The following is a 54,485-nucleotide window of genomic DNA, read 5'->3' on the forward strand; positions in this document are numbered from 1 at the left end:
ATGGTCAGTATTTTGTTTGTTAGCGGATCCGCCCTGATAAGTCTGTAATTTCAGATGCATTATCCCTATAATGCATCTCCGAATTTGTCGTCTCCCTAAAAACAAAAGCCGCAAGAAGCGTTATGCTCCTTACGGCTTTGGGCGGTTCTTATTCACTGTCTACTGTATAACGTACAAGAACAGATCCCGTTTTTGCATCTCCATATACTCTTAGTGGTTCTGCTTCGGAATCCACTAGTTTAGTAAACCCTACTTTTTTGTTCAACAATTGTTCGGATTGGTTAAGCTGCGTGACATCTGAAAGCTGCACATCAATCTTTCCTAATTGGGTAGTAGTCTCTCCTTTTAGTGACACATCTTTTGGTACGTACAATTCAACCGTTCCTGCAACAGCAGTACCTTCGATTTTACGTGCTTCTTTATCTTTCGTCGTTAAAATGACATGCCCACTAACCGAAGAACCTTCCAATTCTTTCAGCTTTCCATCTACATAAATACGACCATTCATTGTTTCTACTTCGATCGAATCCCCTACAACATGTTGTACATCTACGGATCCATTTACCGTCTCTATATCTGCTCTTTTGAACGTCAACGCATCTAAAGTTACTTTTCCGTTCGTTGTTTTTACTTTAAATGAGTTTGCTTCCAAGTTCTTAGCGGTAAATTCGCCATTAAACAATCTTGCAGAAATATGATTATATGCTTTTTTCGGTACATACAGTATTACTTGGACAGAAGTTGTTTTCATATCACTGTACACACGTAATTTATTTCCTTCTGTAGTGAAGATAAATTCTTCTGCGAAACGTGCTTTTGCTTCTTCTTCTGTTGAGTTTTTGAAAGACTTCACTTTTACAGTTGCATGTACATACGTCTCTTCTGTCGGATGAATTTCGATTTTACCATTCGCTATGTTAACGGAAATATCATCGAAAGTCGCTTGTTCTTTTACTAATCTTTCTTCAAAAACAACTGGCTCACCAAATGGCATTTCAAAGTCGAATTCTTTCATCTTATCTACAGTTCCTTGCATAAACTGCATAAACCGTTCACCCATCACTGTAAAATCACGTTTTAAATCTTCTATAAAATCGGCGCTTTGGTGCTTGTTTTGTGCATGTGTTTGTTCTTGTTTTGGCTCTTCCTTTTCTAACGAAAAGATTGGTGAAGACTGTTTGCCAAGTTCCTCTAATAGTGCCAATGCTTCTTGTGCAGTAATCGTGCCGTTTTCAACCATATCTAAAATACGTTTACGTTCTTCTTGCATAGTGAAAGGCCTCCTCATAAGTTTAAAATATAAATCGAGTTACTTACTCTATTTAATACGACTAAACTTTAAAAAAGTTTCAATTATGATTGGACAGTTGTTTTTTTCTTCGTAGAAGCTGCTGAAACGACTTCGTCCATTCGTTTCCGGTCGCGTTCAAGAACCGACTTTAAATACTTACCAGTATAAGAACCTTTTGTTTCGGCTATTATTTCTGGCGTCCCAACTGCTACTATAGTTCCACCTTTATCTCCACCTTCGGGACCTAAATCAATCATATAGTCAGCAGTTTTAATAACATCTAAATTATGCTCAATAACGAGAACAGAATCACCGTTTTCTACGAGGCGTTGGAGCACGACAAGTAAGCGAGCAATATCATCTACATGTAAACCTGTTGTCGGTTCATCTAAAATATAAAATGTTTTACCGTTTGATCGTTTATGCAATTCAGAAGCTAATTTTACACGCTGTGCTTCTCCTCCTGAAAGTGTAGTTGCTGGTTGACCTAACTCCACATAACCAAGTCCAACATCGACGATCGTTTGTAGTTTTCGACTAATTTTTGGATGGTTCTCAAAAAACACTAATCCATCTTCTACTGTCATTTTTAATACTTCTGCAATATTTTTCCCTTTGTATTGTACTTCTAATGTTTCTCGGTTATACCTTTTCCCATGACATACTTCACATGGGACATAGACATCCGGTAAAAAGTGCATTTCAATTTTAATGATTCCATCTCCGCGACATGCTTCACAGCGTCCACCTTTTACATTAAAGCTGAATCTACCTTTTTTATATCCTCTTACTTTTGCTTCATTTGTCGCCGCATATAAATCTCTTATATCATCGAATACGCCTGTATACGTTGCTGGATTGGATCTTGGCGTTCGTCCAATAGGAGATTGGTCGATATCAATCACTTTTTCCAACTGATCAATGCCTTCTACACTTTCATTTGCCCCTGGTTTTACTTTCGATCGGTTCAGTTTGGAAGCAAGTGACTTATATAAAATTTCATTCACTAATGTACTTTTCCCAGAACCGGATACGCCTGTTACTGCTGTAAATACTCCTAATGGAATATCGACATGGACATTTTTTAAGTTGTTTTCAGTTGCACCTTTAATATTAATATATCGTCCGTCTGGTTTTCTTCTTTCTGTCGGTAGAGGAATAAACTTTTTCCCACTTAAATATTGGCCAGTGAGCGATTTCTTATTTTTCATCACTTGTTCTGGTGTTCCAGCAGCAACAATTTCTCCGCCTCTAATACCAGCACCAGGGCCGACATCGATTAAATAGTCCGCTGCCATCATCGTATCTTCATCATGCTCTACAACGATTAATGTATTTCCAATGTCGCGCATATTTTTTAATGTCTCGATTAATCGATCATTGTCACGCTGATGCAAACCAATCGATGGCTCATCTAAAATATATAATACACCTGTCAGTCTTGAGCCTATTTGTGTAGCTAGACGAATCCGTTGTGCTTCCCCGCCTGATAATGTGCCTGATGCTCGGTTTAAGGTTAAATAATCAAGGCCGACATTTTCTAAAAATCCAAGTCTTTCGTTAATTTCTCTGAATACTAATTTTGCAATTTGCATATCTTTTTCCGACAAAGTTAATTGATTGAAAAATCTATTTGCTTCTTCAATCGAAAACTGTGTTACTTGACCAATATGCAAAGAGTCTACTTTCACTGCAAGCGTTTCCTCTTTTAAACGATAACCTTTACAACTAGGACAATCATGCTGCGCCATATATTTTTCCATTTGCTCACGGATATAGTCGGAGGACGTGTCTTTATAACGGCGTTCGATATTAGAAAGTACTCCTTCAAATTGAATTAAACTGTCGCGTACTTGACCAAATTCATTTTCATAGCGGAAACGAATTTTATCATCGCCAGATCCGTGCATTATTTTATTCCACTGATCTATCGGCAATTTTTCTACCGGCACCTTCATTTTGATTTTGTAATGTTTGCACACAGCTTCTAATAATTTTGGGTAGTATTGGGAGCTTGTTGGTTGCCATGCGATAATTGCTCCCTCTTCCAATGTCATACTTTTGTCAGGTACAACTAGTTCTGGGTCTACTTCTAATTTCGTTCCTAAACCGTCACAATCGGGACATGCACCAAATGGACTGTTGAATGAAAACATTCTTGGTTCTAACTCGCCTATCGAAAATCCGCAAATCGGACAAGCATGATGTTCACTAAACAATATTTCTTCATGCTCCATCACGTCGATTAAAACACGGCCATCTGCCAGTCGAAGTGCTGATTCCAATGAATCGCTTAGCCTTGCTGCTACTCCCTCTTTAAGGACGATTCTATCTATCACTACTTCAATATTATGCTTTTTATTTTTATCTAAATTTATATCATCGTCCAGGTCGGTGATTTCGCCATCTATTCGAACACGTACAAAGCCTTGCTTTTTCATATCTTCCAGCAATTTCACATGTGTTCCTTTACGTCCAGATACAATTGGTGCAAGTACTTGCATTTTCGTTCTTTCCGGGTACTCACTTAGATGATCAACCATTTGTTCAATCGTTTGAGATGAAATTTCAATGCCATGTGTAGGGCATATTGGTTTGCCAACACGTGCAAATAACAAACGTAAATAATCGTAAATTTCCGTTACAGTTGCTACGGTAGAACGTGGGTTTTTACTTGTTGTCTTTTGGTCAATGGAAATAGCCGGAGAAAGTCCTTCAATGACGTCGACATCAGGTTTATCCATTTGCCCTAAAAATTGTCTTGCATAGGCGGATAATGATTCCACATAGCGACGTTGCCCCTCTGCATAAATGGTGTCGAATGCTAAAGACGATTTACCAGATCCCGATAACCCAGTCATAACAACTAGCTTATCTCTTGGTATTTTTAAGCTAATATTCTTTAAATTATGTGCCCGAGCACCTTGTATAATAATTTCTTTGTTTTTCAACATTATTCATCCTTCCAGCTTCAATTCAAGGATTGCATCACGTAATTGTGCTGCGCGTTCAAAGTTAAGTGCTTTAGCAGCATCTTTCATTTCTTTTTCTAAATTTTGTAGCAGTGTATCTTTTTCTTCTTTCGTTAAAGGTTTACCACTCGTTAACTGTTGTGCATAACTTGCTTCTTCTTCCGCTACTTGAGATGCGCGAATCACTTCCCGAATTTTCTTCTCAATCGTTTTCGGCGTAATTCCATGCTTTTCGTTATATTCCATTTGAATCGTACGACGTCGTGACGTTTCATCCATCGCCTTTTGCATCGAATCTGTTATTTTGTCCGCATACATAATTACTTCACCATTTGAGTTTCTAGCAGCGCGTCCTATTGTTTGTATTAACGAGCGCTCCGAACGTAAAAACCCTTCTTTATCCGCATCTAATATAGCAACGAGTGATACTTCTGGTAAATCTAGTCCTTCTCTTAACAAGTTGATGCCGATCAGTACATCATATGTCCCTAAACGAAGATCTCTTATTATTTCAATTCGCTCTAATGTTTTCACTTCAGAATGTAAATACTGTACTTTAATGCCAATCTCTTTTAAATAATCCGTCAAATCTTCCGACATTTTCTTCGTTAACGTCGTAATAAGCACGCGTTCATTTTTCGCTGTGCGTTCGTGTATTTCATTGATCAAATCATCAATTTGCCCTTCAATCGGCTTCAATGTAATGATTGGATCCAATAACCCCGTCGGTCGAATAATTTGTTCTACCATTTCCGGTGTATGCTCTAGCTCATAAGGACCCGGCGTTGCAGATACATAGACTGCTTGATGAACATGACCTTCAAATTCACTAAAAGTAAGTGGTCTATTATCAAGTGCTGATGGCAACCGGAATCCATGATTCACAAGTACAGATTTTCTTGCTTGGTCTCCATTAAACATACCTCTAACTTGTGGCAATGAAACATGGCTTTCATCTACTACTAACAAAAAGTCTTTCGGAAAATAGTCAAGCAACGTGTACGGTGTCGCTCCGGCTTCGCGTAGGGTTAAATGACGTGAATAGTTTTCAATACCTGAACAAAAGCCCATCTCTTCCATCATTTCTAAATCGTAGCGAGTACGTTGCTCCAGTCGTTGTGCTTCTAGTAATTTATCCTCCGCACGTAGCACCTTTAATTGTTCCTCTAGTTCTTTTTCAATATTCTCTATCGCAAGCTTCATCTTTTCTTCTCGTGTAACGAAGTGAGATGCAGGAAATATCGCTACATGTTCACGTTCTGCTAATATTTCCCCAGTCAATGCATCAACCTCTCGAATACGGTCGATTTCATCGCCAAAAAACTCCACTCGAAGGCATTTTTCGTCTCTTGATGCTGGAAAAATTTCGACAACATCCCCACGAACACGGAAGGTTCCTCGTGTAAAATTAATATCGTTTCGTTCATATTGAATATCGACCAATTTTCTCAGCAACTGATTTCGCTCAATTTCCATACCCGTTCGGAGAGAAACGACCATTTCTCTATATTCTTCTGGATTTCCGAGCCCATATATACAGGAAACTGAAGCAATTATGATGACATCTTTTCTTTCGAATAGCGAAGAGGTAGCAGAGTGACGAAGCTTATCGATTTCTTCGTTTATGCTTGAATCCTTTTCGATATACGTATCGGTTTGAGGCACGTAAGCTTCTGGTTGGAAATAATCATAATAACTAACAAAGTATTCGACAGCATTATTCGGAAAAAACTCTTTAAATTCACTATATAACTGTCCTGCTAAAGTTTTGTTATGTGCCATTATAAGGGTTGGCATATTTGTTTGCTGAATGACATTGGAAATCGTAAATGTCTTCCCAGTGCCCGTTGCACCAAGCAATGTTTGATGTTTTTTCCCTTCTTGAACACCTTTCACTAATTCTTTTATCGCTTCTATTTGATCTCCTGCTGGCTCATACGGAGCTTGCAAATCGAAAATTTGTTCCATACATAAGCCTCCCACTAGTTGAATAATTTCAGTTTAACATACTCTTTTTTTGAACACTATTAAAACGAACATATGTTTTTTGACATGAATTTAGCGCATAAGAAAAGCCGCTCTGCATAAGCGGCTTTTCCATCCATTACTTCGCATTATTTAGTTGTTGTAATGCATTTGTATGTTGCATAAATGCCTTTTCGTCTTTTTGATCAAGTGCCTCATCTATTAATTCTAATAATCGATTACCACTTTGTTCCCGGTGGATAATGTTCAAAAACATATCAAGATAAATTTCATTCAACAATTTTTCTGCAGAACTTTCTTTCCCTGGCTGACCCATTGCTCTTAAAAAATCTGCATATGAATATTGTTTGTCCATTTCCATCACCCCGATGCCTTTTTTCCATTATATAAAAGCTGGACGTCAGTTGCAATCATTTTTAGAAAATTGTGATTTTATTGTTTAGAACAAATATTTTTAAAAATCGATATATTTACTTGATTTATTTCCATATTTAACTATAATCAAGTTATAACTTACCTAAGGAGTGAATGTATATGTTCAATAAAAAAGATGAAAATTCTTTCCTAATTTCATTTGACACCGCTGTACTTCAACCAGTTGTAATTAATAACAAAGTTTTTACAAAAGCAATCAGTTATTCGGGAGAATCTAAAGTGATAGGTAAAAGGCCTTATGACATCGTTCGACATTCTTGTTCCTATTACGGTTCTTCTTTTCAACAGTCCACTAAGTTATCGAAAGAAGCCATTGGAAATTATTTGAAGCTTCCTATTCTTATTGCACACGACTTTGGAAGTCCTTGCATTTTAATTCCTATTCTTTCTCCAAGATCTGATTTAAACATATGGTTTTCTCTTGGAGCCATCGAATCATTTTATCCTTCTGAAGATGGCTGCACGATCGTTTTATCAAATGGACAAATGATACAAGTACCTTCTTCTCCACATACGATTAGCCGACAACTTGGATTTGCAAACCTTTTAAATATGCACTTTTTAAAAAGAATGAGCCATCTGGTGAATAATGGATTAATCACTTCTCAAAAACCACTATTTCAGAAAGATTTATTTGGTTAATGTACATTTTCCACAATAGCCAAGTACATCGTGAGTAGTTCTTCCACTCGGTTGCGGAGTCGGACATTTAAATAACGACGATGTTCTTCATAGCCTCCATGAAAAAATACATATTCCGTGAACATATCATCACCTTCTCCGCGAAGAACTTTCATACTATTCCTTTTCATATAAATATGGGTCTCTTTCAACTCCTTGTGAACTTGCTTTGTGGCTCCTTCTACCATAGCTACATACGGGCGTTTTAACTTAAAGGGACCTCGTTCGAAAATCATTCGATCCTTTTCTAAAATAGTTAATACCATCGGGAGATAAATCATATTTTCTAAATAAGGTATAGCCTCTTCCGGTATTAGTGGCATCTCGCATTCTCCTTTTACAGAACATTTGTTCTCTTATTGTACAACTTTTAGAAGAAAATGCAACAATTAAGAAGCAATACTTTTTGGGAATAATACGTCGTCAAAAGCTTTATCAGGTGACCGCTGTGATTTCCGCTGTAGTCGGACGCTTTTCGCCAGCCAATAAATGGTTTAGGGCAACCAATTGATCATTGAAAGCAATCAGTTCTACTCGGAAAGCAATCAAATCAGCACGAGAGCAACCAAATTTCCAGTGAAAGCAACCAATTCTTAAATTAACAAGTTTACTTGGAGTGTGATGCCAATGCCTAATATGCTGCGAATTGTTTATAGGACTTAGTGGATACATTTACCGCAGCGCGCCGGGCCGCATGAGCCGAAGTATGATCCCCACTCATTTGAAGGTGCGGCAAACTCTAAGACTAGAGGAAATTGCGTAATGCGCATTTACTCAAAACTTTATGAATACAACAAAAAACTACCATTCCAAAAGACATGGTAGTTAGTTGATTATTTCGGTTGCCCAACGACGGGCTTCTAGATAAAGAGCGTTTAATGTGGAATGATCAATGCCAAGTGTAGCAGCTCCAACAATCATATCATCCCAACGGACCTCATCACATGCAATAGCAAGCTCTAGAAAAGGAGACATTTCCGTCTTAGTTCCAGAAAGGGTTTGTGAAACCTCATCAGAAAGTGGTAAATCTTGTAGTAAATGAATCATCGGTCGATGAAGTAATGTGTCTATTAAAGAAAACATGCCTACTAGGAAATACTCAGAAGCATTTTGTAAAAGTTTACGCTTTGCTAGTAACTCACAAAGTTTTGCTCGAAATAACGACGCTTCAATAAGGGCTATTCCATCGCCCGAATGATTTTTTTTGGATTCACGTAGTAATAAAACATGCAGCCAATGACTCAATTCCTCTAACCCAAGCATGAGCACTCCTTGCTTAATCGATCGAACTTTGGATTTTGTCCGAACTGCTGGGGAGTTGATCATCTTTAGTACTTTAAAAGAAAGAGAAACATCTCGCTCAATTTCATCCGAAATTTCTTCTACAGTAACGGAATTATTTCGCAACAAGTTGATAATCCGAAAATATTGCGCTAAATTCGTTGGTATTTCTGTTCCTTTAATAACTTCGGGTTTTGCAAAGAAGTAACCTTGAAAGAGTTCGTAGCCAGCTACTTTTGCTTCCAAAAATTGTTCCCTTGTCTCCACTTTTTCTGCCAACAACACGATATTCGGATAATTGGTTTTGACGATTCGTTCAATTGCTTGTCGTTCTGATAACGTACTTAATAGAAAATCTACTTTAATAAAATCAACAAGTGAGAGTAATTCATCATACAAGGTGACATTTTCTTGTAGAACAAAATCATCTAAGGCAATTAAAAAACCAAGAGACTTAATCTCTCGTAGTTTTCGAAGTAAAGCCATCGTAATGGGAATGTCCTCTAAAACCTCGACGACAATTCGATTCGCAGGAAATTTTGAAAATACCTCTTTTACTAATAGATTTTCTGTAAAATTAATAAAACATAATTTTTCCCCTGCTAGTTCATTAATGCCTATTGTTAAAAATGAATGCGCTATGACATCTAATGTAGCCTCATCCCCTGCTATAGGAGGGAAAGAATTATTCTGACCATTTCTATATAATAGTTCATACGCAAATATATGTTCATCTTTAGCAAAAATCGGCTGTCTCGCAACAAAAATGTCCAAATGAATACCTCAAATCCTTAAATTTTCAATAATATAATTGTATCAAATCGCAAATTGAAAATCGATTTAATTTAATCTTTCCTAGGAAAGATGACAGACTATTAGTAAAATGATATGTTTTGTATGGGGAAACAAATACTAAGGGGGAGAAAATATGGACTCAATTCGTTATGAACAACATGGTAATATAGCATACGTCACATTAAATAGACCAGAAGCGCTAAATGCATTTAATTATGATATGTTGCGGGAGCTTGGGGATATCGCAGAATCCATCCGTATTAATCCAGATATTCGCGTAGTCATCTTCACGGGAGCTGGCGAAAAATCATTTAGTGTAGGAGCGGACTTAAAGGAACGAAAGACACTGACCGAACAACGAGTGAAACGGAATATTTATAAAATTGGCGAAGTATTTTCGACCATCGAAAACTTACCACAACCAACCATCGCTATGCTAAATGGCTATGCATTTGGAGGTGGAACAGAACTTGCGCTTGCATGTGACTTCCGAATTGCAGCAGATGACATTCAGCTAGGATTAACCGAAACTAGTTTAGCAATTATCCCAGGGGCTGGCGGAACACAACGACTACCGAGACTCATTGGGGAAGCAAAAGCAATGGAACTCATCCTAACTGCCAAAAGACTAAAAGCAGATGAAGCATTCGCATATGGCTTAGTCACTAAGGTTACTTCACGCGAAACTTTGATATCGGAAACGGAGAATTTTGCAGCACTCATGCTCGCTAACGGACCGATTGCCTTGCAACAAGCTAAGTTTGCTATTAAACACGGTATGAATACCGATTTGCAAACTGGATTACATATTGAGCGCAAAGCGTATGAAATCACTATTCCAACAGAAGATCGAGTGGAAGCATTGAATGCATTTAGCGAAAAAAGAAAACCAGTATTTAAAGGTAAGTAAACTAGTGAAGGGGCTGCCGATTAATGAATCGGTAGCTTTTTTCATGTCAGAATACTATTGTAAATGGTAAAGTAAAATGGTAGTTGAAAAGGAGGAGAGGCAAATTTATAAGTATCGCTATTTCGCTGCTTTTTTATATGCATTGATATTTATTAGCTCTTTTCAATTATTTCAAATCCTACTAGCCAACCCAACCATGGAAGATCACGGACGTCTTTTGCCTGTTAAAATGAAAGCAATAAAAACAAGCGATCATGAAGATGAGCTACAAAAAATTATACTAGATGCCAATAAAAATGATGACCCAATTTCTATTAGCGGGATGCAACATAGTCAAGGCGGGCAAACACTATATCCAAATGGAATTCTTCTCGATATGAAAAACTATGATAAAATTTTAGAACTAGATAGAGAGAAAAAGCTCATCACCGTACAAAGTGGAGCAACTTGGGCTGATATTCAGTCTTATATCAATCCACATGGGCTTGCTTTAAAAGTGAGTCAGTCGCAAAATATTTTCACTGTTGGCGGTTCCTTAAGTGTGAATGTACATGGCCGGGATATTCGAAATACTTCTTTGATTGAGACTGTAGAATCCTTTAGATTATTGAATGCGGAAGGCAATATTATGCATGTCAGTCGACAAGAAAATCCCGAGCTATTTAAGCTAGTCATCGGAGGCTATGGATTATTTGGTGTCATCCTTGATATAACATTGCAATTAACAGATGATGAACTCTATCAAATTCGTACAACATCACTAGCTTACGATGAATACAGTTCTTATTTTACAACGAATGTCCTGCAAGATGATGCTGTTAAAATGCATTTAGCAAGAATTTCTGTTGCACCAGAGAGCTTTCTGACCGAAATGTATACAACCGATTATTATATGACCGAGGACCAAACGCAGCTAAAACTTCATAGTATATTAAAACGAGAAAGCCTTATTGCCATTCCCAAATTCTTTCTCGGTCTCTCCCCCTTTCGTTTATGTGGTGTTCAGATTGAGTTATGTGGTGCTCAAATAGATTTTGGTGGCACTCAGATAGAGTTATGTGGTGCTCAAATAGATTTTGGTGGCACTCAGATTGGGTTATGTGGTGCTCACATTGGTTTATGTGGCACTCAGACTTTTGTGGCAATTAACGTATATAACCCCGGCACTTTATCCTCTATTCCTTCGGGGAAACCTGTTGGAAACGCCCATCTAACTCCTGCTTCTTCCTCCAGATAATTAATACGAAATCCTGCCTTTGAAATAGCTGTAACAATTTCACCTAAAGTCCATCTCCGAAGAGTAACTTTTTTCAAATTAGCCCTCTCTTCCTCTGAAAGTAGAAAACTATAAGCCACATCCTCTTCCATCACTTTTTTATTAAAATAATCGCCATTCGCAATCATTTCACCTTCTTCGACGTTCACTAACTTCGAAACAAAAGGATGATAATCCCTTAAAATAAATTGCCCACCAGATTTAAGAGAGTCATAAACTACTTTAAATAACGGCACTAAATCAACAAAATAATGTAATACCCCCAATTCTAAAAGAACGACATCAAAATCGGTTAGCACTTCATCCTCCGGAACTTCTAAAATATCTGAAACTATGTATTTTATATTCACTTTTGCTTCATTAGCCAATTCCATCGCATATCTCTTATTATCTTCTGAAATATCCACAACTGTAACCTCTGCTCCTAACAAAGCAAAAGATACTGCTTTATTTCCTTTTGATCCTAAAAGATTCGCAACTTTTTTACCTTTTACCTCTCCTATGAACTCTAAATAGTGCTCTACAGAATTTATAGGATTTTCTAATAACTTTTTTGCATATTCTTTTGGTGTGCCATGACGATTTGTCCAAGCTTGGTAGGCAGATTGATTCCACCCTATTTGATTAGTGCGGCTAACTATTTCTTGTTTCATTAATCCAGCTCCTTTAGGAAATAAATATTTATTAACGGTTATACAGAAAAATCAAATCGTAAAAAAGTAATAATAACTCGTGTCTCTTTTAAATCCAATTTTCTCATATAGCTTTTGCGCATTCACATTATCTGCAGCCGTCTCTAGTAAAATACCTTTTGCACTAGTTTCCCCAGCAAAATCAATTGCCTGATTTATTAACTTTTCAGCGACTCCTTTTCTTCGTGCTGCTTCTTTTACATATAAATCATTTAGCACCCATGACTTTTGCATACTCACCGATGAAAAAGATGGAAATAATTGTGTAAAGCCAATAGCTTTTCCGTCATCGAAAGCTATGAAAATAATGGACTCTTTTTTCATTAATCTTTCCTCTAAAAACTCCCTCGCACCTTTAAGATCAGATGCTTGTTTATAAAATTGTCTGTATAAGTCAAAAAGCTCCACTAGGGAATCAAGATCATTAATCGTTGCTTGATAAATATTCATGTAAGATAAACTCCTTATTTCCATTATATTTTGTCCTATGTTTTCAATTACTTTTTCAGTTCTCTAATCTATTCTCTTATACTAGCTAAAACTCCTTCATCTTATGATAAGCTTAATCGGAGGTGATTCTAATGAAGCGAAAACCAATATATGTGGAAATAGCTATTGATTCAGAAATGGATAAATTATGGGAAGCCACACAGACCCCTGAGTTACATGAACAATGGGATCTTCGCTTTTCTTCTATTACCTATTTACCAAAACAAGAAAATGAAACCCAGCATTTTGAATATAAAACGAATATTGGATTCGGACTGAACATTGCTGGATGGGGAAAAAGTGTTGGTGCTTTTCATGCAAAAGATGATTCTCGAACATCTTCCTTGCACTTTGGAACAGATCAAGCAATTTCCATTATTCGTGAAGGAAAGGGTTACTGGAAATATAAGCCCGAACAAAATTCCATTAAATTTCTTACACAATACGATTATGAAACGAATTTTGGGGCGATTGGTAGATTTTTTGACCATCTCGTTTTCCGCCCTCTCATTGGATGGGGCACTGCACTAAGCTTCGATGTGTTAAAGAGGTGGTTAGAAAAAGGAGAAGCACCAATCTCACAATACCGGCGATTTTTCAGTCATTGGATGATTACTCTTCTGTTCTTCTTTGTATGGGTATATCAAGGTTTAGTACCGAAATTGGTGATGATGCATCCTGAAGAGGTCAGCATGACGAGTAGCTTGTTGTCCATTACTGGAAGCGAGGCATATAGCCTTGTCACGACAATTGGGATGGTGGAAATAATCTTCGGTCTTATTTGGTTACTTTATCATCATAAAAAAAGATTACTAAAAATACAGTTATTCCTTTTTCCTCTGCTCACCTTATCAGCCATCATTGCAGAGCCAGCTAGTTTAAGTCATCCATTTAATCCTTTCACGTTTAACGTCGCTTTATTTGTTCTTTCCATTATTGGAGTTTTCATGAGCAATGATATTCCGACTGCTAAAAGCTGTAAACGAACGAGAGAAGGAGTTAAATGAATGTCTATATATAAAGAAATATTAGGAGATCAGTTTGAAAAACTTCAGCCAATGCTCCAAAAAAGATATGCGCTTCCGAAAGGGAAACCTTTTGAAGCGACGGGCATGATGAAAAAAATTAGTGGAGGACCTAAATGGCTGCTCCCCTTCTTTTTACTCGGGACTCGTTGGAAATTTTTGTTTCCAGAGCAAGGAGAAAACATTCCTTTTAAGATTGTTAATACAACAAGAACTGGTCCAAGCGGGGAGCAGCAAGTGCACTGGGAGAGAATTTTTCAGTTTCCTAAAAAGAAAAGATATTTTAACGCGCTGATGAGCTTAGATGCTGATAAAAGCGTCGTAAAAGATTATTTAGGGGAGCCGAGTTTGTTTTACTCCGAACTAATTTTTATCGTCTCAGAAGGAGGACATATACGAATTGAATCCGGAAAGCAGCGATTTGTTCTTGGATCGATTGAAATTCCTCTTCCTGCAATTTTTCAAGGTGTTGTTCAGGTAGAGGAGTATTATATAGAAGAAAGAGATGTTTTTTCTATACATGTCTTTATCACAAATCCATTAATCGGTACTTTATTTGAATATGAAGGAGAATTTCGAGCCGATGTCTTTTAAACAAATTGCATTTTTACATATTATTTTATTTGTAGTAGCCGTGATTTTTACTGTTGGACCGTGGTATTTTTTAATGTTAACGGTCGCTCAGCTTCTATTTGTACCAGTCACTTTACAAATGATCTTAAAAAAAGATAAGCGATTGTATTATTATTTTGCTATACCTGCTTTTATATCGGTATTTATTTTACAAGTAACAACGGATACTAAACTGGATGTAGTATTTGCAGCCATCTATCTGCTTTTTACATTTGTAGTTGCGTTATACGGGTTCGGGCGTTTTATCCGAAGAGGCTTTGCACGCTTGGAGGAATTTGCGATTGATGCGGGGATGATGTATTTATTCATCGGTGGTATGTGGTTCTTCGCATATGTAGCAGAAATCGATACTGGATTTTCCCCTTTACTTACATGGTTAACAGGAATTCATTTTCATTATTCTTCGTTTTTATTGCCAGTGTTTATTGGTTTTCTCGGTCGATTATATAAGACAACTGCCTATAAAATTGTTTGCGCCATTATATTAATCTCCCCGATTGTTGTAGCACTTGGCATTACATTTGCACCTTGGCTGGAGGTTGTTTCGGTACTTCTTTATATTATTGGCATTTACGGTTTGATTGTATTAACTTTGAAAGCGACTTTTACAAGTGCACTCCAAAAAGTGGGCGTGCTCGTATCATTCGGATCGTTAGGCGTTACGATTATTTTTTCTCTGTTGTATGCGGCGAGAGTTACTACTGTAAATATCGATTTTATGTTGCGTTTTCATGGTTTAGTTAACTGTGTTTTATTTGCGTTATACGGGATTATCAGTTGGGCTATTTTCACACCCCCTTCAACGGAACGAGGCCGGCGCTTTCCCATCAGTAAAATAAATGGAAAGTACAAAATCGGGGAACAGATTTTAACTAAACATATTGGAATGCAGCAATACAAAGGTCTTGTTGACGATATGAATATATATGTGGAAAAAGATAATCTTTCTTCTACCATTATCGACTTTTATGAAAATACAACCGATTACAGACTGTTTTCAGAAGTCCACTGGCATAGTTGGTTCAAGCCTTTTGCAGCCATCTACAGGCTTATGAGCGGGACAATCCAACAACTCAATCTTCCATTTTCTAATAAACGAACGGAAATGACTGGAGACATTGTTCCAGTAGAAGACGGTCGTACAAAAACAAGAGCATGGGTGCGAAAAATAGATAAAGAAGTAATTTTCGTTGCCCTCTACTCATCCCATCAAACGAACGATAAAACGTATATGAATATTGCCTTGCCCCTGCCCTTGTCTTCCATGATCGGAATATTAGAATTGCACGAACAAGGAGAAAAACTTCTGTTGACGAGTAAAGGAACTAGTAAATCGGATGCTGGGATTTACTTAGCTGCCTGTAATTACGTATTTAAGTTACCACTGCAGGAGCAGTTTTTAATAGAAGAAATAAAAGAAGGTCACCTTCGCGCCAAACATGAAATGCGGATATTTACCTTGCCTTTTTTAACGATTGACTATGTCATAAATTTAAAAGAAACTCTCTAAATATCCGAATAAAAAGGAGTCCTATATTATCCTTAGGACTCCTTTTACTTATTTCCCGATTTTCCGACATACATAAATCATTTCATAGCTGTCGTTACTAATAGGTGTTCCGTTCCAATCTTTGTACATATGCAGAGTTTCAAAGCCGTTTTCAGATAATAGCCTTTCCATCTCTTTTGGGTACGTATATCGCAAACTAATATTCGTTCTTTTTTCATCTACTACTTTTCCATCCGCATTTTTAAACTTTCTGATAGTAGTATAGCGTTGGATTTGACTTAATGCGTCGTAATGACTAATTGTATAAACATCTACCTCTTTGTTACAAATGGTGTCGTTATATGTTTTCCAATATTCTTCTGTACTTGGTTGCAGTAATTCTTCGGCATTTGGAAATCTCGTTCCGAAAATAAACACTCCATCCTCTTCTAAATGTTTATGAATGGAAGACAAAAGCATGTTCTGTGATTCATTCGTATGGAAATGTTGAATCGAGTTTCCGACCATATAGATTAATGAGCTTTTACAATTTAAATTTAGTTGGGTACAATCCTGCTCTAGCCATTCAATTTGTAGATCAAGTTCGTGCGACTTTTTCTTCGCTTGTTCCAGCATACCAGCATGCAAATCTACTCCGATTAAGTGGAAGCCCCTACTAGCTAAAGGAATCGTAATTCTTCCTGTACCACAAGCTAAATCAATAATCGGACCGCTCTCTTGGGAAGCCCATTGTTCTAAAAGTGGGAGTTCGCCGATGTATCCATTATTTTCGATATCATATGAAACTGGGTCATCGTATTCTTCTAGATTTTCAATAAATATTGGTTTGATCATAAATCAAAATCTCCTTAGTCATTGTTTTTTATAGGAATATATAAATCGACCTTACATTTTCCTTCGGGATCATCTGCTGGGTTATTCATATTAAACTCTAGCGTATATCTATTAAAATCGGTTTCGTATTCGCTATTAGGCAACCATGAAATGGTGCTTCTTGCGTAAGGCTTCGTAGTCATCAGCAAATGCTTTTTTTATAGCTTCTACATTTTCTTCTGCAAAAGTTAACCATTCATATCCTTCATCATTATAGGAAAAGCAGATAGAAGGTTTTATATTCGGAACTGTTTGTCATGAGAAATGTGTCGCTACTCCCTCTCGGTAAAGCCCAACGAGAAGGCTTGTCGGAGTTCAATAAATGTTCTTGCCTTCATAAACACCCCTACTATTTCTTTTTTAAATACAGCAGCCTCCACATTAATTACAAACATTTACAATCCCCTTTCATCAATCCATTATGTAATCTTCGTGATACGTGGCGGTATCTCCTTTTTATTTTCTATTCAAGTTGTCCAATAAGGATTTAGAAACTCCTAACAGCAAAAAACTGACGACCGTATAAAAGGTCGCCAGTTTTTTCGTTCGGGAATATCGAAATTATTTCTTTTCCTCAGCCTTTTTTCTCTCCGAATAATCCTTAATATCGGTCAAGTCTGTTTCCTCTCCAAATTCCGTTCCATAATTTACATTTCTTAAGCCTCGAGTATCTCTATCCACTTCCACATCTCTTGCAGGTTCAAATAAAAGTGGTAAACAGACTAGTCCACTTAATCCGACAAGCGCATAAATAAATCTCGAGATACCTGCCGTTTCTCCTCCAAATATAGACGATACTAGGTCGTATCTAAAAAAGCCGATTAGTCCCCAGTTAATAGCACCAATTATGACGAGTACTAAAGCAATTCGATGTATCGTTCTCATTGTGATTAACACCTCCTTAAACTTCATTAAAATGCTCTCTTATCTTTCACTAAAAACAAACTTTCATACAATAAGGAGACTACTTTATAAAAAATGGAGTAAGTCGAAATATTGGAATATAATTAGAATAGAGAAACATGCTATATGAAGAATTATTCTATAGGAGAGGAGTAATAATAAATGCAATTTCGTATTGTCGAACGAGAGGCTTTTCAAGTAATTGGAGTGAATCGAGAATTTCCATACGAAGTAGAAGATAGTAGCATACAAGCATTTCAAAACTTTTGGAATGATATTCACGAAAATGGAACCTTCGATCAATTGGAACAGTTAAGAAGTGGTGAAACAAAAGGAATTTTAGGTATTTGGGCAGAAGTGAATAAAGAAGAAAATAAAATGAATTATTATGTTGCAGCAGAATCTAATGGCGGCGTACCAGAAGGATTAAAAAGTATAGACTTTCCAGCATCAAAATGGGTCGTTTTTGAAGTACAAGGTCCCTTTCCATCCGCCCTTGCAACTACTTGGGAAAGAATTTATTCTGAATGGTTTCCTTCTAGTGGCTTTGTGCCTACCGAAATACAACCGTTTGAAGTGTACATAGAAACGGATCCGAAAAACCCAAATGCATCTAATGAAATTTGGGTGGCAATTAAGTAAAATTTCACTATCTTATTTAATAAATTCTCCAAGAGTGCTCCGAATATGCTATAGAATGTTGCACAATATAGGGTTAATGCGTCTTAGTGAGTTGAATGAAATGTCCCCTGCCTTTTTTGCTGCAAGGCTGACGCTTTCCGCCGGGTGAGCGATGAGCCAGCACCGCCGCTAAAGCGTACGTTGTGCCGGCTCATTTGCCCACGAGGAACAAAGGCTAAGAGCGCCACATCGTGTGGCAACGCCTTCGTGACCAACGTCCTGTTGGCCTCCGGCAGGAGTCGTCGCCCATAGCGAAAATCAACGGAAATTGCTTACTTATCAGCTTCGGCTCGTAAAAAACAAAATTTTTTACAGTTTTTTCGAATATGTANCAAATTGTTAGTGAAAGCAACCAATTCTTAAAATAACAAGTTTACTTGGAGTGAGACGACGATGAATACGAGGTGTCATACCAATAAATGGTTGTATGAAACGAACTTTATCCTAAGCAAATGCTCTACTTATTCGGAGAAAGCATTTTCTAATTAGCTTTAATAAATATTGCATAGTGAATCTGATCAATTTAAAGCTCTGATAACAGTAGACGCAAAATTAGCAATAAATTCCTATTGATTGGAGCGGAAGCGCGGCGACTCCAGCGGGATGAGTGAGACAGATGAACCATCGCAGGCGGACGCGCAGCTACGGTGATGGTTCATCGCTCACCCCGCGGAAAGCGTCCGCCCTGAAGCGGAAATCCTAGCGGTCATTACGACGCATTATCCTCAAAAAGCGTCTCTACAATTGTAGAAACGCTTTAATATCCAAAAATCTATACAATTGATTTCATTTTATCCTTTTTCAAAAAACTAAACTTCGTCTCAGACAAAATGATCGCAAAAAGGATTATAACAGCACCAACAATCATTTTGAAAGTCATCACTTCACTTAAAATAATAACCGAGAACGCCATCCCCCAAAAAGATTCCGTCGATAGTATAATGGCCGCTTTTGTTTCCGTTATGTACTTCTGTGCAACGGTTTGCATTAAATAAGCAATCGTTGTTGAAAAAACACCTAGATAAAGAAGGTTTAGCACTCCTTCAGTCTCCATTGAAAAGGAAGTTTCTCCTTTGAATGCAACAACAATCCAACCAATAACTGCGGCAACAACCATTTGAATGATTGTGATAACAACTGGATCTTCCTCTTTAACAAATTTTGCCGTATAAAATATATGAAATGCAAATCCAACTGCACAGCAAAGTGTGAGCAAATCTCCGACATTGATCTCCGAAGATAATTTAAGCGATAATACCGCCACACCAATTACTGCTAAAACTGCCCCACCCAACTCATACATATCCATTTTTCGTTTATATAATAAAAACCCGATAAAAGGAACGATGACTACATTTACTGCTGTTAAAAATGCATTTTTGGAAGGTGTCGTATATTGTAAGCCTACCGTTTGAAGAGCGAAAGCTACATATAGGAAAATTCCTAAAACCGCCCCTCTAATTAACGTACCTTTTTTCATTTTTCTCAACTTTTTATGAAATACAACACTTAATATAATCGCACCTATTAAAAATCTTCCTGCCAAAATTTGATAGGGCGTATAATATTCAAGTGATACGGCACTAGCAACGAATCCACTTCCCCATATAATTGCCGTTGCTACAAGTAATATTTCACCGATATATTTTTGCACATAAACCACCAACCTTTTTTCAATATTCCTAGTATAGCGCATAAAAGCGTCTGGCTTCTATAAAATTTCTTTCATAGAAGCAGACGCTTTAACTTTAGTGGTGGAAGCTTGTATATTGTTCTGCTGTTGCTTACGCAAAAACATGTTATTTGCGATTAATGAGAAAATAATAAACGTAATTCCAATTAATTCAACATAATTTACTTGATTCCCTTGAGCAAGTGAAATAACTAACGTTGTAACAGGAACAAAATTAATAAATAGCAGACCGTTTAGTGGAGTCAGAATGCTAACACCGACATTCCAACCAATGAGTGCAATAAGCCCTGGGAAAATAATCATGAATAATAAGTGCGGACTGACAATCGTAATTGTTTCCATACTAGGTACACGTACATAACCAGTAAGGGTAAGTATTAAAACGATAACGCCTGCTGAAATCGTTCCAAGTAAACAGCTTAATGTAGAATATCGTAACGCAGACCATCCGCGAAACTCACTTCCCCCCATTGTGTAAACTACCCATCCAATAACCGCGATCAAAATGAGAATGGAAGGAACAATATTATCGGTTGCGGATAGAAAAGCACCAACATTTCCTTTTGTAATAACGAGCGCAGCACCAATAAATGCGATTAACACACATATTAATGTGAATGTATAAGGTCTACGTCTATAAAGCATCCATACAATCACAATCGATATCATTGGCATCAAAGATTCCATAATGGATGCGACCATTACCCCTGGCTCTCCTAATAGATCCTCTCCCCAGAAAATAAGTAAATTATAAACGGTGAAAGCCATCGTACCGAAAAACCATAAAGAGAAACCTTTGCCTTCTAATTGAAATGCCTGTTTTCCTTCTTTCCAAAACAGAATTGCAACTAAAATGACCGTTACTGCGCCATAACGGATAATAGTAAAATAAAATGGATCTATATATTGAAAAGCATCATGCGCGACAGGAAACATTGCTCCCCACGACACACTTGCAATAAGACATAATATAGCACCTAATAGAACATTACTTTTCACAACACATCTACTCCTTCACATAATTGCCATATTTATTAAACCCCATTTTCAGCCATCATGTAAAACGAATATTAATGATGATTCCTATCATTATTAGTGATATCATAATAATTACATAGGAAGTGGCAGGGGAGTGGCGAAAAGTGGAATTTAAAGACTTAGAAATTTTTCAAATGGTTGCGGAAAAAGGAACCGTTACAGAAGCGGCAAAAGCATTGAGTTATGTACAATCGAATATTACGTCGAGAATACATAAGCTTGAAACAGAGCTGAATACACCACTATTTAATCGACATAATCGTGGCATGAGTTTAACACCAGAAGGAAAAAAACTATTAGTCTATTGCGAGAAAATTTTAACACTTACGAATGAAATGAAAAAAGTCGTACAAAGTGGCGAGGATCCTTCCGGGAAGTTAGAAATAGGATCGGTAGAAACAGTCATCCAATTACCAACGATATTATCTACCTATACGAAGAAGTATAAAAACGTGGATTTGTCTCTATTAACTGGTGTAACAGACCAATTACAACAAGATGTGTTGAACCATCGTTTGGACGGTGCTTTTGTTACAGAAACAGATAGGCACCCTGATCTTATATCTCATGATGTCTTTGAAGAAGAGCTTGTCTTAATTTCGGACAATAGCACTACTTCGTTAGACCAATTAATTCATAAGCCCTTCCTTTGTTTTAGCAAAGGGTGTGGGTATCGTGCGAGACTAGAAGCATGGTACAAAGATCAAAATATTACTCCTCAGAAAGTGATGGAGTTTGGGACATTAGAAACCATTTTAAGCAGTGTTGTAATAGGACTTGGCATTACATTCGTTCCAAGATCCGCTGTTTCCCATCTAGAAAAAAGAGGTCTTATCCAATGTCATATCCTTCCCGAAAAATATAGTAAAATCAAAACAATATTCATTAGACGTTCCAATGCTTATCTAACGTCCACTATCGAAAAGTTTATCGAAACGATTGAACATACAAATGAGGAACTGATAGAGCCACTATCTTTCATCAACAATTAAAAGCATCAATCGAGCAATATCACGTTCTATTTTTCATTCATATTCCTAAAAAGCAAAAAACTAACCTTATAAAGGATAGTACATCGTATTGACCGCTATGATTTTGCTGCATGGTGGACGCTTTCCGCCTGATGCAACAGAAATTGATCAATTTGCAGTGTAGGCTGGCTAAAAAACAAAATTCTAGTCAGTTTTCCAATTGCGTTTATCCAGTAAATGGCTTAGGGCAACAAAACAATCAATGAAAGCAACTAGTTCTAGTCTGAAAGCAATTAAATTAGGCACGAGAGCAACTAAATTGCCCGCCAAAGCAACTAATAGAGTTTAGAGGACAAAAAGTAGCATAACCGCTGTTGCTTATAGACAGTTGTCCACAATTTTTCTTCTATAACTTCCTAGACAACAAAACCCAACCTCTCCGTTAGAAAGGTTGGGTTTCATCAATATAGGAAATTAAAAGTCTACATCTTTCGTTTCAGGACCAAGAAGCGCTCCAGCTGTAATACATAGTCCCCCAATTATTAAAATAACAATAGGCGTATATACATAAGGCATAAAATTCTGTAAGCCTAACATGATAAATGGAGTAAGTGCTGGAATAACTAATGCAAGACTATACCCAACTCCATAGCCTGAAGCTCTAACACTCGTGTCAAAACGTTCTGTAATATAAGAAGTTAGAACGCCGAACACTGGTATAACGAGTGCGTGCACAACAATTACAAGAATCATTAATTGCACTGGGTTTTGATAGCCACCCTTTAATAAAAAGAAGTAGATGACTGGTGCTATTGTAAAACTCAAAACACCAAATATAGTCAACACTGATTTTCTACCAACTTTTTGACTAACAGCACCAGCTAATATAAAGAGAACGAACAGAACTATATTAGCAAAAAGCTGTGAGTAAGTAGAAGTTGTACTACTTACATTTAGCATTTTCAACATCCCTGGTAAAGAAGAGATAATGGCATTCGTTACAAACCAAACACCACTCATTAGTAAAAATACTTGTCCAAGTTGTCCAAAATGTTCTTTACTAAATAGTGCTTTTAATGGGTTGGTCGTTTTCTTAGAAGTCTTCCACACTTCCGATTCTGGTAATTCAAAATAAGAATAAATAAACAGTATTAATGAAAGTAAAGCACCTAATAGAAATGGTATTCTCCATCCCCAAACCGAATATGGAGCAGTAGCATCTCCAGCTGGCAATAAGCTTAACGTGATTAATGTTGATACGGATACAATAATTGTACCTAATGGGAAACCAGCATTTATAAGTCCCCCAAATAATCCCCTTTTACTTTTCGGACTCATTTCCATTGCTAGCGGGTTAGCGGACGTATACTCGCCTCCCATAAAGATTCCTGACAAGAACCTTAGAGCTGCAATTGCTATAATTCCTCCCAGTCCCCAAACACTATAACCAGGTAAAAGTGCTATCATAAAAGTTGTAACGGACAGCCCTAAAATAGCGATCAACGTAGTTTTTCTTCTACCAATTTTATCCCCAAGAAATCCAAATATGAAGGATCCTATCGGACGCCCAATAAGTGATAATACAAAAATTGTAAAGTATAACGTTGTAGCAATGGTTGGTGAAAGATTTGCCGGTTGGAAATAAATCATTGCTGGTGCTAATGCAATAATTGGTAAATATACATCGATCATGTCTACCGTGAACCCTAAAAATGCAGTTGTAACAGTCTTTTTACCATCTTTACTAAGCTTTTCATCACTCGTTTTTTTAGCTGAAACTGGATTACTCATAATTTCTACCATTTTTACACCCCTTTTTCCCCTTTGAATTTTGTTCTATTTTACTAGTCGAACGACTGAATCAATCGCTTGTTTAAATAGTGCAACATCTGAAGACCATACAATATATGGAATATCATTTTTAATAGCAAACTGATACTGCTCTTCATTCGATACGGCAATTCCAGGAATTTTATTGTTTTCCCTACAAGCGTCTACAATTTTCATCACTGGCTCCGCAAGATTTCCATCTATATAATTCGCGTCTAATCCTAATGAAACACTTAAATCTAAAGGACCAATAAATACCACATCTAATGCTTCCACTTCGCATATCTGTTCTACATTTTCAAAAGCACCTACTGTTTCTATATGAACAGCAATGGTAGTCGCCAAATTTTCTTCTTCCAAATAATTAGCTGGTGTGTTTCCGAATTTCGCAGCTCGATGGGCAAATGTTAGCCCCCTAGAACCTTGCGGATGATATTTTGATTTGTCCACAATTTCCTTTACCTCATCAGCATCCTCGATTTGGGGAACTTGAATACCTGTTGCTCCTAAGTCCAATGCCCGAAGAATACTACTTCGACTGGAATCAGGAAGGCGAATAATTGTACTCATCTTGTGTAAGTCCGCAACTCTTACCATTTGTTCCACCTGATGGAACGCAAGTGTCGTATGCTCCATATCAATGATGATAAAATCAAATCCGGCCATCCCTAATAGTTCAATCATTTCCGGAGAATTTATCTTAACAAATGTCCCTAATTGGGGCCGTCCCTTTTCTAAGCTAGTTTTAAATGATCGTTTTATATTTTCATTAAGCATCATATTCCGCTCTCTTCGGCGTGAAAATATCTAAATTATAAACAGGCTCATCCCCTACAACTTCTGCATAATGTTCTACATCTGGTGGGACAACCAAAAGACCGCCTTTTTCTAATACGACTACTTCCTCACCAACATGGAAATTCACTTTTCCACCTAGTATATAAACAATTTGTTCATATGAATGACTATGTGGTTTTGGTTCATGATCTGGTTGCAAAACATGCAGTGCTAAAGTTGCTCCTTCTCCGCTGAATGCTTTACGTGTTACTCCCTCACGAACTAATACTTCTTCCATCAGGTCCCAGTTATTAGATTTCAATTGTAATTTTTCCATTTCTTCCTCCATTAATCGTTTTATGGCATCGCTTTCATTTTCATGTTTTATTGACAATTATCCTTCTACTAAAAAGTTTGTGTTTGTTATTGTCATTGTTTTGATTTCCTCTCTCGAAAATCCATTCGCAAGTAAGTTATTTACAAATGTTAACATGCCCTCATCTGGATATGGATTATTTGTCTGTCCTAAATCACTTGATAAGAAACAATTTTCAGGTCCTACATACTTAATTGCTTCATACAGTCCTGGCCAATCAATACCATATACTGGGGTAATAACACCAAAACACTGTTCCATAAACGCACCAAGTTCTGTTAGTTCCTTCTGCTCCTTTTTTGAAAGATTGACAGATGAAAATGTCGGATGCGTTACTACTACTTTTTTAAGCTGCAGGTCTTTTGCTGCAGTAACTAATGCAAAGATTTCCTGCTTCCCTAAATGTCCCGTAGCTAATATTAAATCGTTTTGTTTTATAATTTCTAATACTTCAAAAGTACTTTTAGTTAACTTGCCATCTTCAAGAATGGAAATACCAGCTTGTGTTTTACCTTGTTCTTTTAATTCATGTTGCACTTTTGCCCAAGGTGGCAGCTCTTCATAACTGCTTTGACTAAATGTGTACTCCAATTCATTTGTTGCATCAAATGTCGGCATCCAAACAATTTTGGCTCCGTCTCTTGCAGCCATCTCTACGGCAATCGGATTAATACCACCCGATGGATAATTTAAACAAATAGCGCCAATTGGATCGACTGCGGGATATAGTTTCTTCACTAGTCTTGCTCTCTCCGCTGTACAAAAATAGTGAGATTTAATACCGAACCCTTTCATCCCCATCTGCTGAACACGTTCTGCCATCTCTAAGTCATCAAGCTTTCTTTCATTTACATCAGGACCCGTGTGCACATGAAGATCATAAGCACCTTCCAATAAATCTGTATTCATAAAATCAGCTCCTTTTTATCAAATATAAAAGAGATATAATCTTCATCAAATTATATATGATTTATATTAATTTATATATTATTCTAATAGTTCTACTTTTTCAAGCTTTTTTTTAAAAATTTTAAATGAAGTAAATGAATGAATATCCTAAACTATTTTTTCCTTAAGTTGTATAAGTATCATATTTGAACTAAAATGATATTTAATTAGAAGAAAATTATATATGTATTACATAAAAGGAGAGATTCCATGGTAAAGAAAATTGATACGCTCGAAGGGAAGACGAAATCTGAAAAAGTATACGAGTTCCTTCGTGCAAAAATACTTGCAGCAGAATACAAACCGGGAGACCGTCTCATTATTAGAGAGATAGCAAGACAACTAGAGGTTAGCGACATTCCCGTGCGTGAAGCGATAAAAAAACTAACTGCGGACGGCTTATTGGAGATTAAATCACATAGCGGGGCTAGAATTGCACCATTTAATATAAAAAATTTAGAAGAAATGTTTCTTATTCGACTTGAGCTCGAACCGTTAGCCACTCGTTTAGCTGCAAAATCAGCGACAAGTGAAGAAATCATGCTGTTAGAAAATCTTGTTTTAGAGATGGAACAACATCTAAAGAATAATGACATTGAGGAATATACACATACCAATCGAGCATTTCACAAGCAATTATATCGTTCGTCACACGCACCAGTTTTAATAGAAATCATCGAAAATCTATATCTTAGAAGTGAAAATTCAAAGTCGATTTTCCAACATGATCCCGATCGATTATTAGCTTCCAATGAAGAGCACTTAGCTATAGTGAACGCATTAAAAAACAAAGACGAAGAAAACGCCTCTAAATTAATCTATGCACAAAAAGAACATGGGTTTAAAGTCGTACTAAATGCCTTAAAAGTTTCTAGCCAATTTTGGGGCGAAAACTAATTCGAGAACATAAAAAAGCGTATTCATCTACAAAATTTCATCTGTAGAAGAATACGCTTTTCATTTAAGAAATAATCATATTAATAAGTAACACGCCTGCTAGTCCAACTATCGAAAGAATCGTTACCATAACAGACCATGTTTTAATCGTTTGCCCAATAGTAAGATTGAAGTATTCTTTATAAATCCAGAAACCAGCATCATTCACATGGGAGAACGTAATACTTCCGGCACCGGCAGCTAATACCATTAGCTCTGGGCTTATACCAGTAATCCCAACTAGAGGTGCTGCAATACCAGCTGCTGTCATACCAGCTACCGTAGCTGAACCTACAGCTACTCGTAAAATAGCGGCGATTAACCAAGTTAGAAGTAATGGTGAAAGTGTTGAGCTTGCCATAATGTCTGCGATATATTGATCAATATGACTGTCGATTAATACTTGTTTAAATGCACCACCGGCAGCGATGATTAATAGAATCATTGCAATTCCACTAACCGCATCTGTAACTGATTGCATAACTTCTTTCATTTTTCTACCGCGATTCAAGCCAAACGTAAAGAATGCGAAAATCACAGATAATAATAATGCGACGTTGGCATTACCGATAAAATCAAAGAACGGCATAACAGCTGAATTTGGTGCAGCTATCACGACAATTACATGAGAAGCGATTAAGATAACCGGCATTAACGCTGTCACAAGACTTGTTGTAAATCCAGGCATTTCTTCATCCGTAAATTCTTTTGGATTAAAAAGTCCTTTTGGAATTTCGATTTCTAAAGATTCCTTCTTGAAAAACTTAGTAAATACTGGTCCACCAATAATGATCGCTGGAATCGCAATAATAATTCCATACACTAACGTTTTCCCAATATCTGCATTGAACACACTAGCAATAGCAGTCGGTCCTGGATGCGGAGGAACAAAACCATGCATCGTAATAAGTGCTGCGATTACCGGCATCCCAATATATAAAACTGGCACTCCAGCTGCAGTAGCAATTGTAAATACTAAAGGAATTAGTACAACAACTCCTGTTTCAAAAAACAATGCAATCCCAACGACAGATGCTGTCAAAACAGCTGCTAATTGAACTCTCTTTTTTCCAAACGCATGGATTAGTGTCATCGCAATACGTTGCGCTCCACCCGAGTCTGTCATTAACTTACCAAGGATTGCTCCAAAGATAATAATCATGGTTAGGCTTCCAAGGGTTCCACCTAAACCACCTTGAACAGATGACATTGCTTCAATTGGTGACATACCTTCTAAAATGCCTACTACAAGAGAAACTAGTATAAGCGATATAAAAGCATTTAACTTAAATACAATCATTAATAGAAGTAAAAGTGCTACCCCTATACAAATGGATACTATTGGCATTCGAATTCCCCATTTCGAGTTAGAAGTTTGTCCCCGTGTGTTTCACGGGGACAATTCTTATTTATTTGCATATAAACGTACAAATTTTGTCATAACGGATTCCATTGTTTGTTGCATCTCTTCCATAACGATTGAAAGATGAGGCATTTGTTTATTCTCAAAAGCATTTTGTAAATAAGAAACAGCAGCCATGGATACTTCTGTATTGACATTCACTTTACAAATACCAAGTTGTACTGCTTGCTGAACGATCGCGTCAGGTGTCCCTGATCCACCATGAAGCACAAGTGGTACATCAACAGCTTGCTCTATTCTTTCTAAAAGAGGTAAATCAATTTTAGGCTCGCCTTTATACATGCCGTGTACTGTTCCGATAGCAGCTGCCAAAAAGTCGACACCTGTTTGTGCAACAAAATTCTTCGCAGATTCTGGATCTGTTAAAGTGCCATCTCCTTCTTCTTCATCGGAGAAATCTCCTTTTGCCAAAGAACCAATTTCTGCTTCTACAGATACACCAGCCATATGCGCTATTTCTACAATTTCTTTCGTTCGACGAATATTTTCTTCTATTTCATAGGCAGACCCGTCAAACATAACAGATGTAAATCCAGAGCGGATCGCACGAATAATCGATTCTTTTTCATATGCATGATCTAGATGAAGAGCAATAGGAACCGGAGACTTCTCTGCGATTGCTTTTACAAGTGCAGCAAAACCTTCTACATCCACTGTTGGAAAATAGCGTTCTCCTAATGCGATAATTACTGGTTGGTTTTCTCGTTCCGCCACACGAATGGCCGCTTGAACTGTTTCCAAACTGTATACGTTAAATGCTGCGACCGCATATTTACCGGCTTGCGCATTTGTTAATATTTCTTTTGTATTTACTAACATGTAAGTCTCTCCCTGCTAATTACTTATTTAAGATTTCCACAGTATCTTTTAAGGTTGTAACTGCACCTACGTTACCTGGGAAAATAATGTACGCGATTCCAGGAAACTTACTTTCTTCCCCTGTATACCAGACAGGAATTCCAGGTTGAATTTGACCAGCTACCGTTGCACGTTTTACTTCTAGCCCTTTAGTTCCGATATCACTAGATGTGATGCCGCCTTTTGCAACAATATAATTTGGACGCACAGTTAGTCGCCCGACGATACTTGTAACTGCATCGGAGATTTTAACCGATAGTTTTAACTCTTCTTCATTTTTACCTTCACCTAGATCGAGTCTTTCCCGATTTGTGTAAACAGTAACGGTTTTACCACTCTGAATTAAATCTTCCGTAGTTGAAATCACTCGATCTATTTCTACTTGGAATTTTTCAGGTTGTAATACAAGATGCGTATTAAATTCAATGAATTCGATGAAATCACTTGTTTTCAATACTTCTAGCTGCTCCGTCGTTTTTTTAACATGCGATCCAACTAGGATTAAACCACCATGATTCGTTTCTTCTTGAATTAACTCTTCTCTTGTTAAAAGTGCTTTATCACTTACTCCGCCAATTACTTTTGTCAGCGCAGCTGCACTTCGGAACATAAATTGTTTCCCAGATTTCATTGCTTTAGCAAGCGCAATGACAAAGATTTCTACATCGACATAATCGACTGCATTCACAACTACTTTGTTGAAATCTGTTACTTGAAGCAATTGATTTGTAATTCCTTCTATATCAAGTGAGCGTAAGCTCTCCAGTGAAATATATGTAGCGTTTTCTGCTGTAAATCTTCCATCTGATTTTTCTTCTACATATTCACCTAAATGTGATTTTGTATAACCAAATGTTCTGTCTTTCGCAAATTCAGTCTCTCCAGCAGGTACTAAATACTCTTCGTATTGTACATAGTGGATATTATCCACTGTGAAGCGACCGCCTTCTTTGAAAAATGGAATAATTACTTCGCCGTCATATTGAAGGTCCGAATGTCCTTCGATTGTATCTTTTAACACTTCTGTTTCCAGTGGGTAATGACCTCTTAAGGTAGAATCTCCACGACTAATGACAATAAATTCTTTGTTTTGTTTTTTCGCCACTTCTGCAATATTAGTTGCAATATCTATATGTGCTTTTTTTGTTTCTGCAGCAGTAAATCCTCGAGAATTAGTCAGTATAAAAAACATCGAATTTTCTTCTTGGAACCCTTTTTCGATACTATCTACTGACCAGTCTGTGTATACGGAAACACCATGTACTGTTTGAACACCTGTTGGATCATCATCCAGCACGATGATTTTTTTATTTAAACTAGCTAATTCTTTTTCCAGCATATCTTTTACAGTTTGTGTATCTACTACCTGGATATTTCCTAAAACTTCCTCAGCTAATCGCTTTTCTGTACTATTTATTGTCGTCATGGCTTAAACTCTCCCAACTTCAACATTTGCAAGTTTTTCAAAGTATTGAACAATACCACCGTGATCATCTGCCGCTTTCCCATCTACTTTTAATGCGTGGAAAATTTCTAAAAGTTGGCTAGATAATGGCATTGGTACACCAATACTATGCGCTGTATCCATTACGTTTGTTATATCTTTTAAGTTAATATCAATTCTTCCACCAGCTACAAAATTACGATCTAAGATTAAAGGAACTTTCGCATCTAGTACGGCACTTCCTGCAAGTCCACCGCGAATTGCTTGATACATTTTTTCCACATCGATACCAGCTTTTGCAGCTAATACTAATGCTTCTGACATAGCAGCGATATTTAAGTTGACGATTACTTGGTTAGCTAACTTCGCAGTAGTTCCGCTTCCATTTGCCCCAACTAACGTCACTTCTGCACCTACTGCATAAAGTACATCTTTCACTTGTTCAAATACTTCTTCTTTACCACCGACCATGATCGCAAGCGTACCATCTATCGCTTTTGGCTCTCCACCACTAACAGGAGCATCAAGCATTTCTACTCCTTGTTTTTCAGCAGTCGCTGCAAGTTCTTTTGAAACAACTGGTGTAATCGAGCTCATATCGATAATGACTGCACCTTTTTTCGCTCCGCTAAGTACGCCATTCTCGCCTAGTACAACTTGTTGCACATGATGAGAAGCAGGAAGCATTGTAATAATTACGTCACTGTTTTCACCGATTATTTTTGCAGAATCGCCAGCTATTGCACCAGCATCTATTAAAGATTGAACTGCCTCTTTATTAAGGTCGTTCACCATTACTTCGTACCCTTTAGCTAGTAAATTCAATGCCATAGGTTTGCCCATAATTCCTAAACCGATAAAACCAATTTTTTTAGACATAATTATTCCTCCTATTTATGTTAGTGTTCCTTATTTTAATGTGTACCATACGTTTTAATAATATCTAGCTGAAACCGTTTACAATGTCTTTAACATTTTATATTGTATACTTTTTTTATTATTTTGTACACAATTTTATTTGTTTCGTACACAAAATAAACACTTTTTTGATTTAGGCTTCCTTTCCCTTATTTTTTTTGATAAATTTGATAGTAATGAGATAGAAAATTGGAGTGAAAGCAATGATTCAGAACGATAAAAATTCTCGCTCTGCTTCCAAACAAGCATATGAAGTGATTCGTGATCGAATTTTGAACGGAGATATGCCAGGTGGCACAAAAATTGTGGAAGAAAAATTGGCCACTGATTTAGGATTTAGCCGTACTCCTATTAGAGAATCACTGCGCCAATTAAGTCATGAAGGGCTTATCGTCAATAAAAAAGTGGTACAACCTACAGAAAAAGATCTTCGCAACTTATTTCAAGTTAGAAGTTTACTAGAGGGGTTCTCAGCGAAAGCAGCAGCAACCTATTTGCCCGAAGAAGATTTAAATGCTCTTTCTAATTGCATCAAAGTAGGAAGAGAAGGAAAAGTAGAAGAAATAATGGATGCAAATGAACGATTTCACGAAATTATCGTGCAAGCTAGCGGGAACGCTCTGATGATAGACACAATCGATCGTATGAAACCCATCATCTATCTGTTTCGCAAAACCGTAGTACTATACAATCGCCCTCGATTAATAGATGAGCATGAGGAAATTTATGAAGCGATAAAAGCAAGAGATGGTGAAACGGCGAAGAAGCTAATGGAAGACCATCTGAAAGAGGACTTGGATTTTTGCTTACAAATTTTAAATAGTTCCAGAAACGAATAAAAAGAAGGTAACAAATAAGCTAGTAGACCCGCTCATTTGTTACCTTTTTTCATTTTACAGCCTAATAAAAACTTCTGTACCATCTTTTGCTTGAACGTCAACAATCTCTAACCCTCTATGTTTTTTTAGTTCACTTACGATTTTCCCAAGTTCCTTTTTATTTAGCTGTGGAATCGTAAATGGCATCTCGTTTTCTTTCATGGATTCCTTTATCCATTTATTCACTTGTTTTTGCACAAATTCTGAAGTAAGTATAAAAATGCCTAGATTTAAGAACAAGTATGGAACAGGAAGAGAAAACCGTACCCCTTTTGTTTTCACTTTTATGTTGATCATATTATCGCTCTATTCAATCGTAACGGAAACTGCATCACCATTTGCAGATTTAACATCCACAATTTGTCCGTCTAATTCATTTTCAATTGCGTCTAGAATTAAGTTAATATCGATGTCTTTTACATACTTTTCCGACTGAGGAATACTGGAGGCAATACTGTGTCCCGCTAGTAACACAACCTTCACTAGCTTGATTGGCAAATTGACGGTAACATTATCATTTTCTGCTGAAACCACTCGTACTTTCAATGTTTTATCTATATATGATTTGGGCGAAGGGGTGATACTAGTCTCTCTTTCCTTTAAAACTTGAATAAGCTCAGAGGCCTTAGCTGCATCGACTTTACCTTCTTGTACCATTGTTAATACTTTTTGAATTTCTGCATCCATCTTTCATTCCCCCTATTCATCTTTTAAAAGTTTAATCGCTTCTTCCGAAGTTATTTCTCCATTTTCTAGCATTGCAATTACCTTTTTCTCATCTACTCCACTTTTTTTCTTCGTTTCGTATCCTAGAGAGCTAACAACCTCATTCAATTTCCCACGAACAGTCGGATAGGAAATTCCCATTTCTTTTTCCACTTCCTTAATATTCCCTCTACATGTTAGGAATACTTCAACAAATCGAAGTTGCTCACTCGATAAGGAAGCAAGTTTGGATAACTCAAACTCATTTTCAATTGTTGTGTGGCAGTGCGAGCAGTGCAGCTTCGTAATTTTTAATGTTTCATCACAGACAGGACATTGACTAATAACTTGATAGGCCATAATAGCTGTTCACTCCCTCCTCTCATTTGTATTCATCATATAGTATTAAAACCACAAAATCAATGTACAAATTAAATAATTAAACAAAAACAATGCATATAATTAATAATATTAATTCGTAATTAAACATCAAGTGAAATATCTACAAAAAAGCATCTTCTTCTATGAGTTATTTGTAGAAGAAGACGCTTTTTTATTTTCTAGCATTGAACAATAGTAATGCAATTAATATCAATTACCAAATGCAAATATTAGTTCCGTTTCGCAAACTAATTCACCATCTACCGTAGCGACACCTTTCCCCTTTCCAATTGGACCTTTTATACGAGTGATTTCCACTTCTAGACGAAGTTGATCACCTGGTTTTACTTGCCGCTTAAATCGACATTTATCTATTCCCGCTAATAGCCCTAACCGTCCTTGGTTACCTTCTTGCGTTAGCATCGCAACTGCACTTACTTGCGCTAACGCCTCCACAATTAATACACCTGGCATAACTGGATAATTAGGAAAGTGTCCGTTAAAAAAGTCTTCATTTGCCGTCACATTTTTTATGCCAACTGCTCTTTTTCCCTCTTCTAATTCCAATATCCTATCTACTAAAAGAAATGGATAGCGATGTTTAATAATAGTTTTCAGTTCTTGCGTATCAAACAATATGAACTCCTCCATTCGTTATGATTTTCGACTTAATTTTTCATCTTAAAATAAGCCCTAAATGAATAAGTGTTGCTGCAACTCTAGAAAAGTTTAAAGTATCTCTATTCACTAATTGTAAATGTTTGAATTAAGCACGGTTCATCATCGACCAATTCATGTTTTTCTTCAAATACTATATTTAATTGTGCATATACCTTCTTCCAAAATGCCACTGCTGGGAGATTTTCAACAAGTTCCATAACAAAATACTTCCCGGGTTTTTCTTCAAACAATTTTTCTAGCACTTCGCTACCTAATCCTTTACCTTTATATTTATTCAATATAAAAATATCATTTACGCTAAAATCATTTTCTTTTTTTAAGAAAGGTCGCTCTAAGAGTAGCAGAAAACCTATAATGTCATTATCATTTTTAATGAAATAGGGCGAGATTCCTTCCGTTTTCCAAAACAACTCTAGATCTTCATAAGGAAATAAACCATCTGCTCCAATATTAATATTGGGGGTAAATTTTGAAAGATCATGCAAATATAACGAATACATATTTAGCAATATAGGTGCTTCTGTTTCTAAAACTTCCTGAAGAGTGATGGTCAATTTCATTTCCCCTTTTTATGTATAATTGCCTTTTCTTCACAACGATTCCCCTAAAAATAAACTCTCTCGTTAGACGAAGGATTTTCGCTTGTACTTTCTTCGTATTTTTGTATTCAGTATAATTCATTTAAAATAAAACCATGAATCAAATAAACTAAAATTTAAAAAGCGAGAACAGCGGACATTTACATTGTAGCCAGAGTTATTTTCCCCTTCTTGGGCTCTCACATTCTATTCTACGTATTAATATAGTAATCTGTTTCATATTTTCGAACTTTGTGTAAATTGTTTTATTAGGCATGGAATGTTCAGAACAAAAACGTTAAAGTGCCTGTCTGTGACCCGATATAGCAAATTGGGAAGTTTGAATGGAATGACGCACATAATAACGAAAATACGACATATGGCAAAGCATCCGCTCTTTTTAGATGGAGGTCGATTTATAAATGCGCAACATATCAAGCGGTACTCGCAACGTTCCCCTTCAAACGCGCAACATTATGGGTCATTTGCACAACGTTTACAAACCAAGTCATAGATATAGTCGTCTCACTCCAAGTAAACTTGTTATTTTAAGAATTAGTTGCTTTCACGAGTAATTTGATTGCTCTCCTGTTGATTTGGTTACTTTCAGACTAGATTTGATTGCTTTCAATGACCAATTGGTTGCTCTAAGCCATTTACTGGATGGCCGCAATTGGAAAATTGGATATAATCTTGGTTTATTGTGGGTCGGTACTAATAAGCAAGCAATTTTTATTGATTTTCGCTCACCCTACGGAAAGTGGTCGCCCTGAAGTAGAAATCATAGTGGTCACTACGACATATTCTCCCTATATCCCGTACAAAACAAAAAAAACAACCCCTTCATAAAAGGGATTGCTCGCTATCTACTATAAAACTTTCTCTAAAAACTCTTTTGCACGAGCCGATTTTGGCTCCGTAAAAAACTGTGCAGGTGGTGTATCTTCTACAAGCTGACCGCCATCAAGGAATAATATACGATCTGCTACTTCACGTGCAAAGTTCATTTCATGTGTTACGATGACCATCGTCATACCAGAATGTGCAAGAGTCTTCATAACTTCTAGCACTTCTTTGACCATTTCAGGATCAAGCGCAGAAGTCGGTTCATCAAAAAGCATAACAGATGGATTCATCGCTAGCGCACGTGCAATCGCCACACGCTGCTTTTGTCCACCAGACAAACGATTTGGATACTCGCCTCGTTTTTCATAAAGTCCTACTTTATGTAATAACTCATCCGCTATCTCGATTGCCTGCTTCTTGGAAACGCCTTGTACATTCATTGGTGCATACGTTAAATTTTCAAGCACCGTTTTATGAGGGAACAAGTAGAAATGCTGAAATACCATTCCTACATTTTCACGTACTTTCATAATGTTTGTGCGCTTGTCCGTTACAACATCTTTACCAATTGTAATGATGCCACTTGTCGGCTCTTCCAATAAGTTTATACAGCGTAAAAATGTAGACTTACCCGAGCCGGATGGACCGATGATCGCAATTACTTCTTTTTCTTTGATTTCAGTTGAAATGCCTTTTAACACTTCATTTTTACCGAAAGATTTATGCAAGTTCTCTACTTTAATCACTTCTACTCATCCTCTTTTCTAGCTTTTTGCCAAGGAATGTTAAAATGAGCGTCATAATATAATAAATCACACCGGCAACCATTAATGCCTCTAAATAATGATAATTTGAACCACCAACAACATAAGCACGGCGCATAATATCTAAAGCACCTATTACCGTTACAATTGCAGACTCTTTATTTAATGTGATAAATTCGTTCATTAATGATGGCATAATGTTTTTCATTGCCTGCGGTAAAATAATGTCTTTCATCATTTTTGCATATGGAATACCTAATGCAAGAGATGCCTCTTGCTGACCTTTATCGACCGCATTAATACCACCACGAATAATTTCTGAAATATACGCACCAGAATTTAAACCAAATGCAAGAATAGCCGCTGGCATCGGGTCAATATTAATATCAAAAAGCTGTGGAATTGCATAGTAAATAATCATTAATTGTAAAACAAGCGGAGTTCCACGGAAAATGGATGTATAAAAATCCGCTATTAATCGTAGAACTTTAATTTTTCCAATCTTGCAAAGTGCCAGTAAAATACCAAGCACCATTCCTAGTATAGTTGCTCCAATAACGATTTGAAGCGTAACACCTATTCCCTTTAATATATAAGGAATAGAGGGAACGACTGCTTGAAAATCTAACATATCGTTGCCCTCCTTTCTATTCGAACTATATAAATGAATTGAATCAAATTCGCCTTGGCGTATTTGCTCCTGCGCAAGCTCGTCGCAGAAAACATTGCGCCCAGATCAAGTAAGGAAGTTAGCCTAAGAACGTCGCATCCTTGCGACAACAGCTAACTGACCTGCATCACGCAGGCCTGAGCTTTCTCGATAAATTCCTCTAAAAATCTGTGGCATCCGCCGGAGGCCTCAATTTCATTCAGCAGTTATTTTTGCTGAATGAAATTGAACTTATTCTGCTTCTACTACAAACCATTTTTCTCTTAATTCTTCGATTTTACCGCTATCCGTTAATTCTTGAATTGCTTGGTCAAATTGTGCTTTTAACTCGCTTCCTTCTGGGAATACAGCTGCTTTAAAGTCAGGATCATCAACAACTACCGGGAAATAAGTTAAGTCAGCATTACGCTCCACATAATTTTCAGCTACGATATCTTCAATGATTGCAGCATCGAAGCGTTTTGTCATTAATTCTTGTACTACTTCTGGGATTAAGTTACGGCTTTCCACTTTCATATCTACCGTTGTTGCTAATTCATTTGCAAGTTCTTCTTGAATCGAAGAAATTTGTGCACCTACTGTTTTACCAGCTAGATCCTCTACTTTTTCAATGCCACTATCTTTTTTCGTAACAACCATTTGAACTGTTTCGTTATATGGATTCGAGAAATCTACTACTTTGTCACGATCTGGCGTTGGAGTCATACCTGCTAAAACGAAATCTACTTTTCCTGCTTGTATTGCTGGGATTAAGCCGTTAAAGTCGATGTTTTCCACTTTCACTTCAAATCCTAATTTTTCACCGATTAAATTGGCAAGGTCGATATCAAATCCAATAATTTCTTCCCCTTTTGCTGTATCCACATACTCGAATGGTGGATAATCTGCAGATGTACCCATCACTAATACTTTTTTGTCCTCTGATGTTCCTTCACTACCGGATGATTTTTCGTTGTCTGACTTCGTACCACAAGCTGCTAATAAAGCGATTACTAGTACTAGCATTGCCATAAATAATTTGTTTTTCATTTTATTTTTTCCCTTCCATATAACGATTAATTGCCTTTTCAAGCATTTCTAAACCGTCGTCGATTTGTTCTTTTGTTATGGTTAAAGGAGGAATCATTCGAATAACTTCCCCTTCGTTTCCACATAAATAGAAAAGTACACCTTCTTCTAACGCATAGTCCAGAATTTCCATCACTGCTTGTCCATCAACCTTACCCGTTTCAGGATTGGAAATTTCGATTCCTATCATTAATCCAACTGAGCGGATATCGCTTATAATTGGATATTTTGCTTGAAGTTTTTTTAACTGCTCCGTTGCGTATGCCCCAACCATTTTTGAGTTTTCCACGAGATTTTCTTCGTGCAATATTTCTAAAGTTGTTAAAGCAACTGAACATGCAATTGGATTTCCACCGAATGTAGTACCATGCATGCCGAGTGGCCATTTTTTCATTAATTCTTTCGAAGCGACAGTTGCACTTAATGGAAGACCAGATGCAATGCCTTTTGCGATTGCCATAATGTCTGGTGTCACGCCAAAGTATTGTGCTGCAAACCATTCACCAGTACGACCGAAGCCCGTTTGCACTTCATCGAAAATTAATAAAATGCCATGCTCATCACAAATCTCTCGAATTTTCTTCACCCATGCCTTCGGAGGAATAATATATCCACCTTCTCCAAGCACTGGCTCTAAAATGACACAAGCCACTTCTTCAGGCGTTACTTGGTGCTTAAAGAGACGTGTAAAATCCTTCTCTAGCTGTTCTACGCAGTAAATCTCAGGATCAACTCCAGCAGGGCAACCTTTTACGTCTGCATATGGAATTTGATAAGACAAATGTGATGGCTGTAAAAACTTACGATATTTACTCTTCGATGTTGTCACACCTAACGCCCCAAGGGAACGACCATGAAAACAACCAGTAAATGATATAACATACGGGCGCTCTGTCACGAATTTCGCAAGTTTTAATGCACCTTCAATTGCCTCTGTTCCGCTATTCGCAAAGAAAAAGCAATCTAAATCTCCTGGTAATACATGCCCTAGATTTTTGGAGAGCTTTAAAATAGATTCGTACATAATAACGCCAGATGGACCATGTACAAGTTGATCCGCCGCGTCCTTAATACTTTGGACAACTTTTGGATGACGATGCCCAGTATTCGCTACCGCAATTCCCGATGTAAAATCCAAATACGTTTTGCCATCTACTCCGTAATAGTAGCATCCCTCTTCCTTCACAATAGGAATATTTGGGTGATCTTTTGCCATACTTGGCGCTAAATAATCTCCCATATTATCATATAATTCTAACCAGTTACTCAAACTGCTCACCTTCACTTTTCCATAAGTTATTCACTTTTATAACATAGAGCCAACTATTTATATTATTAGCATGAAATGTCTTATTCATCCTTAACTACTTTTTTTGACATGTATACAATATATGCCCTTGTGTATAAATATTCAACAAGTTTTTTCGTGAATCTAAAAGTTTAAATTGGTCAAATTTTCGGAAATACATTTTTCTTTTTTCTTATAATTTTCATCTAATCTCCCCATACAGCTCCGCCGCGAACGACAAGCATACTATATGTGTATTATTAAAAAAGGAGAGATTTTCAGTGGCTAATATGTATTTAGATTTATTGGCTTATTTTGGAGTCGGTAGTGCGCATCCAGGGGGATTTCGTTTAACCCAATCTATACTGGAAAATGAAAAAATTCTTCCGGTAGAAACTGTTCTAGATGTAGGTTGTGGGACAGGGCAGACCGCTGCTTTCTTAGCAAAAAAGTTTCACTGCCAAGTAACTGCGATAGATAAACACCCCATTATGGTTGAAAAGGCAGAAGAAAGATTTAAAAATAATAATCCTCCTATCAAGGTGATAGAAGGAGACGCAGAAAATTTAAGTTTTGCAGATGATTCTTTTGATTTCGCTATTGCCGAATCAGTGATCGTCTTTACTAATATTTCGAAAACATTAGATGAACTTGCCCGAGTATTAAAAAATACCGGTAGAATGATTATCATCGAAATGGTAGTGGAACCAAATTTACCAATAGATTTACAAAAGGAAATACAGAATCTATATGGAATATGCGAAGTTTTAAGGGAAGAAGAGTGGATATCCAGACTTCACCAAGCCGGATTCACTAAAATTGAAATGATAAAAACACCATCCACACTATCACCAAGTGAACTTCAAGACGTCAATCAATCGGAAAACATCCAGTCGAAATTCTACGATCTATGGGAGATACATCATCAATTCATCGTTCAAAATCATCACTTCATTGGCTATCGGGTATTTAAATGTCATCTGTCTTCATAGGAAAATCAGAACTTGCAATTATTTCTTCGGAGGATTTTCTATATAATTCGTTATTTGGAAAGGGTCCATGCTTCTTTTGAAAACTATCTACAATTTGAAAACCTATATGATAACCAATCCATTTCGGAAAACGACTTCCAGCTTTACCAAATAAAAAAAGATGATGATTTTTAACTCCTGCAACATCTAACGAAGGTACAAAGTGCTTTTTCCATATGGGAAGAGCTTCTTCCAATGAATAAAGATTTATCCAAGGCGCTAACCACTTTTCACCGTATACATCCTTTACCGCATATTCCCCAAGTCCTTCAATAATTAGCGAATCCTTTAAAGAAATCTTATTTGGAGCTATATTCAAATACTCTAATCGGCATGCATGATTATACTCATGTGCAAAGAGAGCCTTTATTTCTTCCGTATGGAGATCAGGAGATAGAAATAAAAATAATGCTCCTCTATACGCTATACCATTTTTTTTAGGTGTTTCCTTTCTTGTTTTTGCAGTTGCATTTTTTATTGGGAAAATATAGATGGAAACTTTCGGGCCATTCCACCGTTTTCTTAACATTTTATATTCTTGTTTTACGATTTGCCATACATTTTGAGCTTCCATTCGTTGGACAATATCTTTTATGTTCCGCCACTCCCCCGGCTGAAATAAACCATTTCTTAGTAGTTCATACTGGACTACCTCTGGATCTACTGTGGGAAATAATTTCATAAGTGGTCCACCTAATATCTCGGAATGCTTGGTAGTTGCTCCTCTTCCTGATTGCTCTTCACATAGTTCAACAAACTTATAAAGCAGATTTTGCGTTTGAATTACTGGCATACATCTCTTCCTTTTTCCTTTTACTTTTATCATATGTTTATATTTCAAATTATTTATGAAACTTGATATTTTTAGCAATCCATCATTCAGTAGACGATTGTCTTTCGTGCCATATTCTGAAGCGCATATGTTAATAGGACATACATGTATGTAAATTATCGTGAGAGGAGGATGAAAATGAATCGATCTAATTTATATAATCAATGTTGTAATTATCATGGACAACGAGTGAGAATAACTTGTCGTGGTGGGAGAGTTTATGTAGGTGAAATTACAAGAGTTAGCAGAAATACTGTTTGGATTCGACCAGATAATGAATTTGGTGGATATGGTTTAGGTTTCTTTGGTGAAGGATTTGGAATTGGCTTTGGTATTGCCCTCGGTGCTATTACCGGAATCGTTCTGGCTTCCGCTTTTTTATGGTAAAACATATCCTATTCTATTCGAATACATTCCATAATGCTTATCTGTAGAAAAAAAGAAAGGGAATTAGCATTTTTCCTTTCTTTTTTTCTAGTTTTTTTTTTACGTTATTTTCTAACACAGTGTTCGTAAAACCTCCTTCCAAATCAAATCTTCCAAACTAGTAGAAAGACTGTGTATAATGAAATTAGAGTTCATAATATGAATTATTCAAAAAAGGAGTACTACATAATGCCGGATCAAGAAACCGAGTCAACACCTTTAGAGAATCAGCCAACTTGGCTACAAAGTTACATCGATTCTCCTGAAAAGCAACAACAGTTATATAGAAGGACATTGATCATCGTTGTCATTTCACAAATATTCGGTGGAGCAGGGCTTGCAGCAGGGGTAACCGTAGGAGCACTTCTAGCAAAAGACATGCTAGGTACAGACAGTTTTGCAGGAATTCCGGTTGCATTGATCACTTTGGGTTCTGCTGTAGCGGCGCTACTTGTAGGACGATTATCTCAACGTTTCGGGCGACGTTTTGGACTAGCAACAGGATTCTTGACTGGTGGGATTGGTGCGATTGGGGTAGTGATATCAGCAGCTACCAATAATATTCTTCTTCTATTTGCATCTCTGTTAATCTATGGGGCAGGTACTGCTACAAATTTACAAGCCCGATATGCAGGTACAGATCTAGCAATGCCAAAACAACGAGCAACAGCAATAAGTATTGCAATGGTATCAACCACTTTCGGGGCTGTTGCAGGTCCAAACTTAGTCGAAGTAATGGGAGAATTTGCTGCATCAATTGGGGTTCCCGCCCTTGCAGGTCCATTCATTTTATCTGCGGCAGCCTTTATACTTGCCGGTTTAGTTCTTCTTATCTTGCTTCGCCCTGATCCTTTTAATGTTGCGAAAGCTATTGCTGAAGGAAAGGCCGCGAACAATAGTAAACATTCAGATACTGAATCTACTATAATAGCAAATAACAAACCATTAATTATCGTTGGTGCTACGGTAATGGTTTTAACACAAATTGTCATGGTTGCAATTATGACAATGACTCCTATTCATATGGGGCATCATGGACATAGTTTAAAAGAGGTCGGTCTAGTTATCGGCTTCCATATAGGTGGGATGTACCTACCATCTCTTGTAACGGGAATACTCGTCGACAAGGTTGGACGAACGGCAATGGCTATTGCTGCCGGGGCTACTTTACTTCTAGCTGGTGTTATCGCTGCTATAGCACCTACCGATTCAATCCCAGTACTAATCATCGCTCTCACTCTACTTGGTATTGGTTGGAACTTTGGATTAATAAGTGGTACGACACTTATCGTAGATGCTACTAATCCGTATACTCGAGCAAAAACACAAGGATCTGTTGATGTATTGATCGCTTTGGTAGGGGCATCTGGCGGAGCACTGTCTGGCATGGTGTTAGCTCATTCTAGTTATACAACTCTTTCACTTACCGGAGGGATCCTTTCATTATTGCTTATCCCAGTAGTTGTTTGGTCACGTAGCAAACAAAGTAATTCTTAAACTTACATTAATGGGTACCAAGTCATCAATGAATTGGTACCCCTAAATTATGCTAATCCTTGTGCTAAATCCTCTAGTAAATCTTCCACATCTTCAATCCCAACAGATATTCGTACAAGCCCGTCCACAATACCTAATTCCAAACGGCGCTCCCTAGGAATCGATGCATGCGTCATTCTAGCTGGTACGGAGATTAAGCTTTCCACGGCTCCTAAACTTTCCGCTAATGTAAAGTATCGTAGCTTCGCAAGTAACGCATCTGCTTTTTCTCCACTTCCAACATCAAAGGAGATCATCCCACCGAAACCAGTCGTTTGTTTTTTCATTAGCTCGTGTCCAGGGTGTTCCACAAAACCTGGATAATATACTTTTCCAACAGCTTCATGATTATTCAAAAACTCAGCAATTTGCTGGGCATTTGACTGATGCTCTTCCATACGAAGTCCGAGCGTTTTAATGCCCCGCATTAATAACCAAGAATCTTGAGGTCCAAGCACCGCTCCAACCGCATTTTGTACGAAATGTAAATCAGTCGCAAGCTTTTCGGAATTGACAACGACCAAGCCCGCTACTACATCACTATGCCCACTAATATATTTCGTCGCACTATGCACAACAATATCTGCTCCGAACGCAATTGGTTGCTGGAAATAAGGTGACATAAACGTGTTATCTACAATGGTGAGCAGTCCTTTTTCTTTGGCAAACTTTGCGACAGCTTCCATGTCTGTAATCTTCAATAAAGGATTTGTCGGGGTTTCCAAAAATATCGCTTTTGTGTTTTCTAACACAGCTGCTTCCACTTCAGCTATATCACTCGTATCCACAAAAGTAGCTTCAAGTCCAAAACGATTTAATACTTTCGTCATCACTCGATAGGTTCCACCATACACATCATCCGTTAATATGATATGATCCCCTTTGTTGAAAAGCATCATCACAGAACTCGTTGCTGCCATTCCAGAAGCAAATGCAAATCCAGCAACTCCGCCTTCCAAATCACTTATTAATACTTCCAATGCATGGCGAGTAGGATTTCCAGTACGTGAATATTCATAACCTTTGAATTTCCCAACCGATTCTTGCTTATACGTACTCACTTGATAAATCGGTGTCGATACTGCTCCAGTTGCTTCATCGCCAACAATACCTGCATGAATTAGCTTCGTTTTCGCACGCATTTACTTTTCCTCCATTTCAAATTCGCCTTGGCATATGTGCTCCTGCGCAAGCTCGTCGCAGGGAAAACAATGCTCCTGCTCGTCGCAGAAAACAGTGCATTCCGATTTTAATCAACCTTGCTCCATAAAAATCTGTGACTTCTACCGGAGGCTTTCATGTAACTTAGCCGGGTTTAATCCTCGGCTAAGTTGAATAGATCATACACTTTTTGACTTAAATAACGTTCGCTTGAGTCCGGAAAAATAGTGACGATATGGCTTCCATCTTTTGCAATTTCAGCTTCTTTCAGAGCAGCAAAAAAAGCTGCTCCAGATGAACTCCCAACAAGTAATCCTTCTTTTTTTGATAGTGCTCGTAGTTGTGCAAAGGCATCTTCATCACGTACAGTATGAATTGCATCAAAAAAAGAACTGTCCATAAATGCAGGTAGAAACTCCATTCCGATTCCTTCCGTCACATGCGAACCTGCAGTTCCACCATTCAAAATAGATCCAACTGGTTCTACTATTACTGTTTTCACATTAGCATTTCGCTCTTTCAAAAATGTAGATGTCCCCATAAATGTCCCACCAGAGCCGGCTCCTGCAACAAACACATCAATTTGTCCGTCTAAATCTCTCCAAATTTCCGGTCCTAGTGTTTTTTCATAAGTAGCCGGATTCGCTGGATTGGAAAATTGGGATGGTGAAAAAGCATTTGGAATGGTGGCAACTAGTTCACGTGCTTTATCAATCGCCCCTTGCATCCCAAGAGAAGTCTCTGTATTGACGATTTCTGCTCCCAAAGCGCGCATCAACGTTTGTTTTTCCACACTAAACTTTTGTGGGACGACGAATATCACTTTGTACCCTTTCCCAATTGCAGCAAGTGCAATACCTATTCCGGTATTTCCAGCGGTCGGCTCAATAATCGTACCACCAGGCTTTAGCTTTCCAGATTCCTCTGCATCTTTTATTAAAGATAAACCGAGCCGGTCCTTCACGCTGCCCCCTGGATTTAAATATTCCAACTTTGCAAAAATCCTGCAATTATTTGGGATAGTAATATGCGTAATTTCCACGATAGGCGTTCTTCCTATTAATTCCTGGACACTACGAAAATAGTTCATTATGCTTCCTCTTGATAGATTTGGCGCCATTCATCTTTTTTAGCGAGCATTTCCGATGCAATTTCTTTTGCACCTTCTAAGCTGTGACTTGCCGCCCATCCACATTGCACTTCATTGCAAGCTGGCACTTCCGTTGCTTTTAGCACATCTTCTAATGTTTTTTCTAAAATCTCTAAAATTTCATCATAGTTTTCATGATTAATAACCGATAAATAAAATCCAGTTTGGCATCCCATTGGACTAAGATCTACTACTTGATCCGAATGATTACGAATATTTTCTGCCATTAAATGCTCTAATGAATGCAGAGCTGGCATTTTCATATGTTCTTTATTTGGCTGCTTAAAACGAATATCGTATTTATAAATTTCATCTCCACGAATTCCTTCTTTTGTGCCTGCTAAACGGACAAATGGTGCTGCTACCTTTGTGTGATCTAAGTTAAAACTTTCTACATTCATTTTTTGCATTTTTATCGCTCCTATAATTTATTCGCTTCCATTAACCAAACAAAATCATTCATTCTCGTAAAATGTACTTGAAAACCCGCTTCGTCGAACAATTTTGTTAAGATTGGGATCGTCGTATAATATTCTCTTTCTAGATCGTCTGCTACATGATGAAATCCACGTGCTCTTTCTTTTGCAATTCGCTCTTGTTTTGCCTCTTCAGATATAAAAGCAGTATCTGCAAACACCACTTTCCCGTTTGTCGGTAGAAGTGCTGCATACTTTAGTAATGCCTCTCTTTTTTCTTCATCAGTCAAATGATGAAATACATACGTACTGACAAATGCATTGATACTTTCAGTTCCTACTTCAAACTGTATCAAATCCCCATCGATTACTTTAATAGAAGGAAAGCGTATAGCTGTCGCATGACGCATCTTTGTATTAGGTTCGATACCAATGACAGAAAAACCTGCTTCTACTAACTTAGCAGTTAAATTTCCGGTTCCAGTTCCAAATTCAATGACCTTGCCAGAAACACTGGATGCAACTGCATTTAATATATTATCGTATCCTTCAAATACATCTCGGTACTCCGGATCTTCTCCAGCAACCGAAGCCTCATAAGAATCAGCCCACTCATCAAAAATATCAACAAACTCTCTGCCCATCTATTAACCCCTTTTTAAAACTAGATTATTCCTAGTCGATTACTTTGGTTAGGCGTAATATAAATAGTTATATCATAATTGGCAAAATTGTCAAACAAAAAAAGGTCTCTCTACAATTAGAGAAACCCTTTTCAACATTACAAAGGAAAAAATAGCGGGATAACAACCATCATGACGAGGAACATAACAATTTGTAACGGAATTCCCGCTTTCATAAAATCGAAAAACTTATATCCACCCGCTGTCATCACTAATGCATTTGTTGGTGATGCAACTGGTGTTGCAAAAGCCATACTTGACGAAACTGCGATTGCTATTAAAAACGTATACGGATTTGCCCCCATGCTTATTGCAGCACTCATCGCAATTGGTGCAAACAAAACAGCCGTAGCCGTATTACTTATAAATTGTCCAAACACCATCGTAATAAAATAGATACCTATAAGTACGCCCATCGCCCCGAAGCCGCCGAGTAGATTAATAATTCCCTTCGAAAGAATGACCATTCCGCCCGTTTTCTCTAGAGCTGTAGCCATAGGAAGCATCGCTGCTATTAATACAATACTCTCCCAGTTCATCTTTCCATATGCATCATCCATATTTCGCAAGCACCCTGTAACAATCATTAACACTGCCCCAATTAAAACAGATATGACAGCGGGAAAAACCTCAGAAATCATCAGAATAATCATAAATAACATAATTGCCCCTGCAATGGGTGCTTTTCCACTAGCTGCGGCAATACTTGCATGTTCTTTCGGCTGTCCAACAACGACGACATCTTGCATCGCTTTCGACAGCATTTCTATTTCATCCCATGCTCCTTGCACTAAAAGCGCATCCCCAAAACGAAGCCGTACATCTGCCATTTCGCTTAGTACATAATCCCCTTTACGATTTACACCTAGTATATTCAAATTATACTTTTCCCGAAAACCAATACTACCAACCGTTTCATTTATTAAGCTTGAATGTGGAGTTAAAAGCACTTCAGCAATACCTAACTGTTTCGATACAAGCACGTCTGCTTCCGATTCTTCCTGATCTATTTCTAATGAAAAATCCTTCGCAAATTGTTCCATACTACTAAATGCACCTTGCACAAATAATATATCCTTCGCATGAATAATACTAGTTGGTCCAGCCATTTCCTGATACGTAATCGGTAACAGATTTATGCCTTCTATCGATTTACGATCTATTTTTAAAATAGCTAAATGATACTTAGCCGGAAGCTTCAATTCAGCCAGTTGCTTTCCTATTATCAGTGAATGCTCTGGAACGATAAGCTTGTGTAAGCTCCCGCCAAGTTCATAGTCGATTGCCAATTGTTTAGGCGAGAGCTTATGCCCCTCTTTTAATGCGTTTTTATTTTTCGCATTTGGTAATACAACATTTCGAGCTACAACGAAATAAAGGATACCAACAAATATAGCAATAACCCCAACTGGTGTAATTTCAAAAAAACCAAGCTTTTTATAGCCGTTATCTACCAATACTTGGCTAACAATTAAATTAGCCGGTGTTGCAATTAGCGTCAAAAGCCCAGACAAACTACTGATATACGATAGCGGTATTAAATACTTCGACGGACTACTATTAATACTGATCGCAATACTTATAACAATCGGTAGCATTAATGCAACTGTCCCTGTGTTACTCATAAATGCCCCAACTATACCGGTAATAACGAGTAATAAAATAAATAATCTATTTTCACTTTTTCCAGACCATTTAAGAAGTAAATTGCCAGCCGTCTGTGCAAGGCCTGTACGCACGATCCCCGCACCTACAACAAACAGTCCCGCAATCATGATTACGACAGAATTCGAAAAACCTGCTAGCGCTTCTGTTGGTTCTAAAACTCCCGTAATAACAAATGCCAATAATGCCAAAACAGCAACCAAATCTGCTCGCACTCGGTTGCTAATAAATAACACAATACTTATTGCTAAAATACTAAACGTAATAACAAGCTGCATAACCACATGCGCCCTTTCCGTCAGATAATACATCTATTATATAAGAAGTCGGGGGTAAGTGCTTCATCCCAACTATCGCTTCAATAAGTGTTTCACAAAGTGCCACATATTTTTCACAAAAGTATTTTTCATTAAAAATGCAGTGAGCTATTCAATACTCACTGCATTTTTTCATATTCGAATGGAATTTATTTCTCTACGTATTTTCGCAAAATAGGTTCTAAATAGTCTTCTTTGAAAAATGTACTATTCGCCAAAAATGCTTCTACGCTCTCTTTTTCTAACTGCAGAAAGACAAATTCATCGAATTCTGGTTGTTCTCCTTTTTCAATTAGACGCTGATTGTGTTTTTCGAATAATACTTGAAGTTCATTTGAAGTATCGTTTACTTGAAGTTCAAACATTACTGCCCAAAAATCATATGTCCCTTTACTTTTCAAAAACCTAGGAGCAAATGATTTCACATAAGGAGACTCGATAAGTAAACCCATTTCCTCTTCTAATTCTTTTCCAATACTTTTCTCCAAATTAAAAATAAAGCCATCCAAATCGGTCTCGTCTAAACCTCCACCAGTAAATTGCATTCTACCAGGTGTCGAAGTATGTTCATTCATCTTGCCGAAAGCAATATAATTGTCGATCGTAATAACGGCTACACATGTGAATATGACTTTACAAGGAAATGCGCAACCTTCGTGACGGATTGTGTAAAGATAGTGTTTATAATCTGTTTTTGCTACTGTCACTTGAAGTTCTTTCGGTGTATTATTAATTTGGGTAATCGTAAATACTTCTCCATTGCGCAAATGAGGATTAATTTTTATCTGGTTGTCCCAATATTTTTCATGCTGCTTCTTTATACTTACTGGCAAATCGTATGATTCCGGATCATACTTAACGGTAACTTTGGCAGGTGTTTCTTCGATTAATATCGGTTCTATTTTATTCACTCCACTTCTTCAACTGCAAATCCTTCGTAAATAAGTTTTTATAACAAAGCACACTCAACATCATACTCGTAATGGCAGACGAATTAGTAAACACGAAAATGATTAATCATTGATAGCGAACAGCTTCTACTGGGTCCGCTCCGGCAATAATCATTCCGGTCATCATATCTGGGAGTTGCATTAGTCCTACTGTTTTCATTGCATCAATGGCCGGAATCATTCTAAACTTCACCGATCGTTTGAGTACATCTTGTACTGCCTGTCTACTCGTTGCGCCAAGCGCAAGTAATGTCTCAATTTCTCCTTTAGAGCTTTCCGTTTCGCGTTTTAATTGCGTTAAAAATAAACCACAAGCAACCATCGCATTGTTTGTTCTGCTGTATGCCAATAATTTTTCGTTAAGCCTTTCATTTCACATAAAGCTGTCATTCATTCTCTTCCCACTCTTCTCTTAATAAACCCATTCGAATAGAATCATAATAAACGCCGTCATAATAACGGCATTTTCGAAGGCGTGCTTCCATCGTCATCCCTAACTTTTCACCGACTTTGATCATGCGCTCGTTGCCAGACCAAGTTGTATAGCCTACGCGTACAAGTGGTAATTCTTTAAATAAATGCGTAATCCACATGCGAAGTGCCTTTGTTCCAATTCCGCCACTCCAATACTGGGGTTCATAAATAACGATGCCCATCTCTAACCAGAGCGACTCTTCGTGCTCCCAATAATAACAAAGTGATCCTACTAATTCGTTATCTACGTAAATACCCCACATATCTTCTTGGTTAATCAGCTGATCCTTTTTCTCTAGAAATTGCTCTAATGTTTTCGGCTGGTACGGAAAATAAGGTGCGTCCCACTTTTTCCACTCTGGCGATGCTTCTTTTGCACTCAATTTCCAAAGTCTTACAATTTCTTTTTCTACTATAGGTCTTATCATAATATGTTGCATTTTCATGACCCCCGTCCTACTTGCATATCCATAATATTATCATAATTTCGTTCATATGACCGTATGCACCAAGCACTTCGTTGTGTTAAAGTGTTATATAACAAAAATATTATTAGAAAAAGGAGTGACACAACTTTGGGTGGAAATCAGCAATTACAACGAGGACTCGAACAACGGCATATCACCCTCATGTCTTTAGGTGCAGCAATTGGAGTCGGACTATTTTTAGGCTCTGCAACGGCAATTCGGCTAGCTGGACCTGCAATTCTTATTTCATACATAATTGGTGGATTAGTTATATTAATAATTATGCGTGCACTTGGAGAAATGGCGGTACATAATCCCGTTTCAGGTTCATTTAGTAGATATGCACAGGATTACTTAGGACCACTTGCAGGTTACATCACCGGTTGGAATTATTGGTTTTTATGGGTTGTTACATGTATGGCTGAAATTACAGCTGTAGGTGTTTATATGCAAATGTGGTACCCTGATACACCTGCATGGATTTGGGCATTATCAGCACTTGTTATAATGACATTAGTAAACTTAATCGCAGTGAAGGCTTATGGTGAATTCGAATTTTGGTTTGCTCTAATAAAAATTATCGCAATTGTAGCAATGATTTTCGTTGGATTTGGAGTAATCATTTTTGGTATTGGGAATAACGGAATAGCTGTTGGAATTAGCAACTTATGGTCGAATGGTGGATTTGCACCAAATGGAGTTACGGGAATTTTAATGTCGCTACAAATGGTCATGTTCGCTTATTTAGGAGTAGAAATGATTGGTGTAACAGCAGGAGAAGCAAAAAATCCAAAAACCGTTATTCCTCGCGCAATCGACACTGTTTTCTGGCGTATTCTTATTTTCTATGTTGGGGCTCTTTTCGTCATTATGTCCATTTATCCATGGAATGAAATCGGTCAAAATGGAAGTCCATTCGTTTTAATGTTTGAAAAAATCGGCATCGGACCAGCTGCTGGCATTATTAACTTCGTCGTATTAACGGCAGCACTTTCTAGCTGTAACAGTGGTATTTTCAGTACTGGTCGTATGTTATTTAACTTAGCTGAACAAAAGCAAGCTTCTCCTAATTTCAAGCGAATTAATGGAGCTGGCGTACCTGCTAGAGCAATACTATTTTCTGCCGTTTTACTATTAGTCGGTGTTTTATTGAATTATCTTGTTCCGGAAAAAGTATTTATATGGGTAACGAGTATTTCAACTTTTGGGGCGGTTTGGACTTGGGGAATTATTTTGTTGTCTCAGTTAAAATTCCGTAAGACCCTTTCTAAAGGGCAAGTTTCTAAATTATCATACAAAGCTTTGTTCTATCCGTTTGGGTCGTATTTAGCCCTTGCCTTCTTACTATTAGTACTTGGGCTCATGGCCTATTTCCCTGACACACGCATTGCGTTAATCGTAGGACCAATTTGGATAATCTTCCTAGTATTTATGTATTTTAATAAAGGTTTGCATAAGAAATGACTTAATCGAGCGAGAGTTCGATCGATTGTGTCATAAGATTGATCGATTCACCTAGAACCCCCTTCAATATAGAAATGAAGGGGGTTCTTTTTCCATTAAATATATTTCTCAAACCAACTTGTAATTTGATCTAATCTAGTTTGTCGTAAATTTGGTAATCCAACTCGAGATAAATTATGATCCGCTTGAGGGAAACGAACAAAACTCGTTTCTTTTCCCATTGCTTTTAACGTTATATACAATTGTTGTCCTTGTTCAATCGGACAACGGTAATCATTTTCACTATGCAATATGAGTAGTGGCGTTTCTACATTCGATGCATATTTCAATGGAGAAGCATCCCACAGTTTCGTTATATCAGACATATCTGCACCGATTTGCCATTCAGTAAAATAATAGCCAATATCCGAAACACCGTAAAAACTAATCCAGTTCGAAATAGATCGTTGTGTAACCGCGGCCTTAAATCGATTTGTATGACCAACAATCCAGTTTGTCATAAATCCTCCGTAACTACCACCAGTTACGCCAAGTCTCGAATCGTCAATCCAGTCATTTTCAGCCAGTACATAATCGAGTCCTGCCATTATATCCTCATAGTCCCCACCTCCATAATCACCACGCACTGCATCAACAAATTGTTGACTATATGAATGACTACCGCGCGGATTTACATATAATACACCGTATCCTTTTGCAGCTAGCAATTGAAGTTCATGGAAAAAAGTGTTGGCATACATCGTATGCGGCCCACCATGAATTTCTACGATAAGTGGATACTTTTTCCCTTTTTCATAGCCTACTGGCTTCATTAGCCAACCATGAACGTCCCAATCTTTAGCACCTTTATAAACAATTGCTTCTGGTTCCGAGAGCTCTAGTTCATTTAATAATGCCTCATTAAAGTTTGTTAGCTGTATTCTTTCACCAGTCGCTAAATTTTGCTTAAATAATTCCCCGGGAAATATTGCGTTACTTATTGTCGCAAGGGAAAATGTACCTGTCGCATCTATATCATAACCATATATATGTTCATTTTCCGCTGTTGCCGGATACACCGCTCCATCTAATGAAGCAAAATAAAGTCGAACGTCTCCCATTGTAGACAATTGAAAGTACAAATGATTGCCGTCTGTCCATACTATATCTGGTGCACTAGCACCTTGCTGAATATCTCCACCAGAATAATCTCCTACCGGCGCGTCAATTCCTTCCGTTAGCACTTGACGAGATCCTGTACTCACTTCATAAACGAATACTTCCGCATGCGATGCATTTTGATACTGTCGATTGCTGCCAGTAAAGGCAATGTACTTGTCATCTTTTGAAAAAGCCGCTCCCCCGTAATAGCCTTCTTCATCCGTTAATACGGTTTCTTCTTTTGACTCTATATCAACTAATAATAACGGTTGGCGGAATGAGAAGTCTTGATTTTTCTCCCTGTTAACCCCCATCACTAGCTTCTTTCCATCATGCGAAATAGCTTGTAAGTTATAATTGTAGGATCCTTCTGTAAACTGCGTTATTTCTACTGTAGCGATATCTATATATCCAATTTGTTTATATGTATCTTTTGGTAGCAAGCCAACACCATCTGCATGATACTTCATTTTGTCTACAATATAAGCTTCCGGCAATTTATTTTCTTCTTTTTCCGCTTCATCATTCCATGTTTTCCCTTCTTTTAATGGGGCAACAAACCATATTTTTTGCCCACATGGTGACCAACTAAAGCTAGAAATACCTTTTTCCACTTTTGTTAATTTCTTTGCTTCTCCGCCACTTGTTGAAAGGACGTATACTTGATTGTCCTCTTCTCGGTTCGATAAGAATGCAATGTATTTTCCGTCTGTGGACCATTGCGGTGAGGATATACGTTCTTTCTTATGCGTCCACTGTGTTACCTCTTTTGTTTCCACATTTACATGATATAAGTACGCATAATATGTATTATCTTTTTCATCCATTTCCGAACGAATAAATATTGCTTCTTTTCCATTCGGTGCAATAACCGGGTTTGTAACGGAATGCAAGTTAAATAAATCCTTTGCCTCTAAGTTTCTCTTCGTCACTTTTCTATTCCTCACTTTCAAAATGCATCTTCCATGTATTTCGACACTCGAAACCTTTTTCCTGCTTTATTATAAAACTTAAAGATTGAACATGAAAAACAAATAGCTACCTTTATAAAGGATAGTTCGCGCAATATAGGGATACTGCGTGGTAGTGCGTCAACTAGTGACCGCTATGATTTCCGCTGCAGTCGAACGCTTTCCGCCGGGTGAGCGATGAGCCATCCGGCAGGAGTCGTCGACTGTAGCGAAAATCAACGGAAATGGCTTACTTATCAGCTTCGGCTCGTAAAAAAACAAAATTTTATACAGTTTTTTCGAATGTGTAAATCCAGTA

The 54,485-nt window shown here is 37.4% G+C and carries 52 protein-coding genes and 2 pseudogenes; 14 read left to right on the plus strand and 40 right to left on the minus strand.

The features are described from left to right. Positions 1-148: 148 nt before the first annotated feature. The 4 genes from FG383_RS12930 to FG383_RS12945 all read right to left on the minus strand — a co-directional run bounded on the left by FG383_RS12930 (position 149) and on the right by FG383_RS12945 (position 6,604). Positions 149-1,270, minus strand: coding sequence for a DUF4097 family beta strand repeat-containing protein (locus FG383_RS12930; RefSeq protein ID WP_142607811.1), 1,122 nt, complete (start codon positions 1,268-1,270; stop codon positions 149-151). 83 nt (positions 1,271-1,353) lie between these two features. Beyond that, complete coding sequence (gene uvrA / locus FG383_RS12935; protein ID WP_142607858.1) at positions 1,354-4,242, minus strand: excinuclease ABC subunit UvrA; 2,889 nt, start codon at positions 4,240-4,242, stop codon at positions 1,354-1,356. 6 nt (positions 4,243-4,248) lie between these two features. Then, complete coding sequence (gene uvrB / locus FG383_RS12940; RefSeq protein ID WP_142607812.1) at positions 4,249-6,231, minus strand: excinuclease ABC subunit UvrB; 1,983 nt, start codon at positions 6,229-6,231, stop codon at positions 4,249-4,251. A 136-nt stretch (positions 6,232-6,367) separates the two neighbouring features. Then, positions 6,368-6,604: an IDEAL domain-containing protein gene (locus FG383_RS12945; RefSeq protein WP_142607813.1), complete on the minus strand. Its 237-nt coding sequence runs from the start codon at positions 6,602-6,604 to the stop codon at positions 6,368-6,370. A 179-nt stretch (positions 6,605-6,783) separates the two neighbouring features. On the opposite strand from FG383_RS12945, the gene FG383_RS12950 reads away from it, so the two are divergent. After that, positions 6,784-7,326, plus strand: a complete 543-nt coding sequence (locus FG383_RS12950; protein WP_185907936.1) for a competence protein ComK — start codon at positions 6,784-6,786, stop codon at positions 7,324-7,326. Here FG383_RS12950 and FG383_RS12955 read toward each other — a convergent pair. Together FG383_RS12955 and FG383_RS12960 are read right to left on the minus strand one after the other, a co-directional pair. Further along, the gene (locus tag FG383_RS12955; protein WP_142607815.1) at positions 7,323-7,688 is read right to left on the minus strand and encodes a YhjD family protein; all 366 of its coding nucleotides are present in this window, start codon (positions 7,686-7,688) and stop codon (positions 7,323-7,325) included. The two genes, FG383_RS12950 and FG383_RS12955, sit on opposite strands and share 4 nt — an antisense overlap. Before the next feature lie 502 nt (positions 7,689-8,190). Continuing rightward, positions 8,191-9,420: an EAL and HDOD domain-containing protein gene (locus FG383_RS12960; RefSeq protein ID WP_142607816.1), complete on the minus strand. Its 1,230-nt coding sequence runs from the start codon at positions 9,418-9,420 to the stop codon at positions 8,191-8,193. A gap of 154 nt (positions 9,421-9,574) precedes the next feature. Between FG383_RS12960 and FG383_RS12965 the strand changes: the two genes are divergently transcribed. Both FG383_RS12965 and FG383_RS12970 read left to right on the plus strand, forming a co-directional pair. Further along, positions 9,575-10,351, plus strand: a complete 777-nt coding sequence (locus FG383_RS12965) for an enoyl-CoA hydratase-related protein (protein ID WP_142607817.1) — start codon at positions 9,575-9,577, stop codon at positions 10,349-10,351. Between the two features lie 76 nt (positions 10,352-10,427). Then, positions 10,428-11,339 (plus strand): annotated as a pseudogene (locus FG383_RS12970) (FAD-binding oxidoreductase); the annotation flags it as partial. 140 nt (positions 11,340-11,479) lie between these two features. Here FG383_RS12970 and FG383_RS21150 read toward each other — a convergent pair. Both FG383_RS21150 and FG383_RS21155 read right to left on the minus strand, forming a co-directional pair. Further along, the gene (locus tag FG383_RS21150) at positions 11,480-12,280 is read right to left on the minus strand and encodes a class I SAM-dependent methyltransferase (protein ID WP_142607819.1); all 801 of its coding nucleotides are present in this window, start codon (positions 12,278-12,280) and stop codon (positions 11,480-11,482) included. Positions 12,281-12,331: 51 nt separating this feature from the next. Then, positions 12,332-12,769: a GNAT family N-acetyltransferase gene (locus FG383_RS21155; protein WP_142607820.1), complete on the minus strand. Its 438-nt coding sequence runs from the start codon at positions 12,767-12,769 to the stop codon at positions 12,332-12,334. 131 nt (positions 12,770-12,900) lie between these two features. Here FG383_RS21155 and FG383_RS12985 point away from each other — a divergent pair, with 131 nt between their 5' ends. From FG383_RS12985 to FG383_RS12995, 3 genes are read left to right on the plus strand one after another with little or no spacing between them, the layout of a single operon-like run. After that, positions 12,901-13,815, plus strand: a complete 915-nt coding sequence (locus FG383_RS12985; protein WP_142607821.1) for a DoxX-like family protein — start codon at positions 12,901-12,903, stop codon at positions 13,813-13,815. Beyond that, positions 13,816-14,427 (plus strand): DUF4166 domain-containing protein, encoded by a 612-nt coding sequence (locus FG383_RS12990; protein WP_142607822.1) that lies wholly within the window; start codon positions 13,816-13,818, stop codon positions 14,425-14,427. It abuts the gene before it with no gap. Then, positions 14,417-15,976 carry a YndJ family protein gene (locus FG383_RS12995; protein WP_246096995.1) on the plus strand — a complete coding sequence of 520 codons (1,560 nt, stop codon included), beginning with the start codon at positions 14,417-14,419 and terminating at the stop codon, positions 15,974-15,976. Before FG383_RS12990 ends, FG383_RS12995 begins: the two co-directional genes overlap by 11 nt. A gap of 48 nt (positions 15,977-16,024) precedes the next feature. On the opposite strand, the gene FG383_RS13000 is transcribed toward FG383_RS12995, so the two are convergent. The 3 genes and pseudogenes from FG383_RS13000 to FG383_RS13010 all read right to left on the minus strand — a co-directional run bounded on the left by FG383_RS13000 (position 16,025) and on the right by FG383_RS13010 (position 17,734). Next, entirely contained in the window at positions 16,025-16,810 is a 786-nt protein-coding gene (locus FG383_RS13000) for a class I SAM-dependent DNA methyltransferase (RefSeq protein WP_185907937.1), read from the minus strand. A gap of 14 nt (positions 16,811-16,824) precedes the next feature. After that, positions 16,825-16,959, minus strand: a pseudogene (locus tag FG383_RS21540) (AraC family transcriptional regulator); the annotation flags it as partial. Between the two features lie 451 nt (positions 16,960-17,410). Then, positions 17,411-17,734: a DUF378 domain-containing protein gene (locus FG383_RS13010; RefSeq protein ID WP_142607824.1), complete on the minus strand. Its 324-nt coding sequence runs from the start codon at positions 17,732-17,734 to the stop codon at positions 17,411-17,413. 180 nt (positions 17,735-17,914) lie between these two features. Between FG383_RS13010 and FG383_RS13015 the strand changes: the two genes are divergently transcribed. Continuing rightward, complete coding sequence (locus FG383_RS13015; protein WP_142607825.1) at positions 17,915-18,394, plus strand: GyrI-like domain-containing protein; 480 nt, start codon at positions 17,915-17,917, stop codon at positions 18,392-18,394. An 811-nt stretch (positions 18,395-19,205) separates the two neighbouring features. Here the strand turns inward: FG383_RS13015 and FG383_RS13020 are convergent. After that, positions 19,206-20,087, minus strand: coding sequence for a DMT family transporter (locus FG383_RS13020; RefSeq protein WP_142607826.1), 882 nt, complete (start codon positions 20,085-20,087; stop codon positions 19,206-19,208). A gap of 57 nt (positions 20,088-20,144) precedes the next feature. Further along, on the minus strand, positions 20,145-21,125 hold the full coding sequence (locus FG383_RS13025) for a DMT family transporter (RefSeq protein WP_142607827.1): 981 nt from the start codon (positions 21,123-21,125) through the stop codon (positions 20,145-20,147). A 143-nt stretch (positions 21,126-21,268) separates the two neighbouring features. Here FG383_RS13025 and FG383_RS13030 point away from each other — a divergent pair, with 143 nt between their 5' ends. Then, on the plus strand, positions 21,269-22,156 hold the full coding sequence (locus tag FG383_RS13030; protein ID WP_142607828.1) for a LysR family transcriptional regulator: 888 nt from the start codon (positions 21,269-21,271) through the stop codon (positions 22,154-22,156). Positions 22,157-22,609: 453 nt separating this feature from the next. On the opposite strand, the gene FG383_RS13035 is transcribed toward FG383_RS13030, so the two are convergent. Genes FG383_RS13035 through FG383_RS13050 form a run of 4 tightly spaced genes read right to left on the minus strand, consistent with a single transcriptional unit; the run spans position 22,610 to position 26,027 of the window. Further along, positions 22,610-23,938 (minus strand): MFS transporter, encoded by a 1,329-nt coding sequence (locus FG383_RS13035; protein ID WP_142607829.1) that lies wholly within the window; start codon positions 23,936-23,938, stop codon positions 22,610-22,612. Positions 23,939-23,971: 33 nt separating this feature from the next. Then, on the minus strand, positions 23,972-24,745 hold the full coding sequence (locus tag FG383_RS13040) for an HpcH/HpaI aldolase family protein (protein WP_142607830.1): 774 nt from the start codon (positions 24,743-24,745) through the stop codon (positions 23,972-23,974). Next, positions 24,735-25,136 carry a cupin domain-containing protein gene (locus FG383_RS13045; RefSeq protein WP_221887526.1) on the minus strand — a complete coding sequence of 134 codons (402 nt, stop codon included), beginning with the start codon at positions 25,134-25,136 and terminating at the stop codon, positions 24,735-24,737. Before FG383_RS13045 ends, FG383_RS13040 begins: the two co-directional genes overlap by 11 nt. Further along, positions 25,137-26,027, minus strand: a complete 891-nt coding sequence (locus FG383_RS13050; RefSeq protein WP_142607831.1) for a DUF6282 family protein — start codon at positions 26,025-26,027, stop codon at positions 25,137-25,139. A 249-nt stretch (positions 26,028-26,276) separates the two neighbouring features. On the opposite strand from FG383_RS13050, the gene FG383_RS13055 reads away from it, so the two are divergent. Then, the gene (locus tag FG383_RS13055) at positions 26,277-26,963 is read left to right on the plus strand and encodes a GntR family transcriptional regulator (protein WP_142607832.1); all 687 of its coding nucleotides are present in this window, start codon (positions 26,277-26,279) and stop codon (positions 26,961-26,963) included. A 64-nt stretch (positions 26,964-27,027) separates the two neighbouring features. Here the strand turns inward: FG383_RS13055 and FG383_RS13060 are convergent, their stop codons facing one another. Genes FG383_RS13060 through garR form a run of 4 tightly spaced genes read right to left on the minus strand, consistent with a single transcriptional unit; the run spans position 27,028 to position 31,606 of the window. Beyond that, positions 27,028-28,350: a gluconate:H+ symporter gene (locus tag FG383_RS13060; RefSeq protein WP_142607833.1), complete on the minus strand. Its 1,323-nt coding sequence runs from the start codon at positions 28,348-28,350 to the stop codon at positions 27,028-27,030. Between the two features lie 57 nt (positions 28,351-28,407). After that, the gene (locus FG383_RS13065; protein ID WP_142607834.1) at positions 28,408-29,244 is read right to left on the minus strand and encodes a class II fructose-bisphosphate aldolase; all 837 of its coding nucleotides are present in this window, start codon (positions 29,242-29,244) and stop codon (positions 28,408-28,410) included. Positions 29,245-29,263: 19 nt separating this feature from the next. Further along, positions 29,264-30,709, minus strand: a complete 1,446-nt coding sequence (locus tag FG383_RS13070) for a four-carbon acid sugar kinase family protein (RefSeq protein WP_142607835.1) — start codon at positions 30,707-30,709, stop codon at positions 29,264-29,266. 3 nt (positions 30,710-30,712) lie between these two features. Then, positions 30,713-31,606 (minus strand): 2-hydroxy-3-oxopropionate reductase, encoded by an 894-nt coding sequence (gene garR, locus FG383_RS13075; protein ID WP_142607836.1) that lies wholly within the window; start codon positions 31,604-31,606, stop codon positions 30,713-30,715. Between the two features lie 242 nt (positions 31,607-31,848). Between garR and FG383_RS13080 the strand changes: the two genes are divergently transcribed. Beyond that, the gene (locus tag FG383_RS13080) at positions 31,849-32,484 is read left to right on the plus strand and encodes a GntR family transcriptional regulator (protein WP_142607837.1); all 636 of its coding nucleotides are present in this window, start codon (positions 31,849-31,851) and stop codon (positions 32,482-32,484) included. 54 nt (positions 32,485-32,538) lie between these two features. On the opposite strand, the gene FG383_RS13085 is transcribed toward FG383_RS13080, so the two are convergent. The 9 genes from FG383_RS13085 to FG383_RS13125 all read right to left on the minus strand — a co-directional run bounded on the left by FG383_RS13085 (position 32,539) and on the right by FG383_RS13125 (position 39,486). Further along, positions 32,539-32,820: a hypothetical protein gene (locus FG383_RS13085; RefSeq protein ID WP_142607838.1), complete on the minus strand. Its 282-nt coding sequence runs from the start codon at positions 32,818-32,820 to the stop codon at positions 32,539-32,541. A 9-nt stretch (positions 32,821-32,829) separates the two neighbouring features. Further along, positions 32,830-33,210 (minus strand): SHOCT-like domain-containing protein, encoded by a 381-nt coding sequence (locus FG383_RS13090; RefSeq protein WP_142607839.1) that lies wholly within the window; start codon positions 33,208-33,210, stop codon positions 32,830-32,832. Positions 33,211-33,222: 12 nt separating this feature from the next. Next, on the minus strand, positions 33,223-33,588 hold the full coding sequence (locus FG383_RS13095; protein ID WP_142607840.1) for a DUF2089 domain-containing protein: 366 nt from the start codon (positions 33,586-33,588) through the stop codon (positions 33,223-33,225). Between the two features lie 231 nt (positions 33,589-33,819). After that, the gene (gene fabZ / locus FG383_RS13100) at positions 33,820-34,260 is read right to left on the minus strand and encodes a 3-hydroxyacyl-ACP dehydratase FabZ (RefSeq protein ID WP_425467649.1); all 441 of its coding nucleotides are present in this window, start codon (positions 34,258-34,260) and stop codon (positions 33,820-33,822) included. Positions 34,261-34,349: 89 nt separating this feature from the next. Continuing rightward, positions 34,350-34,850 carry a GNAT family N-acetyltransferase gene (locus FG383_RS13105; RefSeq protein ID WP_425467650.1) on the minus strand — a complete coding sequence of 167 codons (501 nt, stop codon included), beginning with the start codon at positions 34,848-34,850 and terminating at the stop codon, positions 34,350-34,352. Between the two features lie 887 nt (positions 34,851-35,737). Further along, the gene (locus FG383_RS13110) at positions 35,738-36,460 is read right to left on the minus strand and encodes an amino acid ABC transporter ATP-binding protein (RefSeq protein WP_142607842.1); all 723 of its coding nucleotides are present in this window, start codon (positions 36,458-36,460) and stop codon (positions 35,738-35,740) included. Further along, positions 36,453-37,109, minus strand: coding sequence for an amino acid ABC transporter permease (locus FG383_RS13115; protein WP_142607843.1), 657 nt, complete (start codon positions 37,107-37,109; stop codon positions 36,453-36,455). Before FG383_RS13115 ends, FG383_RS13110 begins: the two co-directional genes overlap by 8 nt. A 270-nt stretch (positions 37,110-37,379) precedes the next feature. After that, positions 37,380-38,177, minus strand: a complete 798-nt coding sequence (locus FG383_RS13120) for a transporter substrate-binding domain-containing protein (protein ID WP_142607844.1) — start codon at positions 38,175-38,177, stop codon at positions 37,380-37,382. A 1-nt stretch (position 38,178) separates the two neighbouring features. Further along, on the minus strand, positions 38,179-39,486 hold the full coding sequence (locus tag FG383_RS13125) for an aspartate aminotransferase family protein (protein ID WP_142607845.1): 1,308 nt from the start codon (positions 39,484-39,486) through the stop codon (positions 38,179-38,181). Between the two features lie 308 nt (positions 39,487-39,794). On the opposite strand from FG383_RS13125, the gene FG383_RS13130 reads away from it, so the two are divergent. After that, positions 39,795-40,496: a class I SAM-dependent methyltransferase gene (locus FG383_RS13130; RefSeq protein WP_246096998.1), complete on the plus strand. Its 702-nt coding sequence runs from the start codon at positions 39,795-39,797 to the stop codon at positions 40,494-40,496. Here the strand turns inward: FG383_RS13130 and FG383_RS13135 are convergent. Beyond that, positions 40,474-41,328, minus strand: coding sequence for a DUF2268 domain-containing putative Zn-dependent protease (locus FG383_RS13135; protein ID WP_142607847.1), 855 nt, complete (start codon positions 41,326-41,328; stop codon positions 40,474-40,476). The two genes, FG383_RS13130 and FG383_RS13135, sit on opposite strands and share 23 nt — an antisense overlap. Positions 41,329-41,505: 177 nt before the next feature. On the opposite strand from FG383_RS13135, the gene FG383_RS13140 reads away from it, so the two are divergent. Together FG383_RS13140 and FG383_RS13145 are read left to right on the plus strand one after the other, a co-directional pair. Next, on the plus strand, positions 41,506-41,754 hold the full coding sequence (locus FG383_RS13140) for a hypothetical protein (RefSeq protein WP_142607848.1): 249 nt from the start codon (positions 41,506-41,508) through the stop codon (positions 41,752-41,754). Between the two features lie 228 nt (positions 41,755-41,982). Further along, positions 41,983-43,290: an MFS transporter gene (locus FG383_RS13145; RefSeq protein WP_246096996.1), complete on the plus strand. Its 1,308-nt coding sequence runs from the start codon at positions 41,983-41,985 to the stop codon at positions 43,288-43,290. Positions 43,291-43,337: 47 nt separating this feature from the next. Here the strand turns inward: FG383_RS13145 and FG383_RS13150 are convergent, their stop codons facing one another. The 8 genes from FG383_RS13150 to FG383_RS13185 all read right to left on the minus strand — a co-directional run bounded on the left by FG383_RS13150 (position 43,338) and on the right by FG383_RS13185 (position 50,591). Continuing rightward, positions 43,338-44,471, minus strand: coding sequence for a bifunctional cystathionine gamma-lyase/homocysteine desulfhydrase (locus tag FG383_RS13150; protein WP_142607850.1), 1,134 nt, complete (start codon positions 44,469-44,471; stop codon positions 43,338-43,340). A gap of 173 nt (positions 44,472-44,644) precedes the next feature. Beyond that, positions 44,645-45,580, minus strand: a complete 936-nt coding sequence (gene cysK / locus FG383_RS13155; RefSeq protein ID WP_142607851.1) for a cysteine synthase A — start codon at positions 45,578-45,580, stop codon at positions 44,645-44,647. Further along, a complete protein-coding gene (locus tag FG383_RS13160) occupies positions 45,580-46,050 on the minus strand; it encodes an S-ribosylhomocysteine lyase (RefSeq protein WP_142607852.1) in 471 nt (156 codons plus the stop codon). The genes cysK and FG383_RS13160 overlap by 1 nt, the downstream gene beginning before the upstream one ends. Positions 46,051-46,061: 11 nt before the next feature. After that, on the minus strand, positions 46,062-46,700 hold the full coding sequence (locus FG383_RS13165) for a class I SAM-dependent DNA methyltransferase (RefSeq protein WP_142607853.1): 639 nt from the start codon (positions 46,698-46,700) through the stop codon (positions 46,062-46,064). A gap of 137 nt (positions 46,701-46,837) precedes the next feature. Beyond that, on the minus strand, positions 46,838-48,682 hold the full coding sequence (locus tag FG383_RS13170) for an SLC13 family permease (RefSeq protein WP_142607854.1): 1,845 nt from the start codon (positions 48,680-48,682) through the stop codon (positions 46,838-46,840). Between the two features lie 188 nt (positions 48,683-48,870). Beyond that, on the minus strand, positions 48,871-49,632 hold the full coding sequence (locus FG383_RS13175) for a hypothetical protein (protein ID WP_142607855.1): 762 nt from the start codon (positions 49,630-49,632) through the stop codon (positions 48,871-48,873). A 106-nt stretch (positions 49,633-49,738) separates the two neighbouring features. Next, positions 49,739-49,993: an ABC transporter permease gene (locus tag FG383_RS13180; protein ID WP_425467651.1), complete on the minus strand. Its 255-nt coding sequence runs from the start codon at positions 49,991-49,993 to the stop codon at positions 49,739-49,741. Positions 49,994-50,057: 64 nt separating this feature from the next. Continuing rightward, positions 50,058-50,591, minus strand: a complete 534-nt coding sequence (locus tag FG383_RS13185; protein WP_142607856.1) for a GNAT family N-acetyltransferase — start codon at positions 50,589-50,591, stop codon at positions 50,058-50,060. Between the two features lie 129 nt (positions 50,592-50,720). On the opposite strand from FG383_RS13185, the gene FG383_RS13190 reads away from it, so the two are divergent. Then, positions 50,721-52,076 (plus strand): amino acid permease, encoded by a 1,356-nt coding sequence (locus FG383_RS13190; RefSeq protein WP_281285321.1) that lies wholly within the window; start codon positions 50,721-50,723, stop codon positions 52,074-52,076. 95 nt (positions 52,077-52,171) lie between these two features. On the opposite strand, the gene FG383_RS13195 is transcribed toward FG383_RS13190, so the two are convergent. Beyond that, positions 52,172-54,148, minus strand: a complete 1,977-nt coding sequence (locus FG383_RS13195; protein ID WP_185907938.1) for a S9 family peptidase — start codon at positions 54,146-54,148, stop codon at positions 52,172-52,174. Positions 54,149-54,485: the final 337 nt, after the last annotated feature.

This window comes from Psychrobacillus soli (genome assembly GCF_006861775.1).
GTDB classification, from domain to species: Bacteria; Bacillota; Bacilli; order Bacillales_A; family Planococcaceae; genus Psychrobacillus; species Psychrobacillus soli.

Bases quoted from the DNA above. Each gene is read 5' to 3' on its own strand.
- FG383_RS13085 (WP_142607838.1), bottom strand. From the start codon at position 32,820: ATGATCAACATAAAAGTGAAAACAAAAGGGGTACGGTTTTCTCTTCCT.
- FG383_RS13185 (WP_142607856.1), bottom strand. From the start codon at position 50,591: ATGAAAATGCAACATATTATGATAAGACCTATAGTAGAAAAAGAAATT.
- FG383_RS13055 (WP_142607832.1), top strand. From the start codon at position 26,277: ATGGTAAAGAAAATTGATACGCTCGAAGGGAAGACGAAATCTGAAAAA.
- cysK (WP_142607851.1), bottom strand. From the start codon at position 45,580: ATGAACTATTTTCGTAGTGTCCAGGAATTAATAGGAAGAACGCCTATC.
- FG383_RS13150 (WP_142607850.1), bottom strand. From the start codon at position 44,471: ATGCGTGCGAAAACGAAGCTAATTCATGCAGGTATTGTTGGCGATGAA.
- FG383_RS13060 (WP_142607833.1), bottom strand. From the start codon at position 28,350: ATGCCAATAGTATCCATTTGTATAGGGGTAGCACTTTTACTTCTATTA.
- FG383_RS12995 (WP_246096995.1), top strand. From the start codon at position 14,417: ATGTCTTTTAAACAAATTGCATTTTTACATATTATTTTATTTGTAGTA.
- FG383_RS13050 (WP_142607831.1), bottom strand. From the start codon at position 26,027: ATGAATACAGATTTATTGGAAGGTGCTTATGATCTTCATGTGCACACG.
- FG383_RS12955 (WP_142607815.1), bottom strand. From the start codon at position 7,688: ATGCCACTAATACCGGAAGAGGCTATACCTTATTTAGAAAATATGATT.
- FG383_RS12990 (WP_142607822.1), top strand. From the start codon at position 13,816: ATGTCTATATATAAAGAAATATTAGGAGATCAGTTTGAAAAACTTCAG.
- FG383_RS13170 (WP_142607854.1), bottom strand. From the start codon at position 48,682: ATGCAGCTTGTTATTACGTTTAGTATTTTAGCAATAAGTATTGTGTTA.
- FG383_RS13065 (WP_142607834.1), bottom strand. From the start codon at position 29,244: ATGTTAGTAAATACAAAAGAAATATTAACAAATGCGCAAGCCGGTAAA.
- FG383_RS13120 (WP_142607844.1), bottom strand. From the start codon at position 38,177: ATGAAAAACAAATTATTTATGGCAATGCTAGTACTAGTAATCGCTTTA.
- FG383_RS13160 (WP_142607852.1), bottom strand. From the start codon at position 46,050: ATGCAAAAAATGAATGTAGAAAGTTTTAACTTAGATCACACAAAGGTA.
- fabZ (WP_425467649.1), bottom strand. From the start codon at position 34,260: ATGGAGGAGTTCATATTGTTTGATACGCAAGAACTGAAAACTATTATT.
- FG383_RS13000 (WP_185907937.1), bottom strand. From the start codon at position 16,810: ATGATCAAACCAATATTTATTGAAAATCTAGAAGAATACGATGACCCA.
- FG383_RS13180 (WP_425467651.1), bottom strand. From the start codon at position 49,993: ATGGTTGCTTGTGGTTTATTTTTAACGCAATTAAAACGCGAAACGGAA.
- FG383_RS13080 (WP_142607837.1), top strand. From the start codon at position 31,849: ATGATTCAGAACGATAAAAATTCTCGCTCTGCTTCCAAACAAGCATAT.
- FG383_RS13090 (WP_142607839.1), bottom strand. From the start codon at position 33,210: ATGGATGCAGAAATTCAAAAAGTATTAACAATGGTACAAGAAGGTAAA.
- FG383_RS13135 (WP_142607847.1), bottom strand. From the start codon at position 41,328: ATGCCAGTAATTCAAACGCAAAATCTGCTTTATAAGTTTGTTGAACTA.
- FG383_RS13165 (WP_142607853.1), bottom strand. From the start codon at position 46,700: ATGGGCAGAGAGTTTGTTGATATTTTTGATGAGTGGGCTGATTCTTAT.
- FG383_RS13010 (WP_142607824.1), bottom strand. From the start codon at position 17,734: ATGAGAACGATACATCGAATTGCTTTAGTACTCGTCATAATTGGTGCT.
- FG383_RS13015 (WP_142607825.1), top strand. From the start codon at position 17,915: ATGCAATTTCGTATTGTCGAACGAGAGGCTTTTCAAGTAATTGGAGTG.
- FG383_RS13035 (WP_142607829.1), bottom strand. From the start codon at position 23,938: ATGGTAGAAATTATGAGTAATCCAGTTTCAGCTAAAAAAACGAGTGAT.
- garR (WP_142607836.1), bottom strand. From the start codon at position 31,606: ATGTCTAAAAAAATTGGTTTTATCGGTTTAGGAATTATGGGCAAACCT.
- FG383_RS13070 (WP_142607835.1), bottom strand. From the start codon at position 30,709: ATGACGACAATAAATAGTACAGAAAAGCGATTAGCTGAGGAAGTTTTA.
- FG383_RS13105 (WP_425467650.1), bottom strand. From the start codon at position 34,850: ATGAAATTGACCATCACTCTTCAGGAAGTTTTAGAAACAGAAGCACCT.
- FG383_RS13145 (WP_246096996.1), top strand. From the start codon at position 41,983: ATGCCGGATCAAGAAACCGAGTCAACACCTTTAGAGAATCAGCCAACT.
- FG383_RS12965 (WP_142607817.1), top strand. From the start codon at position 9,575: ATGGACTCAATTCGTTATGAACAACATGGTAATATAGCATACGTCACA.
- FG383_RS13130 (WP_246096998.1), top strand. From the start codon at position 39,795: ATGTATTTAGATTTATTGGCTTATTTTGGAGTCGGTAGTGCGCATCCA.
- FG383_RS13040 (WP_142607830.1), bottom strand. From the start codon at position 24,745: ATGATGCTTAATGAAAATATAAAACGATCATTTAAAACTAGCTTAGAA.
- FG383_RS12930 (WP_142607811.1), bottom strand. From the start codon at position 1,270: ATGCAAGAAGAACGTAAACGTATTTTAGATATGGTTGAAAACGGCACG.
- FG383_RS21150 (WP_142607819.1), bottom strand. From the start codon at position 12,280: ATGAAACAAGAAATAGTTAGCCGCACTAATCAAATAGGGTGGAATCAA.
- FG383_RS13095 (WP_142607840.1), bottom strand. From the start codon at position 33,588: ATGGCCTATCAAGTTATTAGTCAATGTCCTGTCTGTGATGAAACATTA.
- FG383_RS12945 (WP_142607813.1), bottom strand. From the start codon at position 6,604: ATGGACAAACAATATTCATATGCAGATTTTTTAAGAGCAATGGGTCAG.
- FG383_RS12950 (WP_185907936.1), top strand. From the start codon at position 6,784: ATGTTCAATAAAAAAGATGAAAATTCTTTCCTAATTTCATTTGACACC.
- FG383_RS13115 (WP_142607843.1), bottom strand. From the start codon at position 37,109: ATGTTAGATTTTCAAGCAGTCGTTCCCTCTATTCCTTATATATTAAAG.
- FG383_RS12985 (WP_142607821.1), top strand. From the start codon at position 12,901: ATGAAGCGAAAACCAATATATGTGGAAATAGCTATTGATTCAGAAATG.
- FG383_RS21155 (WP_142607820.1), bottom strand. From the start codon at position 12,769: ATGAATATTTATCAAGCAACGATTAATGATCTTGATTCCCTAGTGGAG.
- FG383_RS13140 (WP_142607848.1), top strand. From the start codon at position 41,506: ATGAATCGATCTAATTTATATAATCAATGTTGTAATTATCATGGACAA.
- uvrB (WP_142607812.1), bottom strand. From the start codon at position 6,231: ATGGAACAAATTTTCGATTTGCAAGCTCCGTATGAGCCAGCAGGAGAT.